The 46,508-nt window shown below is 68.8% G+C and carries 39 protein-coding genes; 21 read left to right on the top strand and 18 right to left on the bottom strand.

All coding sequences use genetic code 11. The features are described 5' to 3' along the window. Both AC1DTF_RS18275 and AC1DTF_RS18270 read left to right on the top strand, forming a co-directional pair. A partial coding sequence (locus AC1DTF_RS18275; RefSeq protein WP_477475082.1) for an NtaA/DmoA family FMN-dependent monooxygenase occupies positions 1–841 on the top strand: 841 nt, incomplete at its 5' end. Positions 842–1,023: 182 nt separating this feature from the next. After that, on the top strand, positions 1,024–1,380 hold the full coding sequence (locus tag AC1DTF_RS18270; protein WP_057165882.1) for a hypothetical protein: 357 nt from the start codon (positions 1,024–1,026) through the stop codon (positions 1,378–1,380). 40 nt (positions 1,381–1,420) lie between these two features. Here the strand turns inward: AC1DTF_RS18270 and AC1DTF_RS18265 are convergent, their stop codons facing one another. Beyond that, entirely contained in the window at positions 1,421–4,033 is a 2,613-nt protein-coding gene (locus tag AC1DTF_RS18265) for an AAA family ATPase (RefSeq protein WP_477475081.1), read from the bottom strand. Then, entirely contained in the window at positions 4,030–5,199 is a 1,170-nt protein-coding gene (locus AC1DTF_RS18260) for a metallophosphoesterase family protein (RefSeq protein WP_477475080.1), read from the bottom strand. Before AC1DTF_RS18260 ends, AC1DTF_RS18265 begins: the two co-directional genes overlap by 4 nt. A 103-nt stretch (positions 5,200–5,302) precedes the next feature. Here AC1DTF_RS18260 and AC1DTF_RS18255 point away from each other — a divergent pair, with 103 nt between their 5' ends. Next, the gene (locus AC1DTF_RS18255) at positions 5,303–5,794 is read left to right on the top strand and encodes a SixA phosphatase family protein (protein WP_477475079.1); all 492 of its coding nucleotides are present in this window, start codon (positions 5,303–5,305) and stop codon (positions 5,792–5,794) included. A 12-nt stretch (positions 5,795–5,806) separates the two neighbouring features. On the opposite strand, the gene AC1DTF_RS18250 is transcribed toward AC1DTF_RS18255, so the two are convergent. Both AC1DTF_RS18250 and AC1DTF_RS18245 read right to left on the bottom strand, forming a co-directional pair. Then, the gene (locus AC1DTF_RS18250) at positions 5,807–6,313 is read right to left on the bottom strand and encodes a DUF3558 domain-containing protein (RefSeq protein WP_442928689.1); all 507 of its coding nucleotides are present in this window, start codon (positions 6,311–6,313) and stop codon (positions 5,807–5,809) included. Between the two features lie 59 nt (positions 6,314–6,372). Then, entirely contained in the window at positions 6,373–6,900 is a 528-nt protein-coding gene (locus tag AC1DTF_RS18245; protein ID WP_057165877.1) for a DUF3558 domain-containing protein, read from the bottom strand. Between the two features lie 170 nt (positions 6,901–7,070). Here AC1DTF_RS18245 and AC1DTF_RS18240 point away from each other — a divergent pair, with 170 nt between their 5' ends. The 3 genes from AC1DTF_RS18240 to AC1DTF_RS18230 all read left to right on the top strand — a co-directional run bounded on the left by AC1DTF_RS18240 (position 7,071) and on the right by AC1DTF_RS18230 (position 12,959). After that, positions 7,071–8,792 carry an ABC transporter ATP-binding protein gene (locus AC1DTF_RS18240; protein WP_477475078.1) on the top strand — a complete coding sequence of 574 codons (1,722 nt, stop codon included), beginning with the start codon at positions 7,071–7,073 and terminating at the stop codon, positions 8,790–8,792. Continuing rightward, the gene (locus AC1DTF_RS18235; protein ID WP_477475077.1) at positions 8,789–10,705 is read left to right on the top strand and encodes an ABC transporter ATP-binding protein; all 1,917 of its coding nucleotides are present in this window, start codon (positions 8,789–8,791) and stop codon (positions 10,703–10,705) included. The genes AC1DTF_RS18240 and AC1DTF_RS18235 overlap by 4 nt, the downstream gene beginning before the upstream one ends. A gap of 73 nt (positions 10,706–10,778) precedes the next feature. Beyond that, on the top strand, positions 10,779–12,959 hold the full coding sequence (locus tag AC1DTF_RS18230) for a molybdopterin-containing oxidoreductase family protein (RefSeq protein ID WP_477475076.1): 2,181 nt from the start codon (positions 10,779–10,781) through the stop codon (positions 12,957–12,959). A gap of 17 nt (positions 12,960–12,976) precedes the next feature. Here the strand turns inward: AC1DTF_RS18230 and AC1DTF_RS18225 are convergent, their stop codons facing one another. Continuing rightward, complete coding sequence (locus tag AC1DTF_RS18225) at positions 12,977–13,504, bottom strand: hypothetical protein (protein ID WP_477475075.1); 528 nt, start codon at positions 13,502–13,504, stop codon at positions 12,977–12,979. Positions 13,505–13,576: 72 nt separating this feature from the next. After that, entirely contained in the window at positions 13,577–13,780 is a 204-nt protein-coding gene (locus AC1DTF_RS18220) for a hypothetical protein (RefSeq protein WP_057165872.1), read from the bottom strand. A 69-nt stretch (positions 13,781–13,849) separates the two neighbouring features. On the opposite strand from AC1DTF_RS18220, the gene AC1DTF_RS18215 reads away from it, so the two are divergent. Further along, entirely contained in the window at positions 13,850–14,749 is a 900-nt protein-coding gene (locus AC1DTF_RS18215; protein WP_477475074.1) for an AIM24 family protein, read from the top strand. A 3-nt stretch (positions 14,750–14,752) separates the two neighbouring features. Here the strand turns inward: AC1DTF_RS18215 and AC1DTF_RS18210 are convergent, their stop codons facing one another. Then, complete coding sequence (locus AC1DTF_RS18210; RefSeq protein WP_477475073.1) at positions 14,753–15,382, bottom strand: DUF305 domain-containing protein; 630 nt, start codon at positions 15,380–15,382, stop codon at positions 14,753–14,755. Positions 15,383–15,443: 61 nt separating this feature from the next. On the opposite strand from AC1DTF_RS18210, the gene AC1DTF_RS18205 reads away from it, so the two are divergent. Continuing rightward, positions 15,444–15,653 (top strand): cation transporter, encoded by a 210-nt coding sequence (locus AC1DTF_RS18205; protein WP_057165869.1) that lies wholly within the window; start codon positions 15,444–15,446, stop codon positions 15,651–15,653. After that, positions 15,650–17,893: a heavy metal translocating P-type ATPase gene (locus AC1DTF_RS18200; RefSeq protein WP_477475072.1), complete on the top strand. Its 2,244-nt coding sequence runs from the start codon at positions 15,650–15,652 to the stop codon at positions 17,891–17,893. The genes AC1DTF_RS18205 and AC1DTF_RS18200 overlap by 4 nt, the downstream gene beginning before the upstream one ends. 15 nt (positions 17,894–17,908) lie before the next feature. On the opposite strand, the gene AC1DTF_RS18195 is transcribed toward AC1DTF_RS18200, so the two are convergent. Next, complete coding sequence (locus tag AC1DTF_RS18195; protein ID WP_477475071.1) at positions 17,909–19,033, bottom strand: adenylate cyclase regulatory domain-containing protein; 1,125 nt, start codon at positions 19,031–19,033, stop codon at positions 17,909–17,911. 39 nt (positions 19,034–19,072) lie between these two features. On the opposite strand from AC1DTF_RS18195, the gene AC1DTF_RS18190 reads away from it, so the two are divergent. Continuing rightward, complete coding sequence (locus AC1DTF_RS18190; RefSeq protein WP_477475070.1) at positions 19,073–19,564, top strand: DNA-deoxyinosine glycosylase; 492 nt, start codon at positions 19,073–19,075, stop codon at positions 19,562–19,564. Here AC1DTF_RS18190 and AC1DTF_RS18185 read toward each other — a convergent pair. Further along, on the bottom strand, positions 19,561–19,842 hold the full coding sequence (locus AC1DTF_RS18185) for a ribosomal protein L7/L12 (protein ID WP_057165865.1): 282 nt from the start codon (positions 19,840–19,842) through the stop codon (positions 19,561–19,563). The two genes, AC1DTF_RS18190 and AC1DTF_RS18185, sit on opposite strands and share 4 nt — an antisense overlap. 40 nt (positions 19,843–19,882) lie before the next feature. Between AC1DTF_RS18185 and AC1DTF_RS18180 the strand changes: the two genes are divergently transcribed. Together AC1DTF_RS18180 and AC1DTF_RS18175 are read left to right on the top strand one after the other, a co-directional pair. Further along, positions 19,883–20,320 carry an HIT family protein gene (locus AC1DTF_RS18180; protein WP_057165864.1) on the top strand — a complete coding sequence of 146 codons (438 nt, stop codon included), beginning with the start codon at positions 19,883–19,885 and terminating at the stop codon, positions 20,318–20,320. 4 nt (positions 20,321–20,324) lie between these two features. Then, on the top strand, positions 20,325–20,774 hold the full coding sequence (locus AC1DTF_RS18175) for a nitroreductase family deazaflavin-dependent oxidoreductase (protein ID WP_477475069.1): 450 nt from the start codon (positions 20,325–20,327) through the stop codon (positions 20,772–20,774). Here the strand turns inward: AC1DTF_RS18175 and AC1DTF_RS18170 are convergent. Both AC1DTF_RS18170 and AC1DTF_RS18165 read right to left on the bottom strand, forming a co-directional pair. Next, complete coding sequence (locus AC1DTF_RS18170; RefSeq protein WP_477475068.1) at positions 20,771–21,823, bottom strand: LLM class flavin-dependent oxidoreductase; 1,053 nt, start codon at positions 21,821–21,823, stop codon at positions 20,771–20,773. The two genes, AC1DTF_RS18175 and AC1DTF_RS18170, sit on opposite strands and share 4 nt — an antisense overlap. A 77-nt stretch (positions 21,824–21,900) precedes the next feature. Next, positions 21,901–22,743, bottom strand: coding sequence for a uracil-DNA glycosylase (locus AC1DTF_RS18165; RefSeq protein WP_477475067.1), 843 nt, complete (start codon positions 22,741–22,743; stop codon positions 21,901–21,903). 75 nt (positions 22,744–22,818) lie between these two features. On the opposite strand from AC1DTF_RS18165, the gene tap reads away from it, so the two are divergent. The 3 genes from tap to AC1DTF_RS18150 are packed head-to-tail and all read left to right on the top strand — an operon-like array spanning position 22,819 to position 28,079. Then, positions 22,819–24,060, top strand: coding sequence for a multidrug efflux MFS transporter Tap (tap, locus tag AC1DTF_RS18160; RefSeq protein ID WP_477475066.1), 1,242 nt, complete (start codon positions 22,819–22,821; stop codon positions 24,058–24,060). A 49-nt stretch (positions 24,061–24,109) separates the two neighbouring features. After that, positions 24,110–26,704 (top strand): helix-turn-helix transcriptional regulator, encoded by a 2,595-nt coding sequence (locus AC1DTF_RS18155; RefSeq protein ID WP_477475065.1) that lies wholly within the window; start codon positions 24,110–24,112, stop codon positions 26,702–26,704. 10 nt (positions 26,705–26,714) lie between these two features. After that, on the top strand, positions 26,715–28,079 hold the full coding sequence (locus AC1DTF_RS18150; RefSeq protein ID WP_200962069.1) for an FAD-binding oxidoreductase: 1,365 nt from the start codon (positions 26,715–26,717) through the stop codon (positions 28,077–28,079). A gap of 2 nt (positions 28,080–28,081) precedes the next feature. On the opposite strand, the gene AC1DTF_RS18145 is transcribed toward AC1DTF_RS18150, so the two are convergent. Genes AC1DTF_RS18145 through AC1DTF_RS18135 form a run of 3 tightly spaced genes read right to left on the bottom strand, consistent with a single transcriptional unit; the run spans position 28,082 to position 33,867 of the window. Then, positions 28,082–29,503 carry an aldehyde dehydrogenase family protein gene (locus AC1DTF_RS18145; RefSeq protein ID WP_057165858.1) on the bottom strand — a complete coding sequence of 474 codons (1,422 nt, stop codon included), beginning with the start codon at positions 29,501–29,503 and terminating at the stop codon, positions 28,082–28,084. 60 nt (positions 29,504–29,563) lie between these two features. Then, entirely contained in the window at positions 29,564–31,303 is a 1,740-nt protein-coding gene (locus tag AC1DTF_RS18140) for an ABC transporter ATP-binding protein (RefSeq protein ID WP_057165857.1), read from the bottom strand. Beyond that, entirely contained in the window at positions 31,300–33,867 is a 2,568-nt protein-coding gene (locus AC1DTF_RS18135; protein WP_057165856.1) for an ABC transporter ATP-binding protein/permease, read from the bottom strand. The genes AC1DTF_RS18140 and AC1DTF_RS18135 overlap by 4 nt, the downstream gene beginning before the upstream one ends. Before the next feature lie 170 nt (positions 33,868–34,037). On the opposite strand from AC1DTF_RS18135, the gene AC1DTF_RS18130 reads away from it, so the two are divergent. Genes AC1DTF_RS18130 through AC1DTF_RS18120 form a run of 3 tightly spaced genes read left to right on the top strand, consistent with a single transcriptional unit; the run spans position 34,038 to position 37,033 of the window. Further along, positions 34,038–35,198, top strand: a complete 1,161-nt coding sequence (locus AC1DTF_RS18130; RefSeq protein ID WP_477475064.1) for a hypothetical protein — start codon at positions 34,038–34,040, stop codon at positions 35,196–35,198. A 24-nt stretch (positions 35,199–35,222) separates the two neighbouring features. Next, a complete protein-coding gene (locus AC1DTF_RS18125; RefSeq protein WP_477475063.1) occupies positions 35,223–36,458 on the top strand; it encodes a cytochrome P450 in 1,236 nt (411 codons plus the stop codon). Beyond that, positions 36,458–37,033 carry a TetR/AcrR family transcriptional regulator gene (locus tag AC1DTF_RS18120; RefSeq protein WP_057165853.1) on the top strand — a complete coding sequence of 192 codons (576 nt, stop codon included), beginning with the start codon at positions 36,458–36,460 and terminating at the stop codon, positions 37,031–37,033. Before AC1DTF_RS18125 ends, AC1DTF_RS18120 begins: the two co-directional genes overlap by 1 nt. Here the strand turns inward: AC1DTF_RS18120 and AC1DTF_RS18115 are convergent. From AC1DTF_RS18115 to AC1DTF_RS18105, 3 genes are read right to left on the bottom strand one after another with little or no spacing between them, the layout of a single operon-like run. Further along, on the bottom strand, positions 37,018–37,731 hold the full coding sequence (locus AC1DTF_RS18115; RefSeq protein ID WP_477475062.1) for a siderophore-interacting protein: 714 nt from the start codon (positions 37,729–37,731) through the stop codon (positions 37,018–37,020). The genes AC1DTF_RS18120 and AC1DTF_RS18115 overlap by 16 nt on opposite strands. Positions 37,732–37,788: 57 nt before the next feature. Further along, entirely contained in the window at positions 37,789–38,973 is a 1,185-nt protein-coding gene (locus AC1DTF_RS18110) for an acyltransferase family protein (protein WP_477475061.1), read from the bottom strand. After that, positions 38,970–40,661: a DEAD/DEAH box helicase gene (locus AC1DTF_RS18105; RefSeq protein WP_057165850.1), complete on the bottom strand. Its 1,692-nt coding sequence runs from the start codon at positions 40,659–40,661 to the stop codon at positions 38,970–38,972. Before AC1DTF_RS18105 ends, AC1DTF_RS18110 begins: the two co-directional genes overlap by 4 nt. A 126-nt stretch (positions 40,662–40,787) precedes the next feature. Between AC1DTF_RS18105 and AC1DTF_RS18100 the strand changes: the two genes are divergently transcribed. From AC1DTF_RS18100 to AC1DTF_RS18090, 3 genes are read left to right on the top strand one after another with little or no spacing between them, the layout of a single operon-like run. Continuing rightward, positions 40,788–41,300, top strand: coding sequence for an LppP/LprE family lipoprotein (locus AC1DTF_RS18100; RefSeq protein ID WP_057165849.1), 513 nt, complete (start codon positions 40,788–40,790; stop codon positions 41,298–41,300). A gap of 50 nt (positions 41,301–41,350) precedes the next feature. Beyond that, positions 41,351–44,773, top strand: coding sequence for a TM0106 family RecB-like putative nuclease (locus AC1DTF_RS18095; RefSeq protein WP_477475060.1), 3,423 nt, complete (start codon positions 41,351–41,353; stop codon positions 44,771–44,773). Positions 44,774–44,793: 20 nt separating this feature from the next. Continuing rightward, positions 44,794–46,140, top strand: coding sequence for an FAD-binding oxidoreductase (locus AC1DTF_RS18090; protein WP_477475083.1), 1,347 nt, complete (start codon positions 44,794–44,796; stop codon positions 46,138–46,140). 129 nt (positions 46,141–46,269) lie between these two features. On the opposite strand, the gene AC1DTF_RS18085 is transcribed toward AC1DTF_RS18090, so the two are convergent. After that, on the bottom strand, positions 46,270–46,508 hold a 239-nt coding region (locus AC1DTF_RS18085; RefSeq protein WP_477475059.1), incomplete at its 5' end, for a transposase.

Genomic DNA, 46,508 nt, shown 5'->3' with positions numbered 1-46,508 from the left:
GGTGGTGGACAAGGCCACCGGGGTGTTCGCCGACCCGGACAAGATCCGCCGGGTCGACCATGAGGGCACGTTCTTCCGCACCCGCGGTCCGCTGAACGTCCCGCGCTCACCGCAGGGCCGTCCGGTGCTCATCCAGGCCGGCTCATCGAACACCGGACGGGATTTCGCCGCCCGCTGGGCCGAGGCCATCTTCGAGATCGACCCGACGCCGGAGGGCCGCCGGGCCTACTACGACGACATCAAGTCGCGGGCAAGCAATTTCGGCCGCAACCCGGACGGTGTGCTGATCTTCCCGGCCTTCATCCCGTTCATCGGCGAGACCGAATCCATCGCCAGGGAGAAGCAGGCTTTCCACAACGAACTGGCCGATCCGATCTCCGGGCTGATCACGCTGAGCGTGCACACCAATCACGATTTCTCGCGGTACGACCTGGACGCACCGGTGGAGGACGTCCAGGTGACCGGCACCCAGGGCCTGTTCGACACCGCCCGTCGCGTCGCCAACCGGGACAACCTGACCCTGCGCGATATCGGCAAGTGGTACGCCCAGGGCGTGCTGCTGCCCCAGTACGTCGGGACCGCGTCGCAGGTCGCCGATCAGATCGAAGAGTCCTTCACGTCCGGCGAGGCCGACGGTTTCATGGTGTCGGCGGCCCAAAGCCCGGGCACCTTCAACGATTTCGTCGACTATGTCGTCCCCGAACTGCAGCGTCGCGGCCTGTTCCGCACCGAGTACACCGGCGACACCCTGCGGGATCATCTCGGGCTGAGCGCGCTGCCCGCCGGGGCGACGGTGGATGACCTCCAGGCGACAGCAGGGGTGGCGGACGCCGTCGCCTAGTGGAGGTTCTGCCCCGACACGCCGCCACCGACGGTGAAACTCTCGAGCCATGCTTGTTCAGCAACATGTTGTCAATCGCTGCCAATTCGCCAAAACGCCCACGTACTGCACCGTTGTTGCGATGATGTTCGGCATCGACGAAACCAGCGAGGGTTCCGCGGACCGACAACGAGGGGCACACCATGCCGGCTTTCATCCGAGGATTGGCGGTCATCGCGGCGGTTTCTGGCGCCGCGGTGGCGTTGGCGGGACCGGCATCGGCAGATCCGCTGACCGGGACCTACACCCGGGTGATCGATGGAACGCCGATGGCGTCCACCGCAACGTTCACACCGTGCGGCCCGGACTGCATGCACCTGCAAACCGGTGGCTCCGTTGCCTTCGACCTGCACCTRCAGGGCGGCAGCACGTGGACGGGCAGTTACGCCCTGAGTTCCGGTTCGGTCTGCGCAGTCACTCTGGACAGCAGCACCCTGCGCGAGGTCGACACGTGCGAGGGCAAACCGCCGCTCAACCTGTTCTTGACGCAGGATTTCTAGACCGCCCCATCACTGACCCCGGTCGGGTCGAAGCCGCGGTCTACGCGGTCAGCTCGATCAGCCGCGCGTCCTCGATGCCCGCGTACCGATCCGGGCTGCAGGTCAGCACGATGACCTGGCCGTCGCCGCCGACCGAATCGAACACGGCGGACATCCGGGTGAGCCGGTCCGGGTCGGTGAAGCCCAGCGCATCGTCGATGACGACGGGCACGGTGTCCTCCTTGGCCACCAGCGAGGCGCATGCCAGCCGCGCCACGATGCCGATCTGCTCCTTCGCCCCGCCCGACAGCGATTCGTAGCCCACGGTCCGGCCGCCCAGGGTGCGGCTGCGGATGGTGAGGTCGGTGTCGATGTCGACCTCGAAGTCGGCACCGAACACGATGCGGCCCAACCGTTCGATCTCGTCGCGGAACGGCGCGACATAGCGTTGCCGCGCGGATTCGCGGTGCCGCAACATCACCGTGCGCAGTGTCTGCGCGGCGCGGGCGCGCCGCTCGATGCGCAGGTATTCACCGTGGGCATGCTCGCGTTCGGTGTGGGCGGCATCGAGGGTGCCCTTACGCCCCTGCGTCCCATAGAGTTTGAGCGTTGCRCTGAGTTCGGTGATCGCGGTGGCGGCGGCCTCACGCTCGCGCAACAGCCCCTGTAGGGAGCGGTTTGCCGCGTCGAGTTCGGCGGCCACCGTCTCCGGGTGCGCGGCGGCCAGCTCGCCGTCCAGGCGGGTGACCTCGGTGCCCGCCCGGGCGGCCTTCTCGGCAGCCTCTTCGGCTACCAGGCTGAGCTGGTCATCGGATGCGGTGAGCCGTTCGGCGACCAACCGCGCGTTGGCCGCCTGCAGCTCGGACTGCGCGGTGCCGAGCTTCTCCCGCAGCACGCTCGCGGTGACGGCGGCGTCATTGCACGCGGTGACCGCGGCGGCGGCGAGCGCACGCTGCACGTCGGCGTTCTCCGATGCCGCCCGGTGCGCCGCGTGGGCCGTTTTCAGCGCGGCGCGCGCACTGTCGGTGTCCCCGGCGACCACCGGTTGTCCGGCAGTCAGTTCGGCGTGCCGGGCACGCAGCTGCTCGGGGGTCTCATCGCTGGTGAGCGCGGCGATGGTGGCCTGCAGCCGGTTCTGCGCGGATCGCAGTTCCCGCCGGCGGGCGTCCATTTCGCGCGCGTCGTCGATGTTGTCTGCCCCGGCACGCCGCAGCGCCTCGGCGAGGGCCTCTTCGGCGGCGACCAGGGTGGCGTGGGTGTCGAGCGCGTCGGCTCCCGGCACCACCCGGGCCCGCAACAGCCCGGGCAGCTCGATTCCGGTCGGGGCGCCGACGCTGGCCGACCAGTCCTGGCCTGCAGCGAGGTCGACGGTCTGCTCGCCGACCCGCAGCTGCACGTCGGCCAGTGCGACGAGTTCGATGTGGGCCGAGGCGAGTTCGGCCTGATCGGCCGCCCGCTGCACGGCGCGCCCGGCGGTCTCGATCTGCTGCATCAGCGCATCGGTGATGGTGTTGCCGACCAGCTCGCGGTCCACGTCGGCGAGTTCGGCTGCGGCACTGTCGAGCTTGCTCAGCTGGACGGTGAGCCGCGCCGCCTCGTCCCGGGCGATCAGCGCGGCCAGGTCGGCGCGTGCGTCATCGACTGCGATGGCGGCGGTGTCCGCGGCGGCGCATGCCTGCTCGGCGGCGATCTCGGCGGCCTCTTTGGCCTGCTGGGCCGCGGCATGGGTTCGTGCGGATTCGGCGGCCACGGCAATCAAATCCGCTGCCGACTTCGACCTTTCGTCGATCGCGGCGCGCAGTCGGCGGCGCTCGTTGACCGCCGCGAGCGATGCGGTGTGGGTGGCGGTCGCGGCCTCGACGACCACCCGGGCGGTGTTGCGTTCGCGGGTCAGCCGTGCCACGGCGGCGGCTGCCTGCTGCGCCGCGGTCGCGCGCACCTGGGCCGCCTCGACCTGCGCGACGGACGCGGCCAGCTGCGTGGTCAGGGTGGCATGTCGCAGCACGGCCTGTTCGACCTCGGCGACGGCGGCGGCGCTGCGCACCACCTCGTCCTCGGCGGCGCGCAACCGACTGGTCGCCGCGGCCCAGGAACCGGTCGGGCGTCCGGTCGGGGTGAAATAGGTCAGGTACTCGACTTCGATCCGGTCCACCAGCAGCGGATCGRCATCGCCTGCGACATCGTCGGAGGAACCGGCGGCGACATCGAGCGCGCGCGACAAGGCGTCGCAGCCGGACAGGTCCACCGGCGCGGTGGCCGAGGCCTGCAGCACCCGCTGTGCCTCCCACAGCGCGGTGTCGAGCGTCTCGGACAGGATGGCCAGCACCCGGTCGTGCGCCTCGTCGCCGGTGAGTTGCTGGCGTTTGGGCGCCACGATGGTCAGCTCCGTCTCGGCGCGCTTGTGAAAGCGTTTGCGGTACACGAAACGGTAGGGGCCCGTGGATATTTCGGCGACCACCTCGGCACCCACATCGGCGTGGGTGGGTTTGACAGCCTTCACCTCTTTCTTGGTGGAGCGATCCTTGATCGTCAGCAACAGGTCCAGTGCCTCGATCATCGACGACTTGCCGATCTCGTTGGCACCGCTGATCACCACGACACCGCGGTCGGGGAATTCGATCTCGCGGTGGGCCACCCCGCGGTAATTGGTGAGTACCAAACGATGCAGCTTCATGCGACGTTGCCCTCCAGGTGTCCGCCGGACAGGCGCAGCAGCAGCGCAAGCGCCGATCGGGCGTCCTCGGCCTCGGTGCCGTCGGTGCGCGCGGCATCGACCAGCTCCTGCACCGCGCCGGCGGCGAACCCGCCGATCGACAGATCGTCGAATTCGCCGTCGGCGGGCAGCACCACGATGTCGGAGTGCCGCTCCCACAACCGCAGCGAGGCGAACACCCGCGCATAACGGTCCAGGCAGGCGTCCAGCTTGGCCTTGTCGGTGACGGTCAGCGAGCCGGTGAGCACCAGTTGCACCACGGTGCGTTCCTTGTCGGGCAGCTGATCCAGATTGACGTCGAGCCCGGCGATATCGCGGTCATCGTTCACGTCGTGGCGCAAGGTGAGGAAGCGCCAGCGCCCGACCCGGCGCGCGGACACCTGGACCGGGTGCGCCGGATCGTGCTCGTTGACGTCGACGACCAGGACGTGCCCCGGGTCGGTCTCGATGTCGTCGTAGTTGGTGACCTCCGGGGAACCGGAGTACCAGACTCGGCCGGTGGCGCCGACCGCGGTGCGAGAGTGCTTGTCCCCCAAAGCCACATAGTGCACGGCACCACGATCGATGGTGGCCTCCAACCCGGCCAGCCGGATCAGCGACGGTTTTCCGGGATCCGGGTCCAGGATGTCGACCCCGCCGTGCGCGACCAGGATGCGCACCGTGCCGTCGGCAGGCAGGTCGGCGCTCACCGCGGCCGCCAGATCGGTGGTGGGCGATTTGGAACGCCAAGGCGCGGCGATGATCTCCAGCCCGGGCCGCACCTCGAAGGCACCGTCGCGGTCCAGCACGGTGACATTGTCGGGGCATTCGTCGAGAAACAGCGTGCTGGTGTACACCGAGCCGGCGTCGAGCTGATCATGGTTGCCCGGCAACAGATACACCGGAACGCCGATGGCCCGCATGGCCTCCAGCGCCAGGCTCACCTCACGCGGAGCCAGCTGGTTGTCCTCGAAGACGTCACCGGCGACGACGACGAACTCGGCGTCCACCTCCGCTGCCAGCGCACCCAGACCCGAGACGGCGTCACGACGGGCGGCCGCGTAGCGCGACTGTGCCTCACCGCCACCGGCACTGAGGAAGTGCCGGGTCATCCCGAGCTGCCAGTCGGCGGTATGGAGAAAGCGCATCTCAGCACTCCTTTCCGGGTCGGTGATCGTCGTTCGTGGAGAGTGTAGGTCCGCTGTCCGACAAGTCCGGGGACGTGCGTCGGCATGGCCTAACCTCAGTGGGATGAGAACGCTTCTGCTGCTGCGTCACGCCAAGTCGGACTACCCCAGCGGCATCGGCGACCACGGCCGCCCGCTGGCCCCGCGCGGCATCCGGGAGGCCGGGCTGGCCGGTGACTGGCTGCGGGCCGAGGCGCCACCCATCGACGCGGTGTTGTGCTCGACGGCGACCCGCACCCGACAGACCCTGGAGCGGACCGGGATCGAGGCGCCGGCGCGCTTCGCGGACCGGATCTACGACGCGACGCCGGGCATCGTCCTCGGCGAGATCAATGGCGTCGCCGATGATGTGCAGACGCTGCTGGTGATCGGACACGAGCCGGTGATGTCGGGGCTGGCACTCGCCCTGGCCGATGACCACAGCGATGCCGACGTGGTCGCGGAGATCGAATTGAAGTACCCGACTTCGGCGCTGGCGCTGCTACGGGTGCCGACAACCTGGCGTGACCTCGAGGTCGGCGGCGCGCAACTGGCGGGATTCCACGTTCCGCGCTGATCCCGCCGCTGACTAGGAGTTGGTGGCGAGCGTCAGTTCCATCAGCTTGATGGCCATCGCGCAGGCGTCGATACCGGGAGCCTGCGGATTGACCCACCAGCCGACGACACCGCTGGCATCGCTGGCCACCCCGCACGCCCCGTTGGCGGCCGGGTTCTTCATCACGATCGACTGCACGCCGGCGACCCGGCGATCCTCGATCGGGAACTTCATCACCTCGGCGGCCTGGCGTTCGTTCTCCAGGTCCCCGAGCTCGAACCAGAACCTGGTGATGTCGACCAGCCCGGCCGGGTTGGCCGCCTGCCAGCGGCACACCGCGCCGACGAACGTGCTCTGGATGTCCAGCGGATCGGCGCCCACGGTCTCGGCCAGGATGTCCTCGGTCAGGACGTCGCATTCCTTGAGCAGGTTGGGGTAGGTCTTCTCCGAGTCGTTGTTGCGCGGCCCGGCGCCGCCGGAACCGGCCTTGATCGCCGACCCGTCGACCGCACGCGAGCAGCCCTGCACGCCGATCACCATGGTCAACGCGGCCAGCAGCGCAATCACCACGGTCAGCGGACGTTTCACGGCGCGGCGCATCATTTGGCGTTCACAATCGACTGGCGGGTGAGTTCCTTGGCGACTTCGCAAGCATCCGGGTAGGGCTTCTGGGCGAAGCTGACCGACCATTCGATGAAGTCATCGTCGAACTGGATGCCGATCTCGCACAGGCTGGGCCCGAGCACCAGGTCTTCGCCGATGGCGATGAATCCGTTCTGGCCCTCGATGCTGATGTCCTCCACGCTGGCGCGGGACAGTTCCTCGGTCTTGCGTTCCCGCCCGATGGGGCTGCCCCGGAAGTGGGTGAAGGAGAAGTGCGGGCCGACGATGCCGCCGCCGGCCAGCCACTGGCAGCCCACCGAGGTGCGGGCGGTGTTCACCAGCCCGACGACCTCGGTCAGCTGCGAGATGGTCTGGTCGGTGATGCCGCCGCATTCCGGGAAATCCGGGCCGTGCTGAGCGGCCGGCGCCGCCTCGGTACTCGGCGGCACCGAGGGTGTGGCGGGGTCGTCGGAACTGGAACAGGCTGCCACCACGGGGAGCACCGCAGCGGCGGCCACCAGCATCTTCGCTGCACGAGTGAGCCGTCCGTGAGGGACAGCATGGCCGCTTCTGGGGGTCACGACATGCACTGTAGCGGCCGGTCGGCGCGGAACCGTTGACATACCGACTGACCTGCCTTTTCGTGTCCCGGTCCCACACCGGGTTCTACAGGTGGGTGTGCGACAGTAGCCAGATGTTGCTCGCCCTGCTGCGCCGGTATGTGCAGCCGTACCGGGGGTTGCTCTCCGTGGTGGCGGGCCTGCAGGTGATCAGCACGCTGGCCTCGTTGTATCTGCCGACGGTCAACGCCGCGATCATCGACGAAGGCGTTGCGGTGGGCGATACGACGCGGATCGTGCACCTCGGCCTGGTGATGCTGGGGGTCACCGCACTTCAGGTGGTGTGCGCCGTCGGCGCGGTGTTCTTCGGGTCGCGGGCCAGCATGGGGTTCGGCCACGATCTGCGGGGCGCGATGTTCTCCCACGTGCTCGGCTTTTCCGCGGTGGAGACCGCGCGGTTCGGGACACCGACACTGCTCACCCGGACCACCAACGACGTTCAGCAGATCCAGTTGCTGGTCCAGATGACGAGCACCATGCTCATCACCGCGCCCATCATAGGCATCGGCGGTATCGCGATGGCCATCCACCAGGACGCCGGGCTGTCCTGGCTGCTGCTGATCAGCGTGCCGATCCTGGCGCTGGCCAACGGGTGGCTGGTGTCGCGGCTGATGCCGATCTTCCGCACCATGCAGCGCGTCATCGACAACATCAACCGGGTGATGCGCGAACAGCTTTCCGGGATCCGGGTGATCCGGGCCTTCGCACGCGAACCCCTGGAACGCAGCCGGTTCGACGAGGCCAACCGGGCGCTCACCGATACCGCGCTGAGCGCCGGGCGCTGGCAGGCGCTGATGCTGCCGGTGACGACGCTGGTCATCAACATCTCCAGCGTCGCCCTCATCTGGTTCGGCGGGCAGCGCATCGACGACGGCCAGATGCAGGTGGGTTCGCTGATCGCGTTCCTGGCCTACTTCATGCAGATCCTGTACGCGGTCCTGCTGGCCACCTTCCTGGTGGTGCTGCTGCCCCGCGCGTCGGCGTGCGCCGAGCGGATCACCGAAGTGCTCTCCACCGCACCGGAGATCACGGCACCGCAGGACCCCGCCCCCGCTCCMGTCGCCGGCGAGGTGCACCTGGCCGGCGCCACCTTCAGCTATCCGGGCGCGGATCGCGCCGTCGTGCAGGATGTTTCGTTCACCGCCGGGCCCGGCACGGTGACCGCGATCGTCGGGAGCACCGGTTCGGGCAAATCCACCCTGATATCCCTGATCAGCAGGCTGTACGACGTCACGGCGGGAACCATCCGCCTCGACGGCGTCGACGTGCGCCATTTCGATCCCGAAGACCTGTGGGCGACTGTCGGATTGGTGCCGCAGCGTGGGTACCTGTTCTCCGGCACCATCGCCGACAACCTGCACTACGGCAGGGCATCCGCGACCGAGGACGAGATGTGGGACGCGCTTCGGGTAGCGGCCGCCGACGATTTCGTCCGCGCTCATCCCGACGGCCTGCAGATGCGCGTCGCGCAGGGCGGGATCAACTTCTCCGGCGGCCAGCGGCAGCGACTTGCCATCGCCCGCGCGGTGATCCGGCGACCGGCGATCTACCTGTTCGATGATGCGTTCTCGGCACTGGACGTGCACACCGACGCCCGGGTGCGCACGGCACTGCGCGAGGTGTCCGCGACAGCGACGGTGATCATCGTCTCGCAGCGGATCTCGACGGTGGCGCAGGCCGATCAGGTGATCGTCATCGACGACGGCCGGGTGGTCGGCGCGGGCACCCACGAGGCGCTGCTGACGGACTGCCCCACCTACGCGGAATTCGTGGACTCGCAGTCGGTGCGGGGATGACCAGGCCGATCCGCGGTATGGCGGAACCCCCGGCGGCACGGTCGCGCGATTTCACGGGCGCGGCGGTCCGGCTGCTGAAACGGCTGGCCCCGCAACGCAGTCTGACCGCACTGGTGATCGCGCTCGCCGTGGGCGGTATCGCGATCGGTGTGATCGGGCCGCGTATCCTCGGTCACGCCACCGACCTGTTGTTCAACGGAGTGATCGGCCGCGAGTTGCCCGCCGGGCTCAGCAAGGATCAGGCCGTCGAGGCGGCCCGGGCCCGTGGTGAGGGAACCTTCGCCGATCTGCTCTCCGGGATGAACGTGGTGCCCGGCCGGGGGGTCGACTTCACCGCCGTCGCGCACACCCTCTCGCTCGCGCTGGGTCTGTATCTGGTTGCCGCGCTGCTGGTCTGGTTGCAGGCCCGCATCCTCAACGTGGTGGTGCAGCGCACCATGGCGGCGCTGCGCACCGAGATCGAGCACAAGGTGCACCGACTGCCGTTGTCCTATGTCGACGGCCGGCAGCGCGGCGAACTGCTCAGCCGCGTCACCAACGATGTCGACAACGTGCAGTCCTCGCTGGCCATGACGATCAGCCAACTGCTGACCGCGTTGGTGACGGTGCTGGCCGTGCTGGTGGCGATGCTGACGATCTCGCCGCTGCTGGCTCTGATCACGGTGGTGACGGTGCCGCTGTCGCTGCTGGCGACCCGCACCATCGCCCGTCGCTCACAGAAGCTGTTCGTGGCGCAGTGGACCAACACGGGCCGGCTCAACGCCCATATCGAGGAAACCTACAGCGGATTCACCGTGGTGAAGACCTACGGTCACCGTGCCGCGGCCGCCGAACGGTTCACCGAACTCAACGGTGAGGTGTACCGCGCCAGTCTGGGCGCCCAGTTCCTGTCCGGACTGGTCTCGCCGGCCACCACGTTCATCGGCAACCTCAGCTATGTGGCGGTCGCGGTCGTCGGCGGTATCCAGGTCGCCACCGGTCAGATCACGCTGGGCGGCATCCAGGCGTTCATCCAGTACGTTCGCCAGTTCAACCAGCCGCTGACGCAGGTCGCATCGATGTACAACTCGCTGCAGTCCGGGATTGCCAGCGCGGAGCGGATTTTCGATCTGCTCGACGCGCCGGAAGAGTCGGCCGAACCCACCGCCGCCGCGCCGGCCTCCAGGGGCGGTCGCGTCGAGTTCGAGCATGTCTCGTTCGGTTACCGGCCCGACACCCCGGTGATCGAGGATCTGTCCCTGATCGCCGAGCCCGGCTCGACGGTGGCCATCGTCGGCCCGRCCGGTGCGGGCAAGACCACGCTGGTGAATCTGCTGATGCGCTTCTACGACATCGACGCGGGCCGGATCACGATCGACGGGGTGGATATCGCGTCGCTGCCCCGCCAGGTGCTGCGCGCCCGGATCAGCATGGTGCTGCAGGACACCTGGTTGTTCGGCGGCACCATCTACGACAACATCGCCTACGGCCGCCCCGACGCCACACCCGACGAAGTGCACGAGGCTGCCCGCACCGCGCACGTCGAGCGTTTCGTGCAGACCCTGCCCGACGGGTACGACACCCGGGTCGGCGATGACGGTGGCGCCATCAGCGCCGGTGAGAAACAGCTGATCACCATTGCCCGGGCGGTGCTGGCCCGGCCGGCGTTGCTGATCCTGGACGAGGCGACCAGTTCGGTGGACACCCGAACCGAATTGCTGATCCAGCAGGCGATGGCCGAATTGCGGCGGGACAGGACCAGTTTCATCATCGCGCACCGGCTGTCCACCATCCGCGACGCGGACCAGATCCTGGTGATGGAGGCCGGGCGCATCGTGGAGCGGGGCACCCATACCGAACTGCTGGAACGCCACGGCGAGTACTGGGCGATGTCGGTCGGGGCGAGTTCAGCGCTGCGGAGCGACGGGAAGTAGCCGAGCCCGATCAAGCACCCTGCTCAATTCCAATCCCCGGACAGCGCCGGAACCCGTTGGGCAGTATGGCGATATGGCCGACACCGTGCACACCTTCTGCCGGTACTGCCTGGCAACGTGCGGCGTGGAGATCACCGTCGAGGACAACCGGGTCCGCAAGATCGCCGCGGACAAACTCAACCCGCACAGCTGGCACGATTTCTGCGCGAAGGGGCGCACCGCGGCCGCGGTGGTCGAGCATCCGCGCCGCGTGGTGGCACCGATGCGCCGGGACGGCGACCGCTACGTCGAGGCCTCGTGGGACGAGGCGTTGCGCGACATTGCCGACCGGATGAACCGTTTGATCGACGCCGACGGGCCGGACGCGGTCGGCGCCTATTACGGGAACCCGGCCGGCTACTCGTCGTCGAACCTGGTGTTCATGAACGGCTGGCTGGACGCGGTCGGTACCCGCAATCGCTATGCCGTCGGGTCGGTGGACCAGAATGCCGTCCACGTGGTCGCGCAGGCGATGTACGGATCGGCCCTGATGGTGCCGGTCTCCGATATCGACAACTGCGACTTCTTCCTGCTGGTCGGCGCGAACCCGGCTGTCAGCGCCTGGAATTGGCTGGAGTCCGCGCCCGGCGGGTGGCGCCGCGCACTGGATCGTCAGCGGCACGGCGCGCGCATCGTGGTGGTCGACCCGGTGCGTACCGAGTCCGCAGACAAGGCCGACACCCATCTGGCCGTGCACCCGGGCCAGGACTGGGCGCTGCTGCTGGCGATGGTCAAGGTCATCCTGGACGCCCGCCTCGAACACGTGGGTGACTGTGCCGACCTGGCTTCCGGCATGCCGGAGATCCGTGCGCTGGTGGCCGCGTGCGACCTCGCCGATCTGGCCGCCCGCTGCGATATCCCCTGCGATGAGATCGAGCAGTTGGCACGGGATTTCGCTGCGGCGCCCGGTGCGATGGTGATCACCCGGACCGGGGTGTCCCTACAGGAGACCGGCACCGTCGCCGAATGGCTGGGGCATGTGCTCAACGTCATCACCGGCCGGATGGACCGGCCCGGCGGCCGCCGGTTCGAACCCGGCTACGTCGACACGCTTCGACTGGCCGGTCTGGCCGAGACCGCGCCGCACCGCAGCCGGGTGGCCGGGCGCGAGATGGTGGCCGGCGCCCACGCGCTGGCCGAACTGCCCGATGAGATCCTCACGCCCGGGCAAGGACAGATCCGGGCGTTGGTGATCAACTCCGGCAACCCGGTGATATCCGGTCCCGACGGCGCCCGGCTCGATTCCGCCCTGCAACAGCTGGATCTGTTGGTGGCCATCGATTTCGTGCAACGCGAGAGCCACCGTCACGCGCACTGGCTGCTGCCCGCGGTGCACTGGTTGGAGCGCGACGACCTGTTGGCCTTCACCAGCAGCATGCACGACGAACCGTTCGTCCAGTTCGGTGCCCGGGCCGTCGACCCGCCGCCGCAGGCCCGTGAGGAGTGGCGGATCTTCGTGGACCTGGCGCTGGCGATGAAGCGGCCGCTGTTCGGTGCCCGCGGTCTCAACGGTTTCATCCGGTCCAGCCGGCGGGCCGCCGCTGCGACCGGACGTCCCGGCCTGGCGTTCGGTCCGCACTGGATCAACCGGTTGATGATCGCGACGTCCCGGAAGGTCAACGGCCGCAAGCTGAAATGGCGGGATCTGCGTGACAATCCGCACGGCCTGGTGCTGGGGCCCCGCGAGTTCGGGCATTTCCGCGCCGCGCTGCGGACCCCGGACAAGAAGGTGCAGGTGGCACCGGCGGAGTTCGTCGCGCGCACCCGCGAGCTGCTGGCGGGCGCCGGCCCCCGCACGGAGCCGGACTTCCCTTTCCTGCTGGGCAACCGGCGCAACCGGCACGCGATGAACTCGTGGCTCAACGAACTGCCCGGCCTGCATCCGTCCGGAAAGCGCAACGTCGTCTTCGTCCACCCCGAGGATGGGGCCGCACTGGACATCGGCGATGGCGACACCGTGCGGGTGACGTCGGCGGTCGGCTCGGTCGAGATCACCGCAGCGCTGTCGGACCGGCCCCGCCGTGGTTTGGTGGTGATGGAACACGGTTGGGGTTCGGGGGTTTTCGATCCACGCTCCGGTGCGGCGCCGCAGACCTACGGCGTGAACCGCAATCTGCTGGTCGACGGCGCCGCCCTGGATCCGTTGTCRCAGACCTCGGCGCTGGGCGGCACCCACGTCGCCATCGAGCTACTTCGGCGCGCTGACGTTCGCTGAGTCGAGCGCCGACATCACTACAGGTTCGGGCCCTCCGCGCGCACATCGTCGACCGCGGTCATGGCCTCGCGCAGCTTGGCCAGCCATTCCTCGGTGTGCTCGCCGACCAGTTTCACCGACCACGCCAAGGCATCCGAGCGTGAGCGGGCGACACCGGCATCGACCAGGGTGTCGAGCACCTGGCGCTCCGGTTGTTTGAGCCTGGTCATCACCGGGATGGCGATATGGGTGAACAGGGTGCGTTCACCGCCGGCCTGCACACCCCACGAGACCTTGCGACCGAAGCGATCCTGGGCCTCGTCGGCGATGCGCATCCGCTCGCCGCGGGTTTCCTCGCGGAACTTGGCCACCCGGCCGGAGGCCCGGGCCGCACTCTCGTCACCGTCGGATTCGGGTAACTGCCCGATCACCGTGATTTCTTCGCGATCGACCACAACGGTCGGATCACCGGCGAACCAGCCGTCGGGCAGGCGCCCGGCGAACCAGTCCGCGGCATCGGTGACGGCGTCGGCGGAGCCGCGCCGCCCGTGCTGATGATGTCTCATGATTACATGATTACACCGTTACAACGCGCGGTGGGCAGTGTTCTCACACAGCGAAAGCCCTGATGATCGGTGCTAGCGCTTTCTGAGCAGGGCCACTCCGCCGCCCAGCACCAGCGCGACCAGCAGCAGTCCCGCCCAGCCGGCACCGGCCAGCCACCAGACGGCGGCCACCGCGAGGATCGCCGGCGAGGCCAGGAACAGCACCATCCCCGGATGCTCCTTGACCACTGCCAATGCGCTCTTCGCCCGGACCCGGTCGATCTCGTCACCTGCCATACATCCAAGAATGCCAGCCTAAGGTGATCCTGTACGCATCGAATCGGCTGAGTTGTTGAGGAGTACACGGTGAGTGGTCAATGGTTGCGCGACCCCGAGGGCCGCTTCGAGTACCGCTGGTATGACGGCCAGAATTGGACCGATCAGGTATCCCAGCAGGGACAGGTCCACACCGCGCCGCTCGGCGGCGCACGGGCGCAGGCGCCGCCCGCCCAGCAGTTCGAACCCCAGGGTGCGCCGCAGCAGGCGGCCCAGCATCATGACCCTCATGGCCAGGCACCCCAGCCCCAGGGCGACGGCTTCGCCGGCATCAGCGGCGAGCTGATCRACGGCCGGTTCAGCGAGAAGGAATCCAAGGCGATCGCCCTGCAGAACGAGCGGCTGCTGCGCGTCCGGCTCGGTGAGCCGTTCATGGCGCGGCAGGGCTCCATGGTCGCCTACCAGGGCAATGTGGACTTCGCCTTCGAGGGCGGCGGCGCCGGGAAATTCTTGAAGAAGGCGCTGACCGGCGAGGGACTGCCCTTGATGCGCTGCCAGGGCCAGGGCGACGTCTTTCTCGCCGAGCAGGCCAACTACGTGCACCTGCTGCAGCTGACCAACTCCGGGCTGTCCATCAGCGGCAAGAACGTGCTGGCCTTCTCGGCGAGCCTGGACTGGAACATCGAGCGGGTCAAGGGCGGCAGTATCGCCACCGGCGGACTGTTCAACACCACGCTGCGCGGCAGCGGGTGGGTCGCCCTGACCACCGACGGCCCCCCGGTGGTGCTCAATGCTGCCGAGGCGCCGACCTTTGCCGACACCAATGCGGTGGTGGCCTGGTCGGCGAACCTGCAGACCCAGCTCAAGACCAGCTTCAAGGCCGGCGCCCTGATCGGTCGCGGGTCCGGCGAAGCGGTGCAGGTCGCCTTCCATGGACAGGGCTTCGTGATCGTGCAGCCCTCGGAGGGCATCACCTACCCGGCGCAGTAACGCCTAGAGCGAGTCGAGAATCGCCTTCATCTCGTCGATCTCGTGCTGCTGGCTGTCGATGATCGCCTTCGCCATGGTCTTGGCCGGCTCGAACTGACCGCCGTCGAGCACGCTCTTCGCCATCGTGATCGCGCCCTCGTGGTGACCGATCATCTGGTTCAGGAACAGTGTGGTGGCCTCTGGGCCGGAGGCCGCCTTGAGCTTCTCGATATCGGCGGGCGCCACCATGCCCTCCATCGAGCCGTGGTCCATCGCCGGCATCGGCGGGTTACCCCAACTGGTCAGCCAGCCCTGCATCTGCTCGATCTCGGGAGCCTGCGCCGCCTTGATCTCCTTGGCGAGTTCGGTCACGCGCGCGTCGACATCATCCTTGGCCAGCAGGATGTCGGCCATCTCCACCGCCTGACTGTGGTGCGGGATCATGTGCTGGGCGAACATGACGTCCTCGTTGTTGTGCGCCGAGGCGCCGTCGACGGCCGGCCCCGGGCTCGCACCGCTGCCGTTGTGACTGGTCCCGTGGTCATGGTCGGTATGACCATCCCCGCTGGTCTGAGCCGACTGATCGGTACAGCCGGCCAGCAGCAGCGCGGCGACCGCGGCTGTCGCGATCACCTTTGCCGGTGTGCGCATCATGTGTTCCTCCTCGCAGAACGAAGCTATTTACCCATACCCCCTACCGGTATATCATGGCGGCATGAGCATGGTTCTTGAGGTCCAAGGTATGAGCTGCGGCCACTGCGTGTCGGCGATCACCGCTGCGGTCACCCCATTGGCCGGCGTCACCTCCGTCGATGTCGACCTGGCCGGCGGCAAAGTCACCGTGGACGGTAGCGCCGATGTCGGCGCCGTCACCGCCGCGATCGAGGACAGCGGGTACGACGTGAGTCCCGCCCTGTCAGCATGAGCACTCTGACGCTCGACGTCGGCGGCATGACCTGTGCGTCGTGCGCGGCGCGAATCGAGAAGCGACTCAACCGTATCGACGGTGTCCAGGCCAGCGTGAACTTCGCCACCGAGCAGGCTCGGGTCGATTTCCCCGACAGCGTCTCACCGGAGGACCTGGTGGCCGCGGTCGAGGCGACCGGTTACACCGCGGCGCTGCCGCCCGAAAACGACGCTGCTCCCACCGAACCCGACGAGCCCGACGAGTCGGCGCCCTGGCGTCAGCGGCTGCTGATCTCGGCGGCACTGGCCGTACCGGTGGTGCTGCTGTCGATGGTCCCGGTGCTGCAGTTCGACAACTGGCAGTGGCTGGCCTTCACACTGGCCTCACCGGTCGTGGTGTGGGGCGCCTGGCCGTTCCACAAGGCGGCCTGGACGAATCTGCGCCACGGTGCGGCGACGATGGACACCCTCATCTCGGTGGGTGTGATCGCCGCCTACGCGTGGTCGGTGTGGGCGCTGTTCTTCACCCACGCCGGCATGCCAGGGATGAAGATGCCGTTCGAGCTGATCTCCACCAGCTCAGAGCCGCACCTCTACCTGGAGGTCGCCGCGGCGGTGACGACCTTCCTGCTCGCCGGGCGCTACTTCGAGGCACGCGCCAAACGTCAGTCCGGCGCCGCGCTGCGCGCGCTGTTGCACATGGGCGCCAAGGACGTCGCGGTGCTGCGAGACGGGGCGAGCGCAACGACGGGGGGAAACGCTGCCACCGAAATCCGCATTCCCATAAGCCAACTCGCCGTCGGTGACGTATTCGTGGTGCGCCCCGGCGAGAAGATCGCGACCGACGGCGTGATCACCGCGGGCAGATCCGCCGTCGATGCGTCGATGCTCACCGGGGAGCCGGTGCCGGTCGAGGTGACCGAGGGCGACAACGTCGTCGGTGCGACGGTGAACGTGGGCGGGCGTCTTGAGGTGCGCGCCACCCACATCGGGGCCGACACCCAGCTCGCGCAGATGGCGCGGCTGGTCTCCGAGGCACAGAGCGGCAAGGCCGAGGTGCAGCGTCTCGCCGATCGGGTCTCGGCGGTCTTCGTGCCGATCGTCATGGTGCTGTCACTGTTGACCCTGCTGGGCTGGTTGATCTTCGGTGACGGATCGGTCGCTGCCGCGTTCACCGCCGCTGTCGCCGTCCTGATCATCGCCTGCCCCTGCGCGCTGGGCCTGGCCACGCCGACGGCGCTGCTGGTCGGCACCGGCCGCGGAGCGCAGCTGGGCATCCTGATCAAGGGCCCGCAGGTGCTCGAGTCGACCCGCCGGGTCGACACCGTGGTGCTCGACAAGACCGGGACCATCACCACCGGTCGTATGTCGGTGGTGGCGGTGTATGCCGCCGACGGCGAAAACCCGGACGCCGTATTGAGATCGGTCGGCGCCCTGGAGAACGGCTCCGAGCATCCGATCGCCCGTGCCATCGCCGGCCACGCCGCCGAACGCGGGCCGCTGCCCGCGGTCACCGACTTCGAGAATCACGGTGGCCTCGGGGTGACCGGTGTGGTGGACGGCCGGGCGGCCGCCGCCGGACGGGTCAGCTGGCTGCGTGACGACTGGTCGTTGACGACGCCCGGGGAGCTGGTCCGGGCCGCCGATGCGGCCGCCGAACAGGGGCAGACGCCGATCTGGTTCGCCACCGACGGTCAGATCCGTGCCGTCGTCGTGGTCGCGGACACCATCAAGGACGATGCCGCCGAGGCTGTTTCGGGTTTCCGGGCGCTCGGGCTCACCCCGGTGCTGCTGACCGGCGACAATCGCCGCGCCGCGGAATCGGTGGCCGCGCACTTGGGTATCGAGCGCGTGGTCGCCGATGTGCTGCCTGCGGGCAAGGTCGACGAGATCAAACGCCTGCAGGCCGACGGCCGGGTGGTCGCCATGGTCGGCGACGGCGTCAACGACGCCGCGGCACTGGCGCAGGCCGATCTTGGGCTGGCCATGGGGACCGGCACCGATGTGGCCATCGAGGCTTCGGATCTGACGCTGGTGCGCGGCGATCTGCGTGCCGCCGTCGACGCCATCCGGTTGTCGCGGGCCACCCTGGGCACCATCAAGGGCAACCTGTTCTGGGCGTTCGCCTACAACATCGCCGCCCTGCCGCTGGCGGCCGCGGGGCTGCTCAACCCGCTGATCGCCGGTGCCGCGATGGCCTTCAGTTCGGTGTTCGTGGTGACCAACAGCCTGCGGCTGCGCCGCTTTTCGGCCGGCTGAGCGCGACACTGGACATCACGGCTGACCCGACACGTACCGTGCCCGGAACAACTTCACGTCGTCCCTGATGCCCTTGAGGCGTTTGGCACCGGCGAAGGACCATTCGACCCCGGAGTCGTCGCCGACCGCGTCCCGCACCGCTTCGGTCGCCAGGACGGCACCGGGCCGGGCCGCGCCGGTGACCCGGCTGGCCAGGTTGACCGGGCTGCCGAACCAGTCGCCGCTGCGGTTGACCGCCATCCCGGACGCCAGACCGACGCGTAGCCGGGGGAACTCGTCGTCGGCGCTCGCGGCTTCCAGCAGCGCCAACATCGTCGTCAGCAGGGCCAGCGGCTCCGGACTCACCAGCATCACGGCGTCACCGATCGACTTGATGAACCGCACCGGCGGCGCCACCACGTCATGGGTGGCCTCGACGAGGCGGTTCGCCAGCCCCTCCAGTTCCTCCGGCGGCACCGCCTCCCCCAGCTTGGTGAAACCGACCAGATCGGCGAACGCGACCGTTACCTCGCGCGCACCAGGAAGGGGGCGGCCCGCGGCCCGCTCCCCCGCGGTCACCGCGTCCGTCTCCATGGTGCGCCGCAGCTCCAGCCGCAGCATGTCCTCGATCATCGGGCCGAGCAGCGGATTTACCTGTCGCAACAATGCTTCGGAGGCGACGGCGACGTCGAGCTCACTGACGCCCGGCGCCATCACCGCCGCCATCGAGGTGAACCGCATCGCCTCCGCCGTCTTCGACAACCCGTCCGCCAGCGCCCGGACGACCAGAACGATATTGTCCTCATCGATGCCCATGTCGACGAAATGCCGTGCATAGCTGGCAATCTCACCGTCGACCCGCAGATGCGCGGCTTCGTCCGGGTCGTCCACCCGCGGCAGGCCGAGCGCCCGCTGGATACGCTGCAGCAAATCCAGATTGATTCCGGTGCTGTCGCTGATCTCGCGCGCGGATACGTAGTCGCCGTCGTCGCCGAGGATCCGTCGCGATGCCAGCAGCACCGGCTCATCGGAATCCCGGATCTGCTCGATCGTCACACCCTGGTCGAGCAACCACGGGATCAATTCGGCCCGGTCGGCGCGGGCCCTGCCCTCCAAGCCGTCGAGCAGACCCGAGGCCTCGATATCGAAGTCGCTACCCACCGGGCCAACCTATACCGGCGGGCAGGCATCATCGGGTCGGTGAACGAATTGCTGCACGGACTGCCGCCGATCGTCGGTGCCGACCCCACCGTGCTGATCCTGGGCAACATGCCCAGCGTGATGTCGCTGGCATCGGGGCAGTATTACGGCAATCCGCGCAACGCCTTCTGGCCGGTCATGGCCGACATCCTCGGATTCGACGGCGCAGCACCGTACGAACAGCGGGTTTCCGAACTCGCCGGACACCAGATCGCGGTGTGGGATGTGCTGCGGTCCTGCCGTCGCGCCGGCAGCCTGGACGCCGCGGTGGAACGGGACAGCATGGTGCCCAACGATTTCGGCGCATTTCTGCGGGATCGTCCGCAGATCGATCTACTACTGTTCAACGGAGCCGCCGCCGAGGCCAACTACCATCGCCTGGTGCGCGCCGCCCCCGCGGTCCGCGGCCTCCGGCTGCCGTCGACAAGCCCGGCGCACACCATGCGGTTCGCCGACAAACTCGCACATTGGCGGGCGGCGCTGCGGCGTTAGGCCAGCCGGTCGACGGCGTTCTTGGCCTCCCGCAGACCCATCCCGGTCTCGTCGCGCAGCAGCTTGATCGCCGCAATCTTGTTGCCCTGCAGGGCCAACTGGCGCACCATCTCGGTGACGCCCGACCGCGGGTCACCGATCTCCGAGCCGGACGTCTCGGTGAGCTCCCCCGACTGCCGATAACCGGTGTGCAGCGCCCGCTCCAACGCGGCGACGCGGCGCTCCAACTCCTCGACCCGGCGGTGCAGATCGTCGTCCGAGCCACCGAACAGTCCCATGGCCGAACTCTAGAGGACGCGCAGCGGCTACCGTGGCGGCATGTCCTGCGTGTTCTGCGCCATCGCCGCCGGTGACGCCCCTGCCATCCGTATCCACGAGGACGAGGACCTGCTGGCGATCCTCGACATCCGGCCGTTCACCCGCGGGCACACCCTGGTGTTCCCCAAGCAACACGCGGTGGATCTGACCGACACCCCGCCGGCGACGGTCGCCGCGATGGCCGTCCTCGGGCAGCGCATCGCCCGCGCCGCCCGGGCCTCGGGGCTGCACGCCGACGGCAACAACATCGCCATCAACGACGGCAAAGCGGCGTTTCAGAGTGTGTTCCACATCCACCTGCACGTGGTACCCCGGCACGACGGCGACAAGCTGGCCTTCGCCAAGGGCATGCTGGTGCGCCGCGACGCCGATCGGGAAGAGTCCGGACGGCTGCTGCGCGCGGCACTGGCGCAACTCGACGAAGCCGCGCAGGATTGAGCCCATGGGTATGCCTCCGTGGGAGCGTTACATCGGCCTCCCGATGCTGTTGCTGCACGACAAGCTCTACAAGGCGACCGACGGGCGGATCGGGCACACCATCCCGTTCGGTCCGCCGGCGCTCATCCTGCACACCGTGGGCGCCAAGACCGGGCAGCAGCGCGCGAACTCGCTGACCTATGCCCGCGACGGCGCCGACTACCTGGTGGTGGCCTCCAAGGGCGGCGAACCCAAGGCTCCGGGCTGGTATCACAATCTGAAGGCCAACCCGCGGGTCGAGATCAACGTCGGCCCGAAGCGGTTTCCGGTGACCGCCAGGGCGGTGTTCCCCGACGATCCCGACTTCCCGCGGTTGTGGCGGATCGTCAACGACATGCGCGGGAACAAGGACCGCTATATCGGTTACCAGAAGCGCACCACCCGCCCGATCCCGGTGGTGGTGCTCTCGCCCTAGAGCAGCTCTTTGGCGAGCAGTTCCAGCGTCAGGTCCCGGCCCGGCGCGGTGCGCACATCGGTGCCCCGGAACGCGGAGGCCACGGGTGAGACCATCACCTCATCGACATCGAATTGTGCTGCCACCGACCGGATCTGGTCGGCTGCCTCGGCCGGGTCACCCACCACGGTGCGGGCCAGACCCGAGTCGACGATCAGCTGTTCCTGCGCGGAGAGCTGCGCGGCTTCGGCGTCCTCGACGAGATCGAGTGGGCCGAGGGTGCGACCGGTGCGCAGCCGGGCCATCATCTGCAGGTTGGGCAGCAGCAGCCGCAGCGCCTCGTCGCGGGTATCGGCCACCGACGCGTTGATCGTCATGAAGGTGGTCGGTTCGGTCAGCAGCTCACTGGGCCGGAACTCGGCGCGGTAGGCGGCCAGCGCCTCGGCGGTGCCCTGCCCGGAGAAGTGGTTGGCGAACACGTAGGGCAGGCCCTTGGCGGCGGCCAGGTGTGCCGAGTACATCGACGAACCCAGCAGCCACAGCCGGGGCTCACCGACCGCGGCCGGGGTGGCCTTGAGGACGTATTCCTGCTGGGCCAGCATGCCGCGGGACAGTTCGACCCGGGCTCCGCGGGTGCTCATCAGCGCCGCGACGTGGTCGAGGTATTCGGGGAAGCGCTCGATGTCCTCGTCGTTCTGGGCTCGGGCACCGCGCAGCGCCATCGACGTCACCGGGTCCGACCCGGGTGCACGCCCGATCCCCAGGTCGATACGGCCGGGGGCGGCGGCCTCCAGCAGGGCGAACTGCTCGGCGACGGCCAGCGGCGCGTGGTTGGGCAGCATCACCCCACCCGAGCCGAGCCGCACCTGGGAGGTCTGGGCGGCCAGGTAGGCCAGCACCACCGGCGGGCTGGTCGCGGCGACCGAGGCCATGTTGTGGTGCTCGGCCACCCAGTACCGGGTGTATCCGAGGTGGTCGGCGGTCTGAGCCAGTCGCACCGTCGCCGCCAGCGCATCCGAGGTGCTCTGATCGCTGCGGACCGGGACGAGGTCGAGAACGGAAAGACGCATTAAGGTTGCAACGCCCGCGGCGCCCCGTTCGTTCCCAGCCCCCGCGATTTCCGCACGATTCGTAACGCTGAGCGTCACTACTTGTGCGCAAGTCCGGCGGCGAGGGTGAAGACGTCGTCGAGCATCGCCGGGGTGAGCCGGCCGGTGAACATGTTCTGCTGACTGGGGTGGTAGCAGCCCACCAGGGTGAGCCCGGACGGCAGCGGATAGCGCACCGCATGCCCGAACACCGGTTTCGGTTGCCCGGCAAGCTGATCGGCCAACATGCCGAGCACCACCTGCCAGGCGAACCCGCCGAGCGCCACCACAACCCGCACATGCGGGGACACCAGCTGCCATTCGGCCTGCAGCCAGGGTGCGCAGGTGGCCCGCTCGGCCGGGGTCGGCTTGTTCGCCGGCGGCGCGCACCGCACCGGCGCCACGATACGAACCCCGTTGGCGCGCAGACCGTCCGCGGCATCCACGCTCAGCGGTGAGTTCACCAGGCCGGCCCGGTACAGCGACGCGAACAGCTGGTCCCCGGACCGGTCACCGGTGAACACCCGGCCGGTGCGATTGGCGCCGTGCGCGGCCGGCGCCAGCCCGACGATCAGCACCTTGGGCCGGCGCGCCCCCCACCCCGGGACCGGGCGCCCCCAGTACGGCTCCTCCGCGAAAGCCCGCCGTTTGGTGTCCGCCACCTCCTCGCGCCACTCGACCAGCCGCGGGCAGGCCCGGCACACACTGGTCTCGGCGTCCAGTTCGGCGACGGTGCGCAGTCGGCCCGCCAGATCGGCCACGTCGGCCCCGTCGTGGGCGACCGGAGTGTCCGGGCGGGCCGGGTCACCGGGCCATCCCGCACCGGGCGGGACCGGCGACGGGAATCGCCGTCCGGTCCGCGGATGCGGGAGGCGTCGCTCCCCGGGCTGTCCTACAGGCACCCGTCCATCCTGCACCGTCGGGAGAAATTCGATGGTCCCGCCGGTGATCGCGCTGCTAGATTCGCCGCGATACCGATGAACACTCGCAGCCGCGGTCCGGCGTACCTGATCCTGTTCGCCGCCTTGATGGCCGGCGCCGGCAACGGTATCTCGATGATCGCGTTCCCATGGCTGGTGTTGCAGCGCAACGGTTCTGCCGTCGAGGCGTCCGTGGTGGCGATGGCGGGCACCCTGCCGCTGCTGGTGTCCACGGTGATCGCCGGTGCCGCGGTGGATTACATCGGCCGCCGCCGGGTCTCGATGATCTCCGATCTGCTGTCGGCGCTGTCGGTGGCCGCCGTCCCGGTGGTGGCGCTGATCTTCGGAGTCGACGCCATCAACGTCGCGGTGCTGGCCGGACTGGCCGCGCTGGGTGCGGCATTCGATCCGGCCGGTATGACGGCCCGGGAAACCATGCTGCCCGAGGCGGCAACCCGGGCGGGCTGGACGCTGGACCACGCCAACAGCGTCTACGAGGCCGTGTTCAACCTGGCCTACATCGTCGGGCCCGGTATCGGCGGGATGCTCATCGCCACCCTCGGCGGTATCGAGACGATGTGGGTGACCGCGGCCGCCTTCGGCTGTTCCATTGCGGCCATCTCGGTGCTGAAATTGGAGGGCACCGGAAAGCCCGACCGCAGTGCGCTGCCCGACAAGGTGTGGACCGGTGTCGTCGAGGGCCTGAAGTTCGTGTGGAACCTCAAGGTGCTGCGCACCCTCGCGATCATCGATCTGACCGCTACCGGGCTCTACATGCCGATGGAAGCGGTGCTGTTCCCCAAGTACTTCACCGACCGCAATGAGCCCGCGCAGCTGGGCTGGGTGCTGATGGCGCTGTCCATCGGTGGTCTCATCGGCGCACTGAGCTATGCGGTGCTGGCCACATTCGTCAAGCGCCGCGTCACCATGCTCATCGCTGTCATCACCCTCGGCGTGGCGATGACGATCATCGCGTTCCTGCCGCCGCTGCCGGTGATCCTGTCGCTCTCGGCGGTGGTCGGCTTCGTCTACGGGCCGATCCAGCCGATCTACAACTACGTCATGCAGACCAATGCCCCGGCGCATCTGCGCGGCCGGGTGGTCGGTGTGATGGGCTCGCTGGCCTACGCGGCGGGCCCGCTCGGCCTGGTGCTCGCCGGCCCGCTCGCCGACTCGGCGGGGTTGCAGACGACCTTCCTGGCGTTGTCGCTACCGATGCTGCTGCTCGGCCTGGCGGCCATCGGGCTGCCGTCCCTGCGAGAACTCGACCGACCCGTCGAGCCGGGGCCCAACGCCTGAACTCCGCGTTTACCCTGCACAACGCCATCACGACTCCTACGCTGCTGACGTGCGCGTGAATTGGCCACTCGTGGGGAGAGCGGCGGAGATACACACCATTCGGGCGGCCGTGACGGCACCGGACCTCAGCGGGATCGTGGTCTCCGGGGCCGCGGGCGTCGGCAAGAGCCGTCTGGTCCGGGAGGCCCTGAAGGGGGCGAACCCGCGCTGGATCGTCGGGACGACGGCCGCCAGGGGTTTGCCGCTCGGCGCGTTCGCGGCCTGGGCCGGCGATCCCGACGGGGACCGCCTGCAGCTGGTGCGGGGTGTGATCGAGGCGATCACCTCGACACCGAGGGGCGCTCCCGCGTTGCTCGGGATCGACGACGCGCAACTGCTGGACGACCTCTCGGCATTCGTGCTGCACCAGGTGGTGCAGCGGGGTGCGGCCCGGGTGATCCTCACCGTGCGCGAAGGTGACCCCATCCCCGACAGCGTGCGCGAGATCTGGAAGGACCACCCGTTCGACCGGCTCGATGTGGGTCCGCTGCGGCAACAGGACAGCGCCGAACTGCTCGCGGCGGCCCTGGACGGGCCCGTCGACTCCGACGCCGCGCACCGGCTCTGGCAACTGACCCGCGGCAATGCCCTGTATCTGCGCAACATCGTCGAGCAGGAGCTGACCGACGGCCGGCTGCAGCAGCGCGACGGCAGCTGGCACTGGGTGGGCCTGCCGGTCCTGCCGACCAATCTGGTGGAGCTGATCGAATCCCGGTTCGGGGATCTGACCCCGGCCGTCGGCGATGTGGTGGACGCCCTGGCCGTCGCCGAGCCGCTGGAACTGTCGATCCTGCAGCGGATCACCTCGACCGAGGCGGTCGAGGAGGCCAATGTCCGCGGACTGATCGCCCTGCACGACAACGGTGACGGGGTGGAGGCGCGGGTATCGCACCCGCTCTACGGCGAGATGCGCCGGACCCGGACGCCGGTGGCCACGCTGCGCAGGCTGCGCGGCCGGATCGCCACCGAACTCGCGGCAGGCAACCGTGCCGACGACATGCGGGTCGCGGTGCGCCGGGCCACCCTGAGCGTCGACTCGGATCTGACCCCGAACCCTGCGCTGCTGGTGCGGGCGGCCCAGGGCGCGACCCGGCTGGCCGACCTGTCCCTTGCCGAGCGCCTGGCCTCTGCCGCCGAACACGCCGGCGCCGGTCCGGAGGCCACCTACCTGCGGGCGCACGCGCTGTCCTGGCTGTTCCGCGGGCAGGAAGCCGAGGACGTGCTCGCCGGCTTGAGCACTACCGATCTGCCCGACACCGAGCGCGCCAGGTTCGCCCACCTGCGCGCCAGCAATCTGCTGTGGGCTCTACGCCGCCCGGCCGACGCCAAGTCTCATGTCGACGAGGTGTACGCCGAGCTGAACGCCGACGGCCGGCAATGGCTCGACGCGTTCCTGACCGTGTACTGGTTCGCCATGGATCAGCCGCAGGAAGCCGAGCGGTGCGCGAAACTGCTTTCCCTGCATAATCTTCCGGAGTTCGTCGGCAGCGAGGCCGCGTGGGCGCTGGCCACCGTCGCCGCCGATGCCGGACGCACCGCCGACGCGCTGGACCTCACCGAGATCGGCTACCGGACGTCGGCGCATGCGTTCGACACCCCGCACATCCGGTTCAACCTGGCGGACTCCGAGCTCACCGCGCTGGTCCTGGCCGGTCGCCTCGCCGACGCGGAGAAGGTGGCCGAACAGGCCCGGCTGGAGGCCACCGATCTGCCCGGCGTCGCCCATTCGCTGGGGCCTGCCATCGCGGCCCGGGCTGCCCTCGCCCGCGGCCGACTCGACACCGCGGCCGAGCTTTTCGATCAGGTCGCGGTGGTGATGGCGAGCCACTCGACCGGGTGGGGGTTCCGCTACAGCGTGGCCAGGGCGACGGCGGCGGCGATGCGCGGAGCCACCGAGGAGGCGGCCGAGATCCTGGACGGCCTCGATGCCGTGGAGCGCCCGTTCCGGTCCCTGGATCATGAACGCAGCGTGGGCCGGGCCTGGGTGTCGGCCAGCCAGGGCACGGTCGGCGAGGCGATCGACATCCTGGCCGAGGCGGCCCAAAAGTGCGGCGAGAAGCGGCAATTCGCCGCGGAGGTGTTCTGCCTGCAGACCGCTGCCCAGTTCGGCGACCGGACGCACGCGGACCGGCTGGCCGAGCTGGCAGCGATCGTCGACGGTCCGCGGGCAGGTTTGGCCGCCCGGTTCGCCGCGGCGCTGCGCGATCGCGAGGCCCACGCGCTGAGCCTGCTGTCCGATGAATACGAGCAGATGGGCGATCCGGTGGCCGCGGCGGATGCGGCCGCCCAGGCCGCGATCATCTATCGGCATGAGGGACGCCGCGGTTCGATGCTGACCTGCTCCACCCGGGCCGATGACCTGGCCCGCGAATGCGGTGTCGTCACTCCGGCGACCGAACAGGCCGCCGAGCGGATCCCGCTGACACCGCGGGAACGCGAAGTGGTGGCGCTGCTTGCGGCGGGTGTCAGCTCCAGTCGCGTCATCGCGGAACGGCTGAACCTCTCGGTGCGCACGGTGGAGGGCCACATCTACCGGGCCATGGCCAAGACCGGCACCACCACCCGCGAGGAACTGGCCAAACTGTTCAAACGCCGCCGACCCTAGACTGGCGGCCGTGAGTTCCGCGCTGGATGACCTGGTGGCCGCTCTGCCCGAGGGCAGCGTTGTCACCGACCCCGATATCGTCGCGTCCTACCGCCAGGACCGGGCCGCCGACCCCGACGCCGGCACTGCGCTGGCCGTGGTGCGGCCCCGCCGCACCGAGGAGGTGCAGACGGTGYTGCGCTGGGCCACCGCCCACGGTATCGCCGTGGTGCCGCGCGGCGCGGGTACCGGACTGTCCGGCGGCGCGACCGCGCTCGACGGCGCGGTGATGCTTTCGACCGAGCGGATGCGCGATATCACCGTCGATCCGGCGACCCGCACCGCCGTCGCCCAGCCCGGTCTGCTCAACGCCGAGGTCAAGGCGGCGGTCGCCGAATACGGCCTGTGGTACCCGCCGGACCCGTCCTCCTTCGAGATCTGCAGCATCGGTGGCAACATCGCCACCAACGCCGGCGGGCTGTGCTGCGTCAAATACGGCGTCACCACCGACTACGTGCTGGGGCTGCAGGTGGTACTGGCCGACGGCACCGCGGTGCGCCTGGGCGGCCCACGACTGAAAGACGTTGCGGGGCTGAGCCTGACCAAGCTGTTCGTCGGCAGCGAGGGCACCCTCGGGGTGATCACCGAGGTGACCCTGCGACTGTTGCCACCGCAGCACACACCGTGCACCGTGGTCGCCACCTTCGACTCGGTTCAGGCGGCCGCCGACGCCGTCGTCACCATCACGGGGCGTATCCGGCCGTCCATGCTGGAGTTCATGGATTCGGTGGCCATCAACGCCGTCGAAGACAAACTGAAGATGGGGCTGGACCGCAATGCCGCCGCGATGATGGTCGCGGCCTCCGACGACCGCGGGCCCGCTGGGGCCGAGGACGCCGAGTTCATGGCCGGCGTGTTCACCGAAGCCGGTGCAACGGAGGTGTTCTCGACCTCCGACCCGGCCGAGGGCGAAGCGTTCGTGGTGGCCCGGCGCTACGCCATCCCGGCGGTGGAGGCCAAGGGGTCACTGCTGCTCGAGGATGTCGGGGTGCCGTTGCCGGCGCTGGCCCACCTGGTGGCCGGCATCGAGAAGATCGCCGCCCACCACGATCTGCTGATCTCGGTGATCGCCCACGCCGGCGACGGCAACACCCATCCGCTGATCGTCTTCGACCCCGCCGATGCCGACATGGCCCGCCGCGCCGAGGTGGCGTTCGGCGAGATCATGGACCTGGCGGTGTCGCTGGGCGGCACCATCACCGGCGAGCACGGCGTCGGGCGACTCAAGAAACCTTGGCTGGCAGGCTATCTGGGGCCCGAGGCGATGGAACTCAACCGCAAGATCAAGGCCGCGCTGGACCCGGCGGGCATCCTGAATCCCGGCGCCGGGTTGTAGCTCTAACCCGCGTAGCCCAGGGCGGCCTTCACCTCCAGGTATTCGTGGAAGCCGAAATCGCCCCACTCGCGGCCGTTGCCGCTGGACTTGTACCCGCCGAACGGTGCGGCGATATCGAAGGCGTGGTTGATGGCCACCGAGCCGGCGCGGATCCGGCGCGCCACCTCGCGGGCCTTCTCGATGTCACCGGCCCAGACGTAGCCCGCCAGACCGTAATCGGTGTCGTTGGCGATCTCGATGGCCTGATCGAGATCGTCGTAACCCAGGATGCAGAGCACCGGGCCGAAGATCTCCTCCCGGGCGATCACCATGTCGTTCTTGACGTTCGCGAACACGGTGGGCCGCACGTAGTACCCGGTGTCCAGCCCGTCGGGGCGCCCGGTACCGCCGACGACCAGATCGGCGCCGGCATCGATGCCCTGCTGGATGAGCCCCTGAATCTTGTCGAACTGGATTTTGGAGGCGACCGGCCCGATGGCCGTCTTGTCCTCCAGATCGCCGACCGTGACCGCGGCGCCGACCTCCCGGGCGATCGCCACCGCCTCATCCATCCTGGAGTTCGGCACGAGCATGCGCGAGGGGGCATTACAGCTCTGGCCGCTGTTGAGCATCATCGCCGAGACACCGGCGGCCACCCCCTTGGCGAACGCGTCATCGTCGAGCACGATGTTCGGGCTCTTCCCGCCGAGTTCCTGGCTCACCCGCTTCACGGTGGGCGCGGCGTTGCGGGCGACCTCGATACCGGCGCGGGTGGACCCGGTGAAGGACACCATGTCGATGTCGGGATGACCGGAGATGGCCGCACCGACACCGGGGCCGTCACCGAAGACCATGTTGTAGACACCGGCGGGAAGGCCTGCGGCGCTGATGATCTCGGTGAAGATCTGACCGGAGTAGGGGGCCACCTCGGACGGTTTGAGCACCATGGTGCAGCCCGCGGCAAGCGCCGGATACACCTTGGCCGCGATCTGGTTCAGCGGCCAGTTCCAGGGCGTGATGAGCCCACAGACCCCGATCGGCTCCTTGATCACCCGGGTGGCGCCACGGTCGGACTCGAACTCGAAGTTCGTGAGGGCCTCGATGGCCGCGGCGAGGTGGCCCAGGCCCAGGTTGACCTGCGGGCCGCCGGCCAGCCCGGGCGGGGCACCCATCTCCTCGGCGACCGCTTCGGCCAGGTCGCCCATGCGCTTCTGGTACTCGGCGAGGATGGCGCCCAGCACGGCCAGCCGGTCCTCGCGGCTGGTCACCGACCAGGCCGGGAAGGCCGCCCGGGCGGCCCGCACGGCCTTGTCCACATCGGCGGCCGATCCGAGCGCGATCCGGCCCGACACCTGCTCGGTGCGCGGGTTGTCGACGTCGAGGGTCGCGGGCTGTATCGGGTCGACCCAGTCACCGTCGATGAAGAACTTCAGGTATTGGCGCATGCAGACCACCTTCCCCAATCGACGCCGCGCGCGGACGAAATTGCGGCTATTCGAGTCGGTTCAGACGGTGATCTGCCAGTCGGCCGCGGCGTGCTGCTGACTCCAGAACTCCCGGAACCGGTGGTGCGGGCCCCCCTCGGCCAGCAGTTCGTCGATGGTGCCGTCCTCGACGATGCGACCTCCGTCGACGAACAGCACCCGGTCGGCGTGCCGGATGCTGGCCAGCCGGTGCGCGACGATCACCCGGGTGCGCGGGCGCAGGTCGGCGGTGAGTGCGTCGACGACGGCCGCTTCGTTCTCGGTGTCCAGCGCGCTGGTGGCCTCGTCGACCAGCAGGACCGGGGCCGGTTTGACCAGCGCGCGGGCAATGCTGACGCGTTGACGCTCACCGCCGGACAGCGCCGACCCGGCCTCCCCGACCGCTGTCTGCTCCCCGTCGGGCAACCGGGCGGACAACTCGTCCACCCGGGCCAGCCGGGTGGCGCCGGCCAACGTGTCGGCATCGGCGCCCGGGTCACCGACGAGGATGTTGTCGCGCAGCGACCCGTCGAACAGGTAGGGGTGCTGAAAGACCACGCTCACCGCGGCGCGGCGGGCCTCGGGTCCCACGGTGGCCAGGTCGACATCTCCGAACAGCACGTGGCCCCGGTCGGGTTCGTGCAGTCCGGCGATCAGCCCGAGGATGGTGCTCTTTCCCGATCCGGAGGGTCCGACGATGGCCGTCGTGGTGCCGGGTTCCAGCGCGAAGCTGAGGTCTTGCAGCACCGGTTCACCCCCGTAGCTGAACGTGACGTCGTCGAAGACGATCCGCGGTGACCCACCGGCATCGGTGAGCGCGGCGGTACCGGCCGAGCGGGTGGGTGCGTCGAGCACCTGCTGAATCCTCGCCAGCGTCGCGCGAGTGGACTCCAGCGCCCCGGACAGTTCGCTGAGCACGGCGAAGGGTTCCAGATAGCGGGCGATGACGACGATCAGCGCAATGGCTTCCGGGACAGTGAGATCCCCGCGCATCGTCAACATGGTGGTCGCCGCGGCGAACACGATGAGCGCGAGCTGGCTGGCCAGGCTGAACAGCACCTGCCCGGGGATCTGCATGGTCAGCAGCCGCAGACTGGCGCCGTGCTGAGACTCCAGCGCCGTGCCGACCAGGCTGCGGGCCGGTTCGACGCGACGGGCCGCACGCAACGCCTGCTGGGTCCGGGCGAACTCGATGATGCGTTCGGTGAACGCCGAATTGGCCTCCCCCGCAACCCGGTCCGCGGTCCTGCTCAGCCGTCCGGCCAGCCACAACGCACCGAGCAGGATCATCACCCCGGCGAGAGCCGCCAGTCCGAGCGGGACCGACACCGCCAGCAGCGCCACCGCGATGGCCGCGGGTAACAGCACCGCACCGATCAGCGGGGTCAACAGATTCACCACCAGGCCGACGAGTTCGGGACCGGTCGCCGCGATCGCCTGCCGGGCGGTGGCGGTGTTCTCGTGAGTCAGCCAGTCCAGCTTGATGTTCGGCAGCCGGTCGGCCATATCGTGCTGGGTGCCGTCGAGCACCGCGAAGCCGATGTCGAAGCCCAGTCGCGCGGTGGTGGTGTCGACCACCCAGCCGGTCACCGTCAGCGCCGTGAGCCAGCCCAGCCACGGCCACGCGTCGGCCGGGGTGTCGCTGAACAGTGCTGCCACCAAGGGCACCAGCAGCACGACACCGACCGCGCGCAGCAGCACCGAGAAAATGGCGAGCACGGTGTACAGCCAGACCCGGCCGCGCCGGTCTCCGGGGATGAGCGCCAGCAGGGTGCGGATCATCGGGTCGCCTCCTGTCCCGCGGTGACCGATCGGCCGGAATCCCAGAGCGCCCGGTACCGGCCACCGGCGGCAAGCAGATCCTCGTGGGTGCCGGTCTCGGCGATCTCACCGTCGTCGAGCACGACGATCTGATCGGCGTGTGTGATGGTGTGCAGGCGGTGCGCGATGACCAGCACCGTGCGGTCCCTGGTCAACCGGTTCAGTGCCTGCTGGACAAGGTATTCCGATTCCGGGTCGGCGAAGGCGGTGGCCTCGTCGAGGATCAGCACCGGGGTGTCGGCGAGGATGGCCCGCGCGATGGTCAGCCGTTGACGCTCACCACCGGATAGACCGGCGGCCGCGCCGAGCACGGTGTCGTACCCGTCGGGCAGCCGTTCGATGCGTTCGTGGATCTGGGCGTCCCGGGCGGCCGCGGTGATCGCCTCGACGCCGGCATCCGGTTGTGCCAGTGCGATGTTCTCGGCGGCGCTGCCGTGCACCAGCTGAGTTTCCTGGAGTACGAAGCCGATTCGGCGGTACAACTCGTCGGCGGACAAGGTCCGGATGTCCGCGCCGCCGACGCTGATGGCCCCCTGCTGCACATCGTGGAACCGTGCCAGCAGCGCGGCCAGGGTGGACTTGCCCGAACCCGACGGACCGACCAGCGCGGCCACCGTGCCCGGACGCAGCGTCAGGCTGACGTTCTTGATGACGGGCACCTCGGGGCGGTACCCGAAGGTGACACCGGAGAAGACCACGGTGCCGTCGGCCGTGCCGGGTGCGGAGCCCTCGCGCACCGTCAGCTCGGGTTCGTCGAGCACGCTCTGGACCCGCCGGGCGGCCAGCATGCCGCCCTGGATGCCGCCGAGCCCGTAGCCGATGCCGAGCAGCCGGGCCCCGAAGGTGGTGCCCAGCAACAGGAACGGCAGCAGGTTCACCGGGTCCATCCGGCCGCTCACCACCAGCGGGGTGCCCACGATCATGATCAGCCAGAGGAAGGTGGTGGGCCGGGTGACCAGATCCATCAGGGTCTTCTTGCCGACGAAGGGTCGCTGCCAGTCGACCAGGAAGCCGATGTAGTCGTCGAGCCGGTTGCGGAAGCTCGACGAGGCGGCACCGCCGAAGATACGCACCACCGGCTGGCCTTCCAGATAGGCCCCGGCTTCGCCGTTCATCCGCTCCGCCCAGCGGGGGGCGGCGACGATCTTGCTGCCCGACTGGATGGACATGACCGACATCAGCACCAGGTAGGCCAGCACCGGACCGAACAGCGCCAGCGCGATACGCCAGTCGACGACGAACAGATAGACCAGCACCGCGACGGGGGCGATCACCGCCGCGACCGCGTCGGGGATGGCATGGGTGATCAGGTAGTGCAGCGAGAGGGTGTCGTCCTGGACCAGCTGTTTGATGGACCCGGATCCGCGGGCGGTGAACCAGCCCAAAGGAAGCCGCGACATCTTGGTCAGGAGCTGTCCGCGGAGTTCGCGGGCGAAGTGCGCGTCCACGCGGTGCAGCCACAGCGCCAGTGCGGCGGTCAGGAAGGTCCCGGTGCCCAGCAGCGCGACCGCGGCGATGCCGAGGTCCCACAGCTGGTCGGAGTCCGCGCCGATGAGCAGCAGCCGGGCCAGTTCGACCAGCAGCACGAACGGTGCGAGTTCGATCAGGGTGATCAGGGCCTGCAGCACACCGGAGATGATCAGTGTGTTCTTCAGCGGGGCCAGCAGCCGRCCGGCCGCCTGTGCCCGCCAGGTACCCGTCGGGGCGACGACGGCGGGTGCGGCGGCGGGTGCGGCTTTGGGCTGGGGTGTGGGAACGGCCGGTGTGTCATCGCCACGTTTGCTGCCCATGGCGCGACCCTCGGTCCAGTACGCCTGGGCGTGGATCTCCTGCTTGGGGAAGCCGAACTCGTCCCGCAACCGGGTGCGCAGGTGTTTGAGGACACCGGCTTCCGGCCCGGCCCAGGCGTACCAGTTGGACCAGTCACGGGACTCGACGGCGGCCGCCAGGGACTCCGCGTCCCGATGGGCGATCCGGTGCACGGTCAGCCGCGGGTGCTCGGCGAGCGGAATCAGCGCATCGTCGTCATGGTGCTGCTCGAGGTAGAGCTCGATCGGGATGTCGTGCGGGACAGCGCCGATGATGCCATTGATGGCGGGCTGTGAGGCCGCGTCTCCGATGAGCAGGTAACCGGCCGGCCGGTCCTCGACGGCCTCGGGCACCGAGAACCCCTTGGATCCCATCACCATCACCGCGATGGTGGTGCCGGGCTCCACGGTGGCCGCCCATGTCGAGGCGGGCCCGGCCGGTTCGTGCAGCACCACATCCACCGCGAAGTGTCCGGTCTCGGGGTCGGACTCCGAGATCGTGTAGGCCCGCTGGAATTCGGTGTCGCTGCCCTCGGGGTCGGGGAACCAGAATCGCAGCCAGGACGTCGGGTCGGCGTTCGCGTCCTCGAACACCGTGGGCGACACCATCCGGATCCGCAGGCAGTGCGGCGCGAGCCGCTCGGTGCCCAGCACGGTGACCTCGTGGTCACGCGCGCCGAAACCGCGCATCATCACGCCCTGGAATCCGCGGGCCATCGGCGATCTCCTCCCCGTCTCGGGTACTGCAAACATCTGGGCTAAGGCTAGCCTTACCCGGTTCGCGGGTGGTGCCCCCGGTGACCGGTCGTCCGCCGCCGAATCTTTGCTCAACAGCCATTCCTGCGACGGAAAACCCGGATAGGCTCCCCGCGGGGAGGGTGATCGATATGGCCATAGGCGGGCGCGGCACCTCGGTGCGGGTTGGTTTCATCGGATCGTTGGCGGTGGCCCTCGGTATCGGCGCGGGCATTGCCGGCGGCACCGGCATCGCCTACGCGGACAGCCCCGCCGGGGGCGGCACGTCGGCCGACAGCTCGGCCTCCCCCTCGACCAGCAGACCCGCGGCCACCCACGCCTCGACCACCAAGCCCGGCGTGCGCCGCAGCCTGACGGCCACCGCGGGGTCCGCCGGCCCGGGGGATGGGAACGAACCGCGCCGCGCACGGACGGCGCCCGCCGCACCATCCCGCGCAGCGACCGCGCTGGCCGAACCGGAATCAGACGAACCGGCGACCGCGGCCATCGCCGATCCCCCGGCTCCCACACCAGCGGATGCCGTCACCACCCCCTTCGGGGATATCGGCAAGTGGATGCTGAAGATGAACGGCCAGATCGCGGATTGGGGCGGCAAACGCTACGGCGGCAAGAAGTTGCTGGAGACCGTCAACGTCATCATTGTCGACCCGCATTCGACGACGAGCGCGCAGGCCAACCGTGGACTCAACAATGCGATGCTGCGCTCCCGGTTTCCTGCGCAGCCCCTGCACAGCGGCGGATTCCGCGGCAACATCGACGGGGTGACCTACGGGCAGAAGCCCAAGGGTCCGCTGCTGGCCTACTCCGACAATTTCTTCCTGTTCCGCAACGATCACGGCCGGTTCTTCGGGCCCGACCCGATCCAGACCGACGCCGGCTTCGTCTGGAGCGGCGCCTTCAGCACCGAGCAGGTCGGCTTCACCGGACTGCTGCCCGGCCACGTTTATGTGTCGTCCAACGAGGCGCGCGATGCGCTGGCGACGGCGCTGATCTCGGGCGGCCAGGCCACCTACGGCGGGCTCGTAGCACTGGAAAATGCCTACAACAACCCCACCACCACGACAGGTGATCACGACGGTTTCGCGGTCGTCCTGGTCCTCACCGGGAGTGCGCCGCTGCAGCGTCGCGAGGTGTCGCTGGGCAGTCCGGCGCGGCTCGCCTCGGCCGGCGATCGCCAGGAGCTCGCGTGCGCTGCGGTGTACGGTGCGCGATCCCTGTCGGACCAGCGGAATGGGTCCGCGGGTCCGCTGTCGCGCTGCGGCGCCACGCGACTACGCACCCTTGACAGTTAGCTTCATTTGTCGTAGTCATGAGACATGACAACAGATCTGTCTCATGGAGCGCCGGCCGTGTTCCAGCTCGGCACCCCAGAAAGCTGGCCGGACCCATTCGGCATGTACCGCGCGCTGCGCGATCACGACCCGGTGCATCACGTCGCGACACCGGATCCGGCCGGCGACTACTACGTGATGTCCCGGCACGCCGACATCTTCACCGCCGCGCGCGACCATCAGACCTTCTCCTCCGCGCAGGGTCTCACCGTCAACTACGGCGAGCTGGAGATGATCGGCCTGGCCGACAATCCGCCCATGGTGATGCRGGATCCGCCGGTGCACACCGAGTTCCGCAAGCTCGTCTCGCGCGGGTTCACCCCACGGCAGGTGGAGTCCGTGGAGCCCAAGGTCCGCGAGTACGTCATCGAACGCATCGAGGGGTTGCGTGCGAACGGCGGCGGGGACATCGTGGCGGAACTGTTCAAACCGCTGCCGTCCATGGTGGTGGCGCACTACCTGGGTGTGCCCGAGGAGGACCGAGGCCAGTTCGACGGCTGGACCGATGCGATCGTGGCGGCCAATACCTCCGAGGGCGGTATCGGCGGGGCGCTGGAAACCCTCGGAGATGCCCTCGGCGGGATGATGGCGTACTTCACCGCGCTCATCGAGCGCCGGCGCGTCGAACCGGCCGACGACACCGTGTCGCATCTGGTCGCCGCCGGCGTGGGCGCCGACGGTGACATCGCCGGCGTGTTGTCCATCCTGGCGTTCACCTTCACGATGGTGACCGGAGGTAATGACACCACGACCGGGATGCTGGGCGGATCGGTGCAACTGCTGCACCGCAACCCCGGGCAGCGCCGCATGCTGGTCGAAAACCCAGACCTGATCCCGGATTCCGTCGACGAGTTCCTGCGGCTCACCTCGCCGGTACAGGGCCTGGCCCGCACCGTCACCCGCGATGTCACCGTCGCCGAGACCACCATTCCGGCCGGGCGCCGGGTGCTGCTGTTGTACGGCTCCGGCAATCGTGACGAACGCCAGTACGGCCCGGATGCCGCCGAACTCGACATCACCCGCAAGCCGCGCAACATCCTGACCTTCAGCCACGGCGCACACCACTGCCTGGGCGCGGCGGCCGCCCGCATGCAGTCGCGCGTCGCGCTGGAGGAACTGCTTACCCGCATACCGGATTTCGAGGTCGACGAGGACAACATCGTGTGGGCCGGCGGCGGCTATGTGCGACGCCCGCTGTCGGTGCCCTTTACAGTGACCTGATGGGTACCGACTGGCTGGCCGAGCGACGCACCGAAGCCGCCGCCGAACGCATCCTGGACGCCGCCGAGGACCTTTTCACCGAGCACGATGCCGCGGCGGTGGGGATGAACGAGATCGCCCGCGCTGCAGGCTGTTCGCGGGCCACGCTGTACCGCTACTTCGAGAACCGGGACGTGCTCTACACCGCCTACGTACACCGGGAGACCCATCGGCTGTTCGGTGAGATCGGCGAACGACTGACCGGGGTGACCGATCCGCAGCAGAGGGTCATCGAAGGTGCACTGGCCGCGCTGCAGCGGGTGCGTGAAACCCCGGCGCTCGCTTCATGGTTCGCCAGCACCGCCCGCCCGATCGGTGGCGAGATGGCCGAACGCTCGGAGGTGATCAAAGCCCTGGTGCAGGGGTTCCTGGCCTCGATGGGCGATCAGACCGACGTCGAGATGCGGGCGCGCTGGCTGGTGCGGGTACTGATCTCGCTGCTGCAATTCCCCGGCCACGATGCCGCCGACGAACGCGTGATGCTCGAGACCTTCGTGGTGCCACTGGTGGCGGCGGCGCCTCAGGCCGCCCAGTAGGCACGGGCCTTCACCGCTTTGCGCGGGATCTTGTAGTCGTCGCGCAGCACCCGGGCGACCGCCCGGGTGGTCCGGTTGTCACAGGCCACCCAGCCGAAATGGTCCGGCGCATCGAAAGCCGCCGCGGCCACCGCGTCGACCAGCGCGCCACCGTCGTCCGTGCGGTCCACCCACGTCACATCGGCTCTGCCGGTGGGCAATTCGCGATCATCGTCATGCGAGGACTCCAGGAACACCTGCGCGGGGGCATCGCCGATCGCCTCCAGCAGGGAGTTGATGGCCGGCAGCGACGCGGTATCGCCGACGATGACGTACCCGGCCGGCGCCGGTTCCGGCACGGCGAAATCGCTGCCCAGCACCGTCACCTCCAGGGTGTCACCGGGCTGCGCCTCGCGCGCCCAGCGGGTGGCGACCCCCTCGTGCATGGCGAAGTCGATGTCGACGGTGCCGGCCTCGGGATCCGGATTGACCAGGGTGTAGCCGCGCTGATGTGAACGCGAGCCGTCCGGGAACCAGCCGCGGACCCACATCGTCGGGTGGATCGAACGCTCGGTGAGCAGTTCGGGGCCGGTGAAGTGCAGGCGCAGGAAGTTCGGGGTGATGTCCGTGCGGCCGGTGACCGTGAGTTCATAGTCGCCGCCCCGCCACAGTTTGACCAGCACGCCCTCGATACCGCGTTGCGGCTTGAGATCGATCATCACCCCTCCTCGGTTCAACTTAGGTTAGCTTACCCTAAGTTAATGCCGAAGAGGTCGCTAGCGATCGCGTACCCGGGTGAAGCGGTGCAGCAACCAGGCCAGCGGGACGGTCGCCACCATGGTGCCGAGGAACAGCGCCGTCATGGATCCGGTGTAGACGGGGTCGCGCAGGATCTCGACCATCACCAGTTCCATGATGACAAGGTGGATCAGGAAGATCTCATAGGAGATCTCGCCGAGGAACACCATCGGCCTGCTGGCCAGAATCCGCGAATACCAGCCGGCCTTTTCCCCGTCGCTCCGCTCGCCCCAACGGTCCCCGGCCCGGGTGGGTCCCGGCAGCGCCAGCGGCGCCACCACCAGCGTGGCAATGCCCGCGTAGAAGATCGTCTTGACGATGGCCTCGCTCAGCAGCGCCGGTGAGGTGGTCGGCTCCCCCGCGATCGGGGTCGAGGCGATGAAATAACTGACCACCGCCAACGGGATGCACACCAGCGCGTACGCCCGAGCACCCCGGGCTTCCAGCACCGCCAGCAGCATCCCACCGACGAACCAGGCCAGATACGTCGGCAGCCACAGTCGGGCGCCGTCGGGCAGGAAATCGGTGGTGTGCACCAGTGTCAGCCAGGCCGGGCTGACCGCGAACAACACCGCGAGCCCCAGGTACAGCAGCGCCGGGCGCCACCTGCGCCGGCACAGCAGGACGAGCAGCAGCCAGGCCAGCGCGGGCAGCGCCACGTAGAACGCGGCCTCGACCGCCAGGCTCCACATCTGGGTGAGGCCCTGATGCAGGAACCGGTAGACGTAGTTGTCGGCGTAGATCTGGGTCAGAGAAAGGTTGCGCAGCAACCCTTCCCAGGTGTGGCCGGGGTTCGGTCCGGCCTGCCGGAAGTGGTACAGCGCGTAGGCGGCCAGCACGGTGACCGCATAGGCGGGCATGATCCGGCGCACCCGGTGCCAGGCGTACCGGCGCACCGATGGCGGTGCGGAACCAGAGGCGGCGGCCTTCACCCAGGGCCGGAACAGCAGGAAACCGGAGAGCACGAAGAAGATCGGCACGCCGATCTCGGCGCGGGACAGCGCCAGGCCCGTGTAGCCCTGCGGGTACTTCCCCGTGGTGTACGCGGCGTGGGTGAGCACCACCAGCAGGGCGGCGACGGCACGGACACCGGTGAGCGCAGCTACCCGATCGGTGGTCGAGACGGACTCCAGACCACCCTGGGCTTGTTGTYGCGCCGTCACGAGTCCTTGCGACGGGGCTTGCTGCTCCGTTCCGGTTGCAGGTTGATCAGGATGCCCTGGATGCGGGTGTTCTCCAGCGCCTTGTAGACCTTGCCGGGCAGGTTGGCGGGCAGTTCCACCAGCGAGTGATCGACCTTGATGGAGATGTGGCCGAAGTCGCTGCGGTGCAGGCCGCCCTCGTTGGCAATGGCGCCGACGATGGCACCGGGCATGACCTTGTGCCGCTTGCCGACCGCGATGCGGTAGGTCGCCAGGTCGCTGCGGGTGCTGTGCTTCTTGCGCCCCGGCCCGTCCTCGCGCGGCGCGCGTTCCTCGCGCTCGCGGCGCTTCTCCGGCGGCGGCTCGGTCATCAGGAAGGCCTCGCCGTCCCGTGACTCCAGCGCCAGCGCGGCGGCGATATCGGCGATCGGCACATCGTGGTCGCGCTCGTAGTCCTCGATGAGCCTGCGGAACAGTTCGATCCCCGGCGCATTGAGCGCGTCGCTGATCGAGTCGTTGAATTTCGCCACCCGCTGGGCGTTGACGTCGTCGACGCTGGGCAGTTCGATCTCGATCAGCTTCTGCCGGCTGATCCGCTCGATCGACTTGAGCAGATGGCGTTCCCGCGGGGACACGAACAGCAGCGCGGTGCCGGAGCGGCCCGCGCGGCCGGTGCGGCCGATGCGGTGCACATAGGACTCCGGGTCGTGCGGGATGTCGTAGTTGAGCACATAGGTGATGCGATCGACGTCCAGGCCGCGGGCGGCCACGTCGGTGGCCACCAGGATGTCGATGCCCTTGGCGCCGCCCGCCTTGAGGTTGGCGATGGTGCGCTCGCGCTGCGCCTGGGCGATGTCACCGTTGATCGCGGCCGCGGAGAACCCGCGTGCCCGCAGCTTCTCGGCGACCTCCTCGGTGGCCTGCTTGGTGCGGACGAAGATGATCATCGCGTCGAATTCTTCGACCTCGAGAACCCGGGTCAGCGCGTCCATCTTGCGGCGGCCGTCGACCTGGATGAACCGCTGGGTGATGTTCTCTGCGGTCGCGGTCTTCGCCTTGACGGCCACCTCGACGGCGTCCTGCAGGTACTTGCTGGTGATCTTGCGGATGGCCGGCGGCATGGTCGCCGAGAACAGCGCGACCTGCTTGTATTCGGGAGTATCGGAGAGGATGCGCTCGACATCCTCGGCGAACCCCATCTGCAGCATCTCGTCGGCCTCGTCGAGCACCAGGTAGTCCAGGTGCGAGAGGTCCAGGCGGCCCTTCTCCAGGTGATCGATCACCCGGCCCGGGGTACCGACCACGACCTGTGCCCCGCGCTTGAGCCCGGCCAGCTGCGGACCGTAGGACGACCCGCCGTAGATGGGCAGCACGTTGATGCCGGGCAGGTGCTGGCCGTAGCGCCCGAATGCCTCGGCGACCTGCAGCGCCAGCTCACGGGTGGGTGCCAGCACCAGGGCCTGGGTGTGCCTGCTGGTCGGGTCGATCTTGGACAGGATGGGGATCGCGAAAGCCGCGGTCTTCCCCGTTCCGGTCTGGGCAAGGCCGACCACATCGGAGCCGGCCAGCATGGCCGGGATGGTGGCGGCCTGGATCGCCGACGGCGACTCGTAGCCGACGTCGGTGACGGCCTGCAGCACCGAAGGGTGAATTTGCAGGTCAGCGAAGGTCAGCTCGGCAGTGGGGGTGGGTTCATCAGGCGACGTCATTTCAAGAGCAGTCTAGAGCGTGACCGGGCGTCGGCCGGACGGATGGCCGTCACGGGTACGGTTCGATCTTGTGAGGTGCTTGCGTTGAGAGCTCCAGTTCTGGCAGCCGCCCCCATTCTGGCCCTGATGCTGGCCGCCTGCGGGTCCAGTGATTCCACCGTCTCCAAGACCCCCGACGACCGCCCGACGGCGGCGGCGCCGGCCAGCCCGACCGTCGCCGCGCCCGCGACACCGCCCCCGCCCACCGCGACCGCGGCGCCAGATCCGTGCGCGGTGAACCTGGCCGCCCCCGAGATCGCCCGGGCCGTGTCCGCACTGCCCAAGGATCCGCGCAGCAACCAGCCGTGGAGCCCGGAACCGTTGGCGGGCAACTACAACGAGTGCGCGCCGCTGTCGGTGGTGATCGTCAAGGCCAACACCAATGCGGAGAATGCCAACACCCGCGCGGTGATGTTCCATCTCGGCAAGTTCATCCCGACCGGGGTGCCCGACACCTACGGGTTCAACGACATCGACCAGACCATCAGCACCGGCGACACCATCGCCCTGAAGTTCACCGGCGGCGTGCCCGGGCTCGACAGCGTCGTGCGATTCCGCTGGAACGGCAACGGTGTGGAACTGATCGGCAACACCGGCTGACACAGCCCGCCCCGGGCACGTGTGTCGGAGCTCTCCCCTAGCCTGGGTCCGTGTTCGTCGCTGAGGGTCGTGTCATCTACAGCGCCTCCGACCTCGCGGCCGCTGCGCGTTGCGAATACGCGCTGCTGCGTTCCTTCGACGCTCACCTGGGTTGGGGACCGCGCGTCTCCACCGACGACGACCTGCTCGCCCGCACTGCCGACCTCGGTCACGAGCACGAGCAGCGCCACCTCGCCGAGATCCGCGAGGACACCGAGGTCACCGTGATCGGCAGGCCCGCCTACACGGTGTCCGGTCTCACCGCGGCCGCCGAGCACACGATGGCCGCCGTCCGGCGGCGCGATCCGGCCATCTATCAGGCCGCCATGTTCGACGGCAGGTTCGCCGGGTTCGCAGACTTCCTCACCTTCGACGGCTCGCGCTACCGGCTGCGCGACACCAAGCTGGCCCGCTCGGTGAAGGTCGAGGCGCTGCTGCAGTTGGCGGCCTACGCCGACGCGCTGGCCACCGCGGGCGTCCCGGTTGCCGAGGAGGTCGACCTGCTACTCGGTGACGGCGCGGTCTCCAGCTACCGCGTCGACGAACTGCTGCCGGTCTACCTGCCGCGCCGCGATGCCCTGCAGCGACTGCTCGACACGCACCTGGCTGGTGGCGTCCCGGTCACCTGGGCCGACGACGGCGTGCGGGCCTGCTTCCGCTGCCCCGAATGCAGCGTCCAGGTCAAGGAGTCCGACGACCTGCTGCTGGTCGCGGGCATGCGGACCAGCCAGCGCGCCCGGCTCATCGACGCCGGCATCAGCACCGTGCACGAACTCGCCGCCCATGACGGGCCCGTTCCCGAACTGTCCAAACGCACCGTCGCCGCGCTGACCGGGCAGGCCCGGCTGCAGGTCGCCGAGCGGATCGACGGCAAGCCGCCCTTCGAGGTGGTCGATCCGCAGCCGCTGATGGTGCTGCCCGACGCCGACAAGGGTGATCTGTTCTTCGATTTCGAGGGCGACCCGCTGTGGACCACCAACGGCCGGGACTGGGGCCTGGAATACCTCTGGGGTGTCCTGACCGTCACCGATGAGTTCACCCCGTACTGGGCCCACGACCGGGCCAGCGAACGTCAGGCGCTCGTGGATTTCCTGGAGATGGTGCGCAAACGGCGCAAGCGCTATCCCAAGATGCACGTCTACCATTACGCGGCCTACGAGAAGAGCACCCTGTTGCGACTGGCCGGACGCTACGGCGTCGGCGAGAACGCGGTCGACGACCTGCTGCGCAACGGCGTGCTCGTCGACCTCTATCCGTTGGTGCGCAAGAGCATTCGGGTCGGCGCCGAGAGCTACAGCATCAAATACCTCGAACCGCTCTACATGGGCAACGAGCTACGCAGCGGCGAGGTCACCACCGCCACCGATTCCATCACCCAGTACGCAAAGTTCTGCGCACTGCAGGACCAGGGCCGCACCGATGACGCGGAGGTGGTGCTCAAGGAGATCGAGGATTACAACCGCTACGACTGCCGTTCGACCCGACGGCTGCGGGACTGGCTGGTGGCCAGGGCCATCGAATCGGAGGTGCCGCCGCGTGGCCCACAGCCGGTGCGCGCCGACGAAACCGGGACCACCGCCGAGATCGCCGACGATCTGAACCGCAAGCTGATGAAGTTCGCCGGCGACGGTGTCGAGGAACGCAGCGTCGAGCAGACCGCCGTCGCGATGGTGGCGGCGGCCCGGGGGTTTCACAAGCGGGAGGACAAACCGTTCTGGTGGAGCCACTTCGATCGCGTGAACAATCCGGTCGACGAATGGTCGGACAACACCGGCGTGTTCGTCGCCGACACGGCCGAGGTCGTCACCGACTGGCACCAGCCGCCCCGGGCGCGTAAGCCACAACGGCATGTCCGGTTGACCGGAGAGCTGGCCAACGGTGAACTCGCCCATGACATGTACGCGCTCTACGACCCGCCCGCGCCCGAGGGGCTGGCCGATGATCCGGATCGCCGCGCCTTCGGGTCGGTGGCGGTGCTCGAATGTGATGACCCGGAGGTGCCCACCGCCGTCATCGTCTGCGAGCGGCAGCCCAAGGAGGGGGACGTCTTCGACCAGTTGCCGTTCGCGCTGGCTCCGGGCCCGCCGATCAACACCCGGCCGCTACAGGAGTCCATCGATGCCACAGCGGCTTTGGTGGCCGCCGGGCTGCCCGCCCTGCCTGCCGATGCGGTGACCGATGTGCTGTTGCGCAGACCGCCGCGGACCGTCAGCGGGGATCCGCTGCCGCGGCCGGCCACCCCGGCCGGGAACGCCGACGCCATCACCGCCGCACTGCTCGACCTCGATTCGTCGTATCTGGCGGTGCACGGCCCGCCCGGGACGGGAAAGACCTTCACCTCGGCCGCGGTGATCGCGCGCCTCGTCGCCGAGCACCGGTGGCGGGTCGGCGTGGTCGCGCAATCACATGCCGTGGTGGAGAACCTGCTCGACGGTGTGGTCGCCGCCGGGGCCGACCCGCAGCGGGTCGGCAAGAAGAAGGCCCGCGAGGGTGTGGCCTGGACCCAGATCGCCGAGAAGGACTACCCGGCCTTCATCGCCGAGGACGGCGGCTGCGTGATCGGCGGCACCGCATGGGATTTCGCCAACGATGCGCGGGTGCCGCGGCAGAGCCTCGATCTGCTGGTCGTCGAGGAAGCCGGGCAGTTCAACCTCGCCAACACCATCGCGGTGGCTTCCGCCGCTCGCAACCTGCTGCTGCTCGGGGATCCGCAGCAGCTGCCCCAGGTCAGTCAGGGCACCCACCCCGAACCGGTCAACGAATCCGCGCTGGGCTGGCTGGTGGAAGGCCACCACACGCTGCCGCCGGAACGCGGGTACTTCCTGGAGGTGTCCTACCGGATGCATCCGGATGTGTGCCGCCCGGTGTCGCGGCTGTCCTATGACGGCCGACTGCTCGCCTACGAGAAGGTCAGTGCGGCCCGGCGCCTCGACGGAGTCACACCCGGGGTGCGGGTGCTGGCCGTCGAGCACACCGGCAACTCGACCGAGAGCCCCGAAGAGGCCGACGCGATCATCGACGAGATCGGCGCGCTGCTGGGCGCCGCGTGGACCGACGAGGATGGCACCGTCGCGCTGGGTCCGCAGCACATTCTGGTCGTGACGCCCTACAACGCCCAGGTGGTGCTGCTGCGCAGGCGCCTCGACGCGGCGGGACTGTCCGAGGTGCAGGTCGGCACCGTCGACAAGTTCCAGGGCCGGCAGGCCCCGGTGGTGTTCGTGTCGATGACGGCGTCCTCGATCGACGATGTGCCCCGCGGTATCGGCTTCCTGCTCAACAGGAATCGGCTGAACGTGGCGATCAGCCGCGCCAAGTACGCGGCGGTGATGGTCCGTTCGGCGCGGCTGACCGACTACCTGCCCGGGCAGCCGGACGGGCTGATCGACCTCGGCGCGTTCCTCGCCCTCACCGCATGTGATACACCCACGGGGTGACCGAACCGCTGTCTGCCGCACTGATCGAGCAGCTCGCCGCGATCGTGGGAGCCAGTCAGGTGAGCACCGATCCCGACGTGCTGTCGGGGCGCGCGGTCGATCACACCGGCCGCTACCGCGGCCACGCCGGGGCGCTGGTGCGGCCCGGGTCCGCCGACGAGGTGGCCGCAGTGCTGCGGGTCTGCCGGGACGCCGGGGCGTATGTGACGGTGCAGGGCGGGCGCACCTCGCTGGTGGCCGGCACGGTGCCGGAACACCACGACGTGCTGCTGTCCACCGAGCGGCTCACCACCATCGACCCGGTCGATACCGTCGAGCGCCGGGTACGGGTGGGAGCCGGTGCCACCCTGTCCGCGGTGCAGCGCGCGGCGGGAGCGGCCGGTCTGCTGTTCGGGGTGGATCTTGCTGCCCGCGATTCCGCGACGGTGGGCGGAATGGCCTCCACCAACGCCGGCGGTTTGCGCACCGTGCGCTACGGCAACATGGGCGAACAAGTCATCGGGCTGGACGTGGCGCTGCCCGACGGGACGGTGCTGCGCAGGCATAGCGAGGTGCGCAGCGACAACACCGGCTACGACCTGACCGCCTTGTTCGTCGGCGCCGAGGGCACCCTCGGGGTGATCACCGGGCTGGATCTGCGGCTGCATCCGGTGCCGGCGAACCGGGTCACCGCGGTGGCCGGGTTCGACGATCTGGAGGCGCTGATCACGGTCGGGCGCCGTTTCCGGGACGCCGACGGCATCGCCGCACTTGAGCTCGTCGATGCCCGCGCGGCTGCGCTGACAGCGGAACACCTGGGCGTCCCGGCCCCGGTGAGCGGCGCCTGGATGCTGCTGATCGAGCTGGCCGGCGACACCGACCACACCGAGAGCCTTGCCGAGGCGCTGGAGGATGCCGAGCTCAGCGGTGAACCGGCCGTCGGCATGGACGCCCTTGCCTCCCAACGGTTGTGGCAGGTCCGCGAATCCGTCGGCGAGGTGCTGGGCGCCTACGGTCCGCCGCTGAAGTTCGATGTGTCGCTACCGCTGGCGGCGATCGCGGGCTTCACCACCGCCGCCGTCGAACTCGTCGCCGCGCACGCCCCCGAGGCGATTCCGGTGTTGTTCGGCCACATCGGGGAGGGCAACCTACACCTGAACCTGGTGCGCTGTGCGCTGGACGGTGACCGGGAGAAGGCGCTGTACTCGGCGATGATGGCGCTGATCGCCGAGCACGGCGGCAACGTCAGCTCCGAACACGGGGTCGGTACCCGCAAACGCGATTACCTGCCGATGGCCCGCACCGACGCCGATATCGCCGCGATGCGCACGGTCAAATCCGCGCTGGACCCGACGGGGTATCTCAACCCCGCGGTGCTGTTCACCTGACAGGCGACCACACTCATGCCGAGGCAGCAGTGACACTGCCAAACCCGGCCGAACCGTCGTCCATATCCATCGAGATTTTCCTTGCGCGGGTTCTTGATTCGGCGTAATATCGAACACAAGTGCGACTCCTCACGTTTTCATGGGTAGTCGAGGGTGTAATCCGCCGATGCAGAGGTAGATCATCGAGCTCAGTGCTCGGGCGGAGTGATGGCCGTAGCCGCGTGCGTTGATGAGGCGGGTTCGGGCGTTGATGCCTTCGTTGAGGGCGTTGGATATGCCGAGTTCCACGGCGGAGATGATCGCTTCGAAGTGTTCTTGTAGACGTTTGCCGAGTTCAATGAATGCGGGAATGCGGCTTCGTTTGGCGG

This window comes from Mycobacterium sp. P4_H6 (assembly GCF_056400845.1).
The sequence above is the reverse complement of the archived record's forward strand: the minus strand, read 5'-3'. Positions and strand labels throughout refer to the sequence as shown.

Bases quoted from the DNA above. Each gene is read 5' to 3' on its own strand.
- AC1DTF_RS18120 (WP_057165853.1), top strand. From the start codon at position 36,458: ATGGGTACCGACTGGCTGGCCGAGCGACGCACCGAAGCCGCCGCCGAA.
- AC1DTF_RS18200 (WP_477475072.1), top strand. From the start codon at position 15,650: ATGAGCACTCTGACGCTCGACGTCGGCGGCATGACCTGTGCGTCGTGC.
- AC1DTF_RS18180 (WP_057165864.1), top strand. From the start codon at position 19,883: ATGTCCTGCGTGTTCTGCGCCATCGCCGCCGGTGACGCCCCTGCCATC.
- AC1DTF_RS18140 (WP_057165857.1), bottom strand. From the start codon at position 31,303: ATGATCCGCACCCTGCTGGCGCTCATCCCCGGAGACCGGCGCGGCCGG.
- AC1DTF_RS18245 (WP_057165877.1), bottom strand. From the start codon at position 6,900: ATGCTGGTGGCCGCCGCTGCGGTGCTCCCCGTGGTGGCAGCCTGTTCC.
- AC1DTF_RS18220 (WP_057165872.1), bottom strand. From the start codon at position 13,780: ATGGCAGGTGACGAGATCGACCGGGTCCGGGCGAAGAGCGCATTGGCA.
- AC1DTF_RS18260 (WP_477475080.1), bottom strand. From the start codon at position 5,199: ATGCGCTTTCTCCATACCGCCGACTGGCAGCTCGGGATGACCCGGCAC.
- AC1DTF_RS18100 (WP_057165849.1), top strand. From the start codon at position 40,788: ATGCTGGCCGCCTGCGGGTCCAGTGATTCCACCGTCTCCAAGACCCCC.
- AC1DTF_RS18185 (WP_057165865.1), bottom strand. From the start codon at position 19,842: ATGGGACTGTTCGGTGGCTCGGACGACGATCTGCACCGCCGGGTCGAG.
- AC1DTF_RS18145 (WP_057165858.1), bottom strand. From the start codon at position 29,503: ATGCGCCAATACCTGAAGTTCTTCATCGACGGTGACTGGGTCGACCCG.
- AC1DTF_RS18170 (WP_477475068.1), bottom strand. From the start codon at position 21,823: ATGCGTCTTTCCGTTCTCGACCTCGTCCCGGTCCGCAGCGATCAGAGC.
- AC1DTF_RS18105 (WP_057165850.1), bottom strand. From the start codon at position 40,661: ATGACGTCGCCTGATGAACCCACCCCCACTGCCGAGCTGACCTTCGCT.
- AC1DTF_RS18225 (WP_477475075.1), bottom strand. From the start codon at position 13,504: ATGAGACATCATCAGCACGGGCGGCGCGGCTCCGCCGACGCCGTCACC.
- AC1DTF_RS18115 (WP_477475062.1), bottom strand. From the start codon at position 37,731: ATGATCGATCTCAAGCCGCAACGCGGTATCGAGGGCGTGCTGGTCAAA.
- AC1DTF_RS18210 (WP_477475073.1), bottom strand. From the start codon at position 15,382: ATGATGCGCACACCGGCAAAGGTGATCGCGACAGCCGCGGTCGCCGCG.
- tap (WP_477475066.1), top strand. From the start codon at position 22,819: ATGAACACTCGCAGCCGCGGTCCGGCGTACCTGATCCTGTTCGCCGCC.
- AC1DTF_RS18205 (WP_057165869.1), top strand. From the start codon at position 15,444: ATGAGCATGGTTCTTGAGGTCCAAGGTATGAGCTGCGGCCACTGCGTG.
- AC1DTF_RS18255 (WP_477475079.1), top strand. From the start codon at position 5,303: ATGAGAACGCTTCTGCTGCTGCGTCACGCCAAGTCGGACTACCCCAGC.
- AC1DTF_RS18130 (WP_477475064.1), top strand. From the start codon at position 34,038: ATGGCCATAGGCGGGCGCGGCACCTCGGTGCGGGTTGGTTTCATCGGA.
- AC1DTF_RS18175 (WP_477475069.1), top strand. From the start codon at position 20,325: ATGGGTATGCCTCCGTGGGAGCGTTACATCGGCCTCCCGATGCTGTTG.
- AC1DTF_RS18250 (WP_442928689.1), bottom strand. From the start codon at position 6,313: ATGGTGATCGGCGTGCAGGGCTGCTCGCGTGCGGTCGACGGGTCGGCG.